Below are 57671 nucleotides of genomic sequence, written 5' to 3' on the forward strand. Positions count from 1 at the left end.
CCCTCGGCCAGCAACGCGGCCGGCGCACGTGGCAGCACGCGCCCATCGACCACGGCCTGCAGCCAGATGTAGCCATCGTCATCCAGTGCCGGCACGTCGACGCCCTGCCCGGCCTTGATCACCTGCTCCACCGGCAACGCGCGCAACTGCTCCAGGCGTGTCGCAGCATCGTCGATGCCTGCGCGCCTGGCGATTTCCACACCCAGCGCGCGATTGTCCTCCAGCGAACGCGCCGGCAAACCGAAGCCGGCGGTGCCGCTCTGCTCGATCGCCGCCGAGAACAGCCCGCGTGCCAGCGGGCTGAGCATCAGCAAGCCCACGTCCTGGCCGCCGGCCGACTGCCCGGCGATGGTCACCCGCGCAGGATCGCCACCAAACTGCGCGATGTTGTCGCGCACCCACTGCAGTGCGGCGATCTGATCGAGCAAGGCGTAGTTGCCGGCGGCTTGGTTGTCGCCATCGCGCAGCTCCGGCAGCGACAGGAAGCCGAGCGCGCCGAGCCGGTACTGCAGCGTCACCACCAGCATGCCCTGCGCGGCCAGGTTGGTCGGCAGGTGGCCATCGGCGCCGCCGGCCACATTGGCGCCGCCATGAATCCACACGAACACCGGCAGCGGCTTGGCCGGCTGCAGCGCTGGCGTCTGCACCTCGACGTACAGACAGTCTTCGCTGCCGCGCCTGGCCATCGCATTGTTCCAGCCCAGCGCCGGTTGCACGCAGGGGGTGGCGGCCTGGGTGGCATCGCGCACCTCCGACCAGGCCGCAGCCGGTTGCGGCGGCTGCCAGCGCAACGCGCCCAGCGGCGGGGCAGCAAACGGAATCGCGCGAAACACCGCACTGCCGTCGTCCTGCCACTGCCCGCGCACCACACCGTGATCGGTGCGCACCTGAGGCGGTGCGGCAGGCGTGGACGCGGCTTCAGCATGCGCGCCAGCGCTCGCTGCGCAGGCAGCGGCAAGCAGCCAGGCAGACAGGCGCATCACGGCGTTCCGCCCAGTGCACGGGCACGCCAGGCGGCCTGGAACACCGCGGTGGCCGAGGCCACGTTGAGGCTTTCGACCTTGCCGCTGCCGCGGATCGACAACTGCAGGTCGCAATCGCGCGCGAACTGGCGGTCCATGCCCTCGCTCTCGGCGCCCATCACATACACCAGCCGCTGCGGCAGCGCAGCGGCGAACACGTCCTGGCCGCCTTCCACCAGCGTGGCGGCCACCGCAAAACCGGCCTGGCGCAGCTGCGCCATCGCCGTTGCCGTCTCGGGCAGCTGCACCAGCGGCACCGCTTCGGCGCCACCTTCGGCCACGCGCGCGGCTGCACCGGACAGCCCCAGCGTGGCGCCGGCAGGCAGCAACAGGCCGGCCACCCCGAAGTGCGCGGACGAACGCAAAATCGCGCCGAAGTTGTGCGGGTTGCCCACCCCATCCAGCCACAGTGCCAGCACCGGCCCGGCCGGCAACGCGGCCAGCCAGTCCTGCAACGGCTGCGGGGCGACGCGCAGCACATCGGCCACCACGCCTTCGTGGTGCGTGCTGGCGGCGAGCTTGCTGAGATCGGCCTCCTCGACCACGCGGTAGCCGATGCGCTGGGCCACGCACCAGGCCAGCAAGGCCTTGAACTGCGGGATGCGCGCCTGGCTCAGATACAACTTGCGCACCGCCTGCGGGCGCGCCTTGAAGACGGCCTGCACGGCATTGATGCCATACAGCCGCAGTTCGCGCGCATTGCCGCCGGACGACGAAACCGCGGACTGCGGGGCAGCAGGCGTGTAAGCCGTTGGCGCCTGCTGTGCCGGCGGGCGCGCTGCCGGTGTACGCGGCGCGGCGCGGCCCCAGGGATTGTGCGAGGCGCCGGAACTGCCGCCATCGCGCGGCGGGCGCGAACCCCGTCCATCATGCTGTGTCATCGTCGTATCCAAGGTTCGTGTTGCTTGCCGGGTCTGCAGGGACCGTCTCGCCCCTTTCCGCCACCAGCGGTGTTCGTCATCCTGCACGCCGGCATCGCCGGCGGTGCAGACGCATTGGCGACGATGGTAAGCCACTGGCGCAACGAGCCGTACACGAGACAGCCGACGCGCGTCCTTCGGGGCCCTGCAGCCCACAGGACTCAGTTTGACGTTGACGCCATGCGGGACACGCGGGATCGGCGCCGATGCCGGTGATGGATCTGCGTCAACCCGCAGCGCGCAGACGCGCCTGGCCAACGCGTTCGCCAACGCACATGGCCGGGATCAGTGCAGATCGGCCGGCAACTCCACCCGCGCGAACACGCGCAGATCGTGCAATCCATCCGGCTTCATGACCGCGCAGCGGCTGACGCCTTCTTCGACAAAGCCGTTGCGCAGCAGCACCCTGGCCGATGCTGGATTGGTGTCGAGCACGGTGGCCTGGACGCGATGGAGCGGCAGGGCCTGCATCGCCCAGGCCACATAAGTGGCCACGATGCGCGTCATCCAGCCACGGCCCCAGTACACGCTGCCGATCCAGTAGCCCAGCTCGGCCGAAAAGCGCCGCTCGCCCTGCCCTGGACGCACCGCGATCGTGCCGCAGGCCTGGCCGTCGATCTCGATGGCCAGCACCGGGTGTTGCAGGTCGACCACGCGTCCGGCCAGGAACGCCTCGCCGTCGGCGCGCGTATACGGATGCGGAAAGCGCTCACTCAACCCACGCGGCACCAGCGGGTCGTTGGCGTGCTGCAGCAAGGCACCCAGGTCGTCCTGGCGCCAGCGGCGCAGCACGAAGCCATCTCCGTGCAGCATCAATGAGTCGCCCATCGCTTCGTCCCTGCAGCGGCTGACAAAACGTAACGGGCAGTCGCCAGCTGGATACGGAAGGCGCGCCCGAAACCGGAGTGTATACCTGGCACATGCCGATTCCGGGCACCGCTGCGCGCCTGGCGATGAGCGCAGGCGTTTCGTTTCCCGCTCCGGGTGCGCAGCATCGACGCCGCCGATACTGCGCACCCCGGCCGCACGCGGCGACTCAGCGCCTGGCGGTCTGCGCCTGCTTGAGCGCGGCGCACAGGCGGATGGTCTCGCCGGTCTGGGCCAGGCCACGGTCGGCACCGCTGAGCGTGGCCAGGCGCGGCTTGAAGAACGCCTCCAGGCGGTCGGCTTCTTCCACGCTGCAGCCACCGGACGCACCCAGCGCCGGCAACCCGCCGCCATCGAACGAGCCGCTGCGCTGCACGATGCGGTCGAAGTTGGCGGTGAACCACGGCCACATCGAATCGTGCGAGGTCTGGTAACTATGACCGCGCATCAGCAGGCTCTTCATCTCGCCCACCTTGATCGCATCGGTCAGCGCGAAATCACGCACCTGGGTGAGCAGCGCCGGGTCCTGCAGCGTGCCCAGGGCGGCGATCATGGCGTTGCGCTGCGCCGGGTCGGCATGCGTGCGCAATGCATCGATCAGGCTCTGCACCGCCGGTGCGCCGCGGTCCTGCGCGGTCACTGCCAGTGCGGTGCCGAGCAGATCCGGATTGGCCTTGGAGAAGTCCAGTGCGCCGTTGCCGCCGGCCAGTACCGCATCGCCCTGGGCCAATAGCGCCTTGCGCACCTCTGCGTTTTGCAGGCGCAGCGCGAACAGGCCGGCCAGCTCCGAGCGCAGCGTGGTGTCGTCGATCGATTCGCCGCTGCGCCGCGTGTAACCCAGCTGGCGCAGACGCGGCAGATAGGCCTGTTCGGCGGCCTTGCGCAGTGCGCCGCGCTGGGCCTCGCTGGTGGCCTGGTAGCGCCAGATCCACACGAAGCGATCCACCAGCGCAGTCGACACATCGGACGATGCAGACGGTGCCAGCTGCTTGATCGCCATCAGCACCGCGTCGCTGTCGGCATCGCCATGGCGGTAGGCCGCATCGATCGCATCGGCATAGGCTAGCTGTTCGTTGTCGTCGAGCTGGCCGACCTGCTTGCCAAGTTCAGCCAGCTGCTTCTTGGGCAGGCTGAAACGGTAGTAGCCGGCGCCACGCGCGTTCGGGAACACCCAGGTGTTCTTGCCGGCGCCGTCCAGCACGATGCTGCCGCTGGCGCCGTCGAGCATCTGGCAGGCGGTGCCGACCTGGTCCTTGCCCTTGCCGTACTTGATGCACACCGGCACGCCCCATTGCTGCGCGGCCGAGCCGGTGGAGCCCAACGGCAGGTAGCGCTGCTGCTGCAGCCTGACCACGGTCTTGCCGCCTTCGCTGGCCAGCTGGGTCTGCAGGTACGGCACGCCCGGCTGATTGAGGAAGCTGCGGAATGCGGCCTTGAACTCTTCGCCCTTGCCGGCGGCGGCGGCGATCGCATCGACCAGATCGTCGGCGGTCGCGTTGCCGAACTTATGCTTGGCGATGTAGGCGCGCATGCCTTCGCGGAACACATCTTCGCCGACGAAGGCTTCGAACATCGCCAGCACCGCCGCACCCTTCTGGTAGGTGATGCCGTCGAAGGCGGTTTCGATATCGCCGTTGCCGGTGATCGGCTGGCGGATCTTGCGCGCGCTGACCAGGCTGTCGTTGTCCATCGCATGCTGGGCACCGGTGATGCGGTCCAGGTTGGCGCGGTATTCCGGGTGCAGCTGCATGGTGATCTTCTGCTGCATCCAGGTGGCGAACGCTTCGTTCAACCACAGGTCGTCCCACCATTCCATGGTGACCGCATCGCCGGTCCACTGGTGGGCCAGCTCATGGGCATTGGTATTGAAGGAGCGCTGCACGTTCTCGGCCGGCGAGTCCTTGTCCAGCAGCAGCAGCCAGTCGCGGAAGGTGACGAACCCGGGGTTTTCCATCGCACCGGCGCTGAAGTCCGGGGCGGCGACCAGATCGAGCTTGTCGAACGGATACCCGAAGGCGTAATAGTCCTCCAGCGCGGCGATGATCGCCGGGGTCTGGTCCAGCGCCGGAGTGATGCGCGGGCCCTGGCCCTTGGCGGCGATGCCGCGCAACGGGGTCGGGCTGGGGCGCTGCGGGGTGGCCGGCATGGCCGGCACGTCCACCACGTCCCACGGGCCGGCGGCATAGGCGACCAGGTAGGTCGGCAGCGGCACGGTCGGGGCGAAGCTCACCGTCTTCCAGCCCTTGCCGGCCGGCTTGGTCGAGGTGGCGATGGTGTTGGCCAGCGCCTGGTCTTCGCTGGGCACGGTCAGGCTGAGGTCGAACGGGGTCTTGAACGCCGGCTCGTCGAACCCGGGGAACGCATAGCGCGCGCTGATCGGCTCCATCTGCGTCATCGCATAGGCCTGGCCCTGGTACTTCACCTGGTACAGGCCCTGCAGTTGCTGGTTGAGCGGAGCGCTGTAGACGATGTCCACGGTAAGGGTCTGCGGCTGCAGCGTGCGGCCGAAATCCAGGCGCACCACGCCGGTCTGCGCATCGGCTTGCACGTAGCGTGCGGTCAGCGCCTTGCCCTTCGCCGGCTGGACCGTGGCCTTGCTGACCTTCAATTCCTTGCCGTGCAGCCAGAGATGATCGGAGGCCTGCTTGAGCTGCACGCGGATGCTGGTGCGGCCGCTGAACTCGGCCTGGTCCGGGTCGATCTTGAATGCCAGGCTGTAGCGCTCGGGCACCGCCCAGGTGGGCAGGCGGCCATTGGGAACCGGCTCGCCGGAGGACTGCGCCAGCGTGGTGCCGCAGCACAGCGCAAGGAGGGAGGGAGCAAGCAGGCAGGCAAGACGACGCATTGGCGATTCCGGTCAGGATAACCGCAGAAGTCGACCATAGCCGGGCATGACTGTCATGTGACCTTAGTCACTGCGCGACCGATGCGGCAGGCGCACAGACGCGCCGCCCGCAAGGGCAACCGGCTGCACTACGTCTTCGCCTCGACGATGCAGGCCTGGCGCTGCCGCGCTCGATGGACGCGGCCTGCGCTCCGATGCTTGCGTCCTGTCTGCGATGCAGGCGCATGCACGCGGCCGATGCCGCAGCATCCCGGCATCGTCGGCAGCCGGCAGCCGGCAGCAGCGCACCGCTGCCGGTCTCCGTCAGGCGTGCCCACCCACCGACGGCGTCTGCGCCTCCAGGGTTTCCAGTTCGCGTGCCACCGCTTCGGGCGACTTGGTGAAGGGCGCGATCAGGCTGTAGAACGCCGGCACCACATACAGCGAGAGCAAGGTGGACAGCGACACGCCGAAGATCACCACCACGCCGATCGTGGCACGGCTGGCCGAGCCAGGCCCGCCGGCCACCACCAGCGGAATCGCACCGACCACGGTGGCGATCGAGGTCATCAGGATCGGACGCAGACGCACCGATGCCGATTCCACGATCGCCGCATGCACGCTGCGGCCTTCATCGCGCAACTGATTGGCGAACTCCACGATCAGGATGCCGTTCTTGGCCGCCAGCCCCACCAGCATCACGATGCCGATCTGGCTGAACAGGTTGAGCGTGCCGCCGGTGAGCCACAGGCCAACCAGCGCACCCAGCACCGCCAGCGGCACGGTGAGCATGATCACCAGCGGATGGGCGAAGCTCTCGAACTGCGCGGCCAGCACCAGGTACACCACCAGCAGGGCCATGCCGAAGGTCAGCAGCACCGCGCTGCCGGACTGCTGGTACTCGCGCGACTCGCCCTTCCAGTCCACCTGCGCGTAGTCGGGCAGTTCCTCGCGCGCGGTCTGCTGCGCCCAGGCAATGGCCTCGCCGAGCGGGTAGCCCGGCGCCAGGCCGGCACTGATGGTGATCGCACGCAGGCGGTTGAAGCGATTCAGGGTGCCGGCCTCGGCCACTTCGCTGAGCGTGACCAGGTTGGACAGCGGAATCAGCTCGCCACGGGTGGAACGCACGCGGATGGCGGTGAGGTCTTCCGGCGCCATGCGGCCCTCGCGCCCGGCCTGCAGCATCACGTCGTACTCCTCGCCGTTGTCCACGAACGTGGTGACGCGGCGCGAACCCATCATCGCCTCCAGCGCGCCACCGATCGCAGTGACCGGCACGCCCAGGTCGGCCGCACGCAGGCGGTCGATGTTCACGCGCATCTGCGGGCGGGTTTCCTTGTAGTCCGAGTCCGGGCCGACCAGGCCGGGATTGGCTTCCATGCGCTGCAGGATGCGGTCGCGCCACTGCGCGATCTCCGCGTAATCCGGCCCGCCCAGCACCAGCTGGAACGGCTGGCCGCGGCTGCGCACCAGGCCGCCGCTCAGCTGCGTGCGTGCGCGCACGCCGCTGAGCACATTGAGTTTCTGCTGCAGTTCGTCGGCCACCTCGGTGGTCGGGCGCGAGCGCTTTTCCCAGTCCTGCAAAAATACGCTGACCCGGCCGGTATGCATCTCCTCGCTGCTGCCGAAGCCGCCGGGCACGCGCGGGTTGGCGCGCACGATGGGCTTGTCCGGGCCCACGTAGGGGCCGAGGATCGCCTCGACCTGATGCATCTGCCCCACGGTGTAATCGAAGCCGGCGCCCTCGGGCCCGTCGATCATGATCTGGAAATTGCCGCGATCCTCGGCCGGCGCCAGCTCGGAGGGAATCCGGCCCATCAACCACGCGCTGGCCCCCAGCGCCAGCAGCATCAGCAGCGCGAAGATCCAGGTGCGATGCACATGCCGCTCCAGCGAGCGCCCGTACGCCCCGGACACCGCCTGCATGCGGCCATCGAACCAGCGATGGAAGCGATTGGGCCTGGACTGCCCGTGCGAGCGCAACAGCTTGGACGACATCATCGGCGTCAGCGTCAGCGCCACGAAGGCCGAGATCGCCACCGCCGCCGCCAATGCCACCGCCAGCTCGCGGAACAGGCGCCCGGTATTGCCTTCCAGAAAGCCCACCGGCAGGAACACCGCCACCAGCACCGCGGTGGTGGCGATCACCGCGAAGGCAACCTGCCCGGTTCCGCGCCTGGCGGCCACCAGTGGCGGCTCGCCCAGGTCGATGCGGCGCTGGATGTTTTCCACCACCACGATCGCATCGTCCACCACCAGGCCGATACACAGCACCAGCGCCAGCAAGGTCAGCAGGTTGATCGAAAAATCGAACGCGTACAGCGCGATGAACGCGGCGATCAGACACACCGGCACCGTCACCGCCGGAATCAGCGCCGCGCGTGCGCTGCCCAGGAACACCCAGATCACTACCAGCACCAGCACCACCGCTTCGACCAGCGTGTGGTACACGCGCTCCACCGCCGCGTCGATAAACGTCGTGGTGTCGAAGGCGACGAAGATGTTGGTGCCCTGCGGCAGCGACTTCTGCACCTCGGCGGCCTGCGCGCGCGCATCGCGTGCCACGTCCAGCGCGTTGGCGGTGGAGTTGCGCACGATGCCCAGGCCCACATTGGGCACGCCGTTGCTCTGGAAGTAGGCACGGCGCTCGGCCGAGGTCAGCTCGACCCTGGCCACGTCGCCCAGGCGCACCACATAGCCGCCCTCGCCCTTGCTGAGCGGCAGCTTGGCAAAGTCCTCGGGCTTGAGATAGCTGCGCTCCACGCGCAGGGTGAAATCGCGCTGCGCCGATTCGATGCTGCCGGCCGGCAGCTCCACGTTCTCGTTCTGCAGCGCCGCTTCCACATCGGCCACGGTGAGTTCGCGCGCGGCCAGTTGATCGCGGTCCAGCCAGATCCGCATCGCATAGCGCTGGCGCCCGCCGATACGCACCTGTGCCACGCCGTCCAGGCTCGAGAAGCGGTCCACCACATAGCGCTCGGCGTAGTCGGACAGCTGCAGCGTGTCCATCGTGCTGGAGCTCATGTTGAGCCACAGGATGGGGTCGGCGTCGGCCTCGACCTTGGAAATCTCCGGCGGGCGCGCCTGGTCGGGCATGCGGTCGGAGACGCGGCTGACCGCATCGCGTACGTCGTTGGCGGCCGCTTCCACATCGCGCGACTGCACGAATTCAATACTGATATCGGACGAGCCATTGCGGCTGCGCGCCTCGATGGTCTCGATGCCTTCGATACCGGCCAGTGCGTCTTCCAGCACCTGGGTGATGCGGCTTTCCACCACCGCCGCCGACGCGCCGGTGTATTCCACATCCACCGACACGATCGGCGGGTCGATCGCCGGCAACTCGCGCAGGGTGAGCCGGGTGAACGACATCACCCCCAGCACGATCAGCAACAGGCTCATCACCACCGCCATCACCGGGCGGGTAATGGACAGGTCGGAGAGTTTCATCGGGCTGCCTGCGGGCGCGCCGCTGCAGGCACGGGCGCGGCCTGATCGACCACCTTCAGGCCCGGACGCAGCTTGCCGGTGCCGTCCACCACGATGCGCTCACCGGCCTTGACACCGTCGAGGATTTCCACCTTGCCGTCGCGGCGCTCGCCCAGGCGCACGTCGGCGCGCTCCACGCTGCTGTCGGGCTTGACCCGGAACACGTAGGACTCGCGGCCCACCTGCACCACCGCGATCTCCGGGATCACCACCGCCTGCCGCGCCGGCTGGAACAGCCGGACATCCAGCAACATGCCCGGGCGCAGCCGGCGATCGCCGTTGGGGAAGTCCGCCCGCACCGTCACCGAGCGGGTGGTCTCGTCGATACGCGAATCGATCGCCGCCACCACGCCTTCGAACTGCTCACCCGGATACGCCGCCGCGGTGCCGTTGACGGTATTGCCGAGCTGCACCAGGCCGAACTGCGATTCCGGCACCTGGAAGTCCACGTACATGCGCGCCACATCGTCCAGCGTGGCGATCACCGTGCTGGAGGTGATCAACGAGCCCGGGCTGATCTGGCGGATGCCGAGCACGCCGGAAAACGGCGCGCGCACCTCGCGGTCGGTGATCTCCGCGCGCATCTGCTGCACGCGCGCCTGCGCCGCATCGCGCAGCGCGCGTTGCGTATCGACGGTGGACTTGGCCACCAGTTGCTGGCCAACCAGGCTCAACTGCCGCCGGTACAGCTGGTCGGTCTCCTCGAAGGTGGCCTGGGCAGCCGTCAGTGCCGCCTGCTGCGAGTTGCCGCGCAGCCGCAGCAGCAGCTGCCCGGCCTTGACCTCGTCGCCACTGTCGAAGTTGACCTGCTCCACCACATCGCTCACCGCCGCGGTCAGCGCCACCGATTCGCGCGCGCGCACGGTGGCGATCGACTGCACGGTCGAGTTCCAGGGCTGGGTGGTCACCGCCTGCACCGAGACCGGGATGGGTTTGGTGGCGGCCGGCGCGGCGGCCTGACGGCTGCAACCGGCCAGCGCGACGGCCAACAAGAGCGCTGCGCCGAAACGCGCGCTGGGTCGAACAAGCATCAGAACATCCTGGCAGGGTACGTCGAAAGTTTAACGACCTAGCCGCCATGGAGTTGACAGAAAGGGCGTGCTTTGCACCATGACCAAAGACCCTTGCTGTCGTCGGCGCGATGCGCTGGTCAGCGTTCCAGCTCGAGGAACTCGAGCACATGACGCGCCAGCGCCTCCACGTTCTCACCATCGGCGTGAAGATGGATCTCCGGCGCCTGCGGTGCCTCGTAGGGCGAATCGATGCCGGTGAAATTGGGGATCTGCCCGGCCCGCGCCTTGCGGTACAGCCCCTTCACATCGCGCGCCTCGGCGACCGCGAGCGGCACGTCCACGAACACTTCGACGAATTCCCCGTCGTCGAAGCGCTCGCGCGCCAGTTGCCGCTCGGCACGGAACGGCGAGATGAAGCTCACCAGCACGATCAGGCCGGCATCGGCCATCAGCCGCGCCACCTCGGCCACGCGACGGATGTTTTCCACCCGGTCCTCGTCGGTGAAACCCAGGTCGCGATTGAGCCCGTGGCGCACGTTGTCGCCGTCCAGGATGAAGGTGTGGTAGCCCAGCGCATGCAGCCGCTTGTCGACCAGGTTGGCGACCGTGGATTTGCCCGCGCCCGACAAGCCGGTGAACCACAGCACGCGCGCGCGCTGGCCCTTGATGCGCGCGCGTGCGGCGCGATCCACATCCAGATGCTGCCAGTGCACATTGCCGGCGCGGCGCAGCGCGAACTCCAGCGTACCGGCGGCCACGGTGGCATTGCTCTGCCGGTCGATCAGGATGAAGCCGCCCAGCACGCGGTTGCGCGCGTACGGCGAGAACGCGATCGGCTCGTCCAGCGCCAGATTGCAGTAGCCCACCTCATTGAGCTCCAGCCGCTTGGCGGCCAGCCGCTCCTGCGTATTCACATCGACCTTGTGCTTGATCTCGCTGATGCTCACGGTGACCGTGCGGGTGCCGATCTTGAGCCAGTACGGGCGCCCCGGCAGCAAGGCGGCATCGTCCATCCACAGCAGATGCGCGGCGAACTGGTCGGCCACTTCCGGCGGGTCGTCGACGGCGGCGATGATGTCGCCACGGCTGATGTCGATTTCCTCGCGCAAGGTCAGCGTGACCGCCTGACCGGCGCGTGCGCCGTCCACCTCGCCGTTGGCATCCAGCACCGAGGCCACCTGCGTGCGGCGCCCGGACGGCACCACCACCACGGCATCGCCCACGCGTACCTGCCCGGCCGCGATGGTGCCGGCGTAGCCACGGAAGTGCTGGTGCGGACGATTGACCCACTGCACCGGCAGCCGGAATCCGCTGCCGGCTTCCGGTGTCTCCACTTGCACGGTTTCAAGATGCTGCAACAGATGCGGGCCGGCATACCACGGCATCCGCATCGAGGCGCTGGACAGATTTTCGCCCTCCAGTGCCGACAGCGGAATGCACTGCACATCGGCAATGCCCAGCTGCGCGGCCAGCGCGCGATAGCCCTCGGCGATCTCGGCGAAGACCTGCGCGTCGTAGTCCACCAGGTCCATCTTGTTGACGGCCAGCACCACATGGCGAATGCCCAGCAGCGACACGATGTAACTGTGCCGGCGCGTCTGCGCCAGCAGTCCCTTGCGCGCATCCACCAGCACCACCGCCACATCGGCAGTGGATGCGCCGGTGGCCATGTTGCGCGTGTACTGCTCGTGCCCGGGGCAATCGGCGACGATGAACTTGCGCCGGTCGGTATCGAAATAGCGGTACGCCACATCGATGGTGATGCCCTGCTCGCGCTCGGCGGCCAACCCGTCCATCAACAACGCGTAGTCGATGCCCTCCCCTTGCGTGCCATGCCGCCGGCTATCGCTTTCCAGTGCGGCAAGCTGATCGTCGAACAGGCGCTTGCTGTCGTACAGCAGGCGCCCGATCAGCGTGCTCTTGCCATCGTCCACGCTGCCGCAGGTGATGAAGCGCAGCAGCGGCTTGGATTCGTGCTGGTGCAGGTAGGCGCCGATGGCGCCGGGATTGGGGATTCGGGATTTGGGATTGGCAAGGGCAGCTGCTTCCTCCGTTCCGTCCACGGTGAACCGCTGTTGCGAATCCCCAATCCCGAATCCCGATTCCCTGCCCATCAAAAATACCCCTCAAGCTTCTTCTGCTCCATCGACGCACCGGGCGCATGGTCGATCATGCGGCCCTGGCGTTCGGAGCTGGTGCTGACCAGCATTTCGGCGATCACCGCTTCCAGCGTGTCTGCGGTCGATGCGATCGCGCCGGTCAGCGGATAGCAGCCCAGCGTACGGAAACGCACCGAGCGCAGCTGCGGCGTCTCGCCGTCGTGCAGCGGCAGGCGGTCGTCGTCGACCATGATCCAGGCGCCGTCGCGCTCCACCACCGGGCGCGGCGCGGCGAAGTACAGCGGCACCACCGGGATCGCCTCGCGGTAGATGTACAGCCAGATATCCAGCTCGGTCCAGTTGGACAGCGGGAACACGCGCACGCTTTCGCCGGGTTTGGTGCGCGCGTTGTACAGATTCCACAATTCCGGGCGCTGGTTCTTGGGGTCCCAGCGATGGCGCGCATTGCGGAACGAGAACACGCGCTCCTTGGCGCGCGATTTCTCCTCGTCGCGGCGCGCCCCGCCGATCGCCGCATCGAAACCGCCCTGCTCCAGCGCCTGCTTCAGGCCCTGGGTCTTCATGATGTCGGTATGCACCGCCGCACCGTGGCTGATCGGGCCGACGTCCTGGGCGATGCCGTCGGGGTTGATGTGCACGCGCAGGTCCACGCCGGTCTCGGCCGCACGGCGGTCGCGGAAGGCGATCATCTCGCCGAACTTCCAGCGCGTGTCCACATGCAGCAACGGAATCGGTGGCGGCGACGGTGCGAAGGCCTTGAGCAGCAGGTGCAGCAGCACCGAGCTGTCCTTGCCCACCGAATACAGCATCACCGGGGCCCGGAATTCGGCGGCGACCTCGCGCAGGATGTGGATGCTTTCGGCCTCGAGCCGATCCAGGTGTGACAGGGGCAACAGGGTCATCGGGGTGTCGTGGGCGTCGGCGGGGCAGACCAGCCGATGGTAGGGCAAGGCGTCGCAGTGTGTAGCGCAGGCCGCCCGCACCCAAATAAGCGGCCGGCATAACGCGATAACGGCTCATCCTTTCTGGCCGCGGCAACGCATCCCTAACATCGCCGGTCTCATCAACCGCCCTGGATCCGAATGACCGCCGCCAGTTCCGCGCTACCGCCCAGCCCCTTGCCCGACGAGCGCAAGGCGCTGCTGGACCGGTTGGTCGACGGCCTGGATGCCGCGTCGCTGTGGTGGCTGTCCGGCTACACCGCCGGCCTGGCCCAGGGCCAGCCACCGCGCTCGCTGGCGGTGCTGCCGGGCGGCCAGCCGCACGCGCCGGCGCAGGAGAGCCAGCGCCTGACCGTGCTGTACGGCAGCCAGACCGGCAATGCCCGCCGCGAAGCCGAGCAGCTGGCGAGCGAGGCCGAGGCCGCCGGCCTGAGCGTGCGCCTGCTGCGCGCCGACCAGTACCCCACCCGTGAGCTGGCCAGCGAACGGCTGCTCTACGTGGTCATCAGCACCCAGGGCGAAGGCGACCCGCCGGACGATGCGATCGGGCTGGTGGAGTTCCTGGCCAGCCGCCGCGCGCCCAAGCTGCCCGAGCTCAAGTACGCAGTGCTGGGCCTGGGCGACTCCAGTTACGCGGAATTCTGCGGCATCGCCCGCCGTATCGACGACCGCCTGGCCGAACTCGGCGGCAGCCGCGTGCAGCCGCGCGGCGAAGCCGACCTGGACATCGACAGCGTCGCTGCACCGTGGCGCGCGCAAGCGCTCAGGCACGCGCGCGAACAGCTCAAAAGCGGCCCGCCCTCGGCCACCATCACGCCGTTGCGCAGCGGTGCGGCCGCGCCGGTGTGGTCGCATCAGCACCCCTTCGCTGCCGAAGTACTGGCCAACCAGGTCGTCAGCGGGCGCGACTTCAAGGGCCCGCAGTTCCGCGTGTACGCCTTGCCGAGCAAGCGCGTGCGCCATCTGGAATTGTCGCTGGAAGGCAGCGGGCTGGCCTACGAGCCCGGCGATGCGCTGGGCGTCCGTCATCGCAATCCGCCCGCGCTGGTGGATGCGGTGCTGCAGACGCTGCGCCTGGACAGTCATGCCGCGGTCACCGTCGGCGAAGAGACCCTGGCCCTGCACGAGTGGCTGGCCACCCGGCGCGAACTGACCAAGTTGTCGCGGCCGCTGCTGGCCGCACATGCCGAGCGTGCGGGCGCCGACGAGCTGCAGGCGCTGCTCACCCCGACCCAGACCGCCGGCCTGGCGTCGTTGCTTGCCGATCACCAGCTGATCGACGTGCTGCGACGCTGGCCGGCGGATTGGGACCATGCCGGCCTGCTGGCCGCCCTGCGTCCGCTCACCCCGCGCCTGTACTCGATCGCCTCCAGCCGCAAGCGCGTGGGCGAGGAAGTGCATCTGGTGGTGGACGAGCTCACCTACCAGGCGCACGGACATGCGCACCTGGGCTCGGCCAGCGGCTTTCTTGCCGCGCTGCGCGAAGGCGACACCGCGCCGGTCTACATCGAGCCGAACGCGCGCTTCCGGGTGCCGGCCGATACCGATCGCGACATCCTGATGATCGGCCCGGGCACCGGCGTGGCGCCGTTCCGCGGCTTCGTGCAGGAGCGCGCCGAAACCGGCGCCAAGGGCCGCAACTGGCTGTTCTTCGGCGCCCAGCATTTCAATACCGATTTCCTCTATCAGGCCGAATGGCAGCAGGCCTTGCAACGCGGCGAACTGCACGCGCTGGACCTGGCGTTCTCGCGCGACCAGGCCGAAAAGATCTACGTGCAGCATCGCCTGCGCGCGCGCGGCGCCGAGGTCTATGCCTGGCTGCAGGACGGCGCGCACCTGTACGTCTGCGGTGCCATCGGCATGGGCAAGGACGTGCACGCCGCCCTGCTCGACATCGTCGCCACCCACGGCGCCCTGGATGCGGAAGCCGCCGCGGCATATCTCACCCAGCTGCAGGTGGAGGGGCGGTATGCGCGCGATGTCTATTAGTGCCGGGATTGGGGAGTTGGGATTGGGGATTCGTAACGGCGGGCTCCGTGGGTCTGAGTGTTGTCGTAGTGCTGCTTGTTGTGTGTTTTTGCCAATCCCCAATCACGAATGCCGAATCCCGTCATGACCCACTCCGTCGAAGACATCAAATCCGAAAGTCGCCGTCTGCGCGGATCGCTGGAACAGAGCCTGGCCGATGCGGTGACCGGGGCGTTGCGCGAGGACGATCAGACCCTGATCAAGTACCACGGCAGCTACCAGCAGGACGATCGCGACATCCGCGATGAGCGGCGCCGGCAAAAGCTCGAACCGGCGTATCAGTTCATGATCCGCACCCGCACGCCGGGCGGGGTGATCTCGCCCACGCAGTGGCTGGCGCTGGATGGCATCGCCACGCGCTACGCCAATCATTCGCTGCGCATCACCACGCGCCAGGCGTTCCAGTTCCATGGCGTGATCAAGCGCGAGCTCAAGGCGACCATGCAGGCGATCAACGCCACCTTGATCGACACGCTGGCCGCCTGCGGCGATGTCAATCGCAACGTGCAGGTCGCCGCCAATCCGCTGCTGTCGCAGGCGCATGCCACGCTGTATGCCGATGCCGCGCGGGTGTCCGAGCATCTGTTGCCCAATACCCGGGCGTATTACGAGATCGGAAGAGCACACGTCTGNTCTAGATGTGTAGGAGAGACAGCCGCTCAACGATGTGGACGTGTTCGCCAACGACCTGGGCTTCATCGCGATCCTGCACGAGGGCGAGTTGCTCGGCTACAACGTCAGCATCGGCGGCGGCATGGGCGCCAGCCACGGCGATGCGGAAACCTGGCCACGCGTGGCCAATGTCATCGGGTTTGTCACCCGCGACCAGTTGCTGGAGGTGGCCACTGCCGTGGTCACCACCCAGCGCGACTTCGGCAACCGTGCGGTGCGCAAGCGCGCACGCTTCAAGTACACCATCGACGATCACGGCCTGGACACCATCGTGGCCGAGATCGAACGCCGTGCCGGCGTTGCGCTGCAACCTGCCAGGCCATTCGCGTTCGAGCACAACGGTGACCGCTACGGCTGGGTCGAGGGTGACGACGGCCTGTCGCATCTGACCCTGGCCCTGCCGGCCGGGCGCATCGCCGACACCGATACCGCTGCGCACCTGAGCGGCCTGCGGGCGATTGCGCAGTTGAACGTGGGCGAGTTCCGCATGACGCCCAACCAGAACCTGGTCATTGCCGGGGTGCTGGCCAGCGAGCGCGCACGCGTCGATGCGCTGGTCGCGCAATACGGCCTGGATGCCGGCAATCGTGCGCCCACCGCGCTGGCACGCGGCGCAATGGCCTGCGTGGCGCTGCCGACCTGCGGCCTGGCGATGGCCGAGGCCGAACGCTACCTGCCCGACTTCAGCGCGGCGCTGCAGCCGGTGCTGGAGCGGCACGGACTGGCCGAGACCCCGATCGTGCTGCGTCTGTCCGGCTGCCCGAATGGCTGCTCGCGCCCGTATCTGGCCGAGATCGCGCTGGTGGGCAAGGCACCGGGCCGCTACAACCTGATGCTGGGCGGCGACCGCCGTGGCCAACGCCTGAACACGCTGTACCGGGAAAACATCACCGAGGCAGACATCCTCGCCGCACTTGAACCGCTGCTGGCGCGCTATGCGGCCGAACGCGACCAGGCCGGCGACGAAGGCTTCGGCGACTTCCTGCACCGCAGCGGCCTGATCGCCCTGCCGCCCTACCCCACACACCGTCACCTCGACCTGGAACTGCTCGCATGACCGCGCTGCCCGCTGCATCGATCACTGCATCCGCACTGGACGACCTGGACGCGCTCAACGCGCAACTGGAAGGCCTGCGTGCCGACGAGCGCGTGGCCTGGGCACTGCAGCACGGCCCGCAGGAGGCGGCGCTGTCGTCCAGTTTCGGCGCGCAGTCGGCGGTCACCTTGCACCTGCTCACCCGGCAGCGCCCGGACATTCCGGTGATCCTGGTCGATACCGGCTACCTGTTCCCGGAAACCTACCGGTTTGCCGACGCGCTGGCCGACCGGCTCAAGCTCAATCTCAAGGTCTACCGCCCGCTGGTCAGCCGTGCCTGGATGGAGGCGCGCCACGGCCGCCTGTGGGAACAGGGCATGGTCGGCATCGACCAGTACAACAACCTGCGCAAGGTCGAGCCGATGCGCCGCGCCTTGGACGAGCTCAACGTGGGCACCTGGTTCACCGGCCTGCGCCGCAGCCAGTCCGGCGGACGCGCACAGACGCCGATCGTGCAAAAACGCGGCGAGCGCTACAAGGTCAGCCCGATCGCCGACTGGACCGACCGCGACGTGTGGCAGTACCTGCAGGCGCACGACCTGCCGTATCACCCGCTGTGGGAACAAGGCTACGTCTCCATCGGCGACTTCCACACCACGCGCCGCTGGGAACCGGGCATGCGCGAAGAAGACACGCGCTTTTTCGGGTTGAAGCGCGAATGCGGCATCCACGAGGACATCTGAGCACCCCGCCTTGCCCGGCTGTGACGGGGCGTGCAGGCGCCACCACGCGTCGCGTCTTCCGGCGGGCCCAGCGCCGGGCGCATCACGGCCTCGATAAGTCCTCGACGCATTGAAGCGACATACAAGCGCTCATGGCCCGAGGCCACGCGCCTGAGTGCGCTGCATCCAGTAGCGATCCAGCAACCACATCAGCAGCAACGACACCCCGACCAGCGGGAAGATCAGCCCGCAGATCGCCAGCAGCACCAGCAGACCGCGCAGCGTGCGCGGATCTGCCGGCAATGGCGGCACACCCAGGCCGCCGAGCGGGCGACGTTTCCACCACATCACCGCCGCGCTCACGCACAGCAGCACGATCGCCGCGCACGCCAGCAACAGGATCAGCTGATTGGCGGTGCCGTACTGCTGGCCCAGGTGCACGTTGATGCCCCATTCCAGCGCCCGCCCGACCGGCCCGTAATCGCGATAGCGCATGTCCAGCAGCACCGCACCGCTGTACTGATCCAGATGGATCACGCGCTGGTGCTGCAGGTCGGCCGGATACACCGAAGCGGTGTACACGCCGGTGGCGCCACGTGGCGGCAAGACGCTGTAGCCCGGCACGATGCCGAGCGCAGTGAACCGCGCCATCGCCGCATCCAGCCCGATCGCACCGTGCCCCGGCGCTGCGACGTGGCCGGTGCCGCCGTGGGCGGCATGGTCCGACTGCACCGCGTGTTCTGACGGGCCTGGCTGTTCCGCGTGTTCCGCGTGTTCCGCGTGTTCCGCGTGTTCCGAGTGTTCCGAGTGTTCCGAGTGTTCCGCCAGCGTCACGCCCACCCGACCGTCATGCAGCCCCTCAGCCACCCCCACGGCTTCACGCCCAGGCACCACAGACTCCGGCACGCGCGCCTGCCGCAACGACCACGCCGGGTCGGTCGTCTCGGTCAAGCGCTGTTGCGACATCGGCTGCTGCACCCGCAGGCCGGCCGGGTAGCCGAAGTCGTGCCCATTGACCCAGCGATTGACCTGCGCGCCCCAGAGCCACGACCACGGCATCCCGGTCAGCGCCAGGAACAGCAAGACTGCGCCGACGCCCGCGCCGGTCACCGCATGCAGATCGCGCCAGAACAGCCGTTGCGCCGGCTTGCCGCGCACGTTGACCACCCCGCCGCGGCGCCCGCGCGGCCACCACAGGTACATGCCGGTGAGCACCAGCACGATCGACCAGCCGGCCGCCATCTCGATCACCCCGCGCGCGAACGGCCCGACCAAGGCGAGACTGTGCAGCCGGCGAATCGTCCAGGCCAGGGTGCCATGCTCGGGCAGCGTGCCAAGCACACGCGCGCGGTACGGGTCGACATACACCACCTGCCGCGCACCGTGCGGATCGACCAGCCCGATCTCGGCGCTGGCATCGGCGCGGCCGGGCGTGGTGTAGCGAAACAGGGTGCCGCCATACCTGCGCTGCGCCGCATCGACCAGGCGTTGCGCAGGCGCCCGCACCTCGCCTGCCGGCACGACCTTCAAGCCGTGGTGCACGCTGCGGTCGATCGCCTCCTGGTACAGAAACGCCGCACCGGTCAGCGCCAGCCAGACGATGAAGGGCAACACCAGCAAGCCGGCATAGAAATGCCAGCGCCATACCGCGCGATAGAAGCGCCAGCGACCATCCCGGCGCGGTCCGGTGACGCTGTCATCGACCGTGATCGCGCGCATCAGAAGCTCCAGTCCCACGACAGCGACAGCGCACGTCCATCGCCGGGCGAATAGCCGGAACTGCCCGTGTCGTACCACGCGTACACGTAGGCGCGATCGGTGACATTGCGCAGCTGCAGGCTGAGCGCATTGCGCGCATCCACGTTCCAGCGCGCGCCCAGATTGAGCAGCGCGTACCCACCGGTGCGGCCCAGCGTATTGCTGCGCTCCAGATAATAATCGCCTTGCGCATTGCCCCAGGCGCTCAGCTGCACGGCCGCAGTGAGCTGCCACTCCAGCCCGGCGGTGGCCAGCCAGTGCGGCACGTTCTCGATCTCCTTGCCGCGCGTGGCCGGCGCACTCGGGTCGGGCGTGGCGATGCTGGCCTTTTGCCGCGAATACGACATCCAGGCCCGCCAGTGGTCGGCCGGCTGCAGGTTCAGTTGCGCATCCCAGCCGCGCCGCAGCGTGCGCCCGACATTGGCCACATCGCCGGCACCGGCCACGCCATTGACGCCCAGGATGGTGGCCACCTCGCCGGAGGCGCGTTGCTCCCAATACGCCACCCGCCCATCCAGCAGCGCCGATGGCGCAAACTTGAAACCGGCTTCCCAGCCGTCGTTGATCGACGGGCCCAGATTGCCGGGCTGACGCCGGTACGCACCGTCGCCGCTGCCGATCTGGAACGTCCGCCCCCAATTGGCGTACGCGCTGCCTTGCCCGCCCAGCCGGTAGCTGGCGCTGAACTTGGGTTGCTTGATGGTGCCGTAGTCGTAGGTCGGTGCGTGGATGCCGGCACGCACGTCGTGCAGGTCGCCAGCGACGCGGTCGATGCGATAGCCGGGCACCAGCTGCAGCCGCTCGATCGGCGTCAGCACCGCCTGCACATAGGCGCCGCGCGTGCGCAGGGTGTACTCCCAGTCACGCAGTTGCGCGCCGCGCACCCGTGCCACGGTGCGGTAACGCTGCGACTGATTGTCCTGCCACTGCGCGTCCACGCCGGCTTCGAGATTGGCCACCAGCGCGCCCCAATCCGGCTGCCAGTTGCCGCGCAACAGCAGGCCGCGGTGGGTTTCGTCGGTCTCGCGTTCCTGCTGCAGGCCGGCGGCGGAAAAGCGCACCCAACGCCGGTTGCGGTAGTCGTTCTGGTAGGCCTTGGCACTCCATTGCGCAGTGGCGCCCAGCATGCCGTCCGCATGCAACGCGGTCTGCCGCAGCTGGCGTTCGCTGCGATCGTCCTGCGCATAGCCCGGCGAACGGCGTGGCGCCGCACGCGCAGTGGCTGCATCCAGGTAACCCGCCTCCAGCGCATGATTGTCGTAGTACCGCGTGGTGAGCCCGGCACGGAAGGCGCCATCGGGGTCGGTATAGAACCACTTGCCGGCCACGCTGCGTTTGCGCGCGTCGGCATGCGCGCGATAGCCATCGGAGTCGCGCCAGGCCAGCACATAGTTCTGGCTCCACGCGCCCTGTTCGAAGCCATTGCCCAACTGCACCTCGCGCGCACCGAAACTGCCGGCCGTCACGCTCAGCCGGCCATCGTTGCCGCCGGTACGGGTCAGCACATCCACACTGCCGGCGATCGCATGCAGGCCATAACGCGCATCGTTGGTACCGCGCACGATCTCGATCGCGCTGATGTCCTGCGGGAATACCGCATCCAGATACGGCATGCCGCCGGCGTTGTCGTTGCTGGGGATGCCGTCGATCAGCACCTTCACCGCATTGATCCGCCCCTCGCCATTGAAGCCGCGGAACGAGAACCGTCCCGCGTCGGTGCCCATGCGGAACTGGGTGACCTGCACGCCGGGCGCGCGCATCAGCAGCTCCCAGCTGTAGTCCACGTGTTGATCGTGCAGCAGCTCGCCTCCGATCACATCCACCGAACTCAGCACGCGTGCCGTGTTCGGGCTGCGCTGCGGCTGCGCACTCACCTGCACCTTGCCCAGCGTCAATGCCGCATCCTGCGCCTGCGCATCGCAGGCAGACCCACACAGCAGCGCCAACGATGGCGCGTACCACAGCGTTTTCACTAATCGCACTCGCATGACCAGGCCTTTGCCGTGCCGGCACGGCAACACCGCCGTGCGCCGCGGCATGACGGCGGGCACAGGCATCACGTCAGGAAAGCGGGTCGTCCATGCAGCTGCGTGCAGGCGCTCCGGAAGATCGGGCACGCACTCGATACCGCGCAGCGGACGCCCGCGATGGGGGCCGGACTCACGCCTGCAGCGGCGGCCCGCGTGCCCCGAGTGCGGCCCAACGCACCGTCGCCGCGGCGCGCGCGTGCCGGTGCACCGGCACTGGCGCCGGTCGCCGTTGCAGCAGGCACAGCACCAACAGCGCCAGCCATGGCAGCAGGCGCGCGGCCAGCACGCAGTAATCGCAGGCTTCGCCATGTGCAGCGGCGTGGTCGCCGCTGTGCGGCACGGCTGGCGATGCAGCGGCGTCATGCTGGTGCGCAGCCGGCGGTGTCGGCATGGCCGGATGGCCGGCATGCAGCGAACCGTCCGCCGCCAGCGCCGGCCCGCTCGTGCACATCGGCTCGCCCGACGGCGGCTGGCTCCAACGGCTGATCAGCGGTGCCACCAGCATCAGCAGCACGGCCAGACAGGCAAGCAGGTGCAGGCAGGGGTGGCGACGGAGCAATGGCATGGCGCGAGTGTAAGCGCCGCACGCCGCGGGAGCGATGGCGGCGACCGGCGCGCGACCGTATGTCGCACCCGTGCGTCATCGCCCAGCGTGCACGCCGGGGTGCCGATGGCGGAATCTGCCGCCCTGGGACGCAAACCACGTCGAGCCGCAGGTTCAAGCGCGGAGAGTGGGCATGGCAGTTGTCCAGGCCGGTAGTCACAGTTCCGTCCGTGGACATGACAGCGCACGCGTGGCAGGCCCTGGCATGCCCTATGCTTGCACCTCACTCCAGTCACCCTGCGCGCGCATGAGCACCGTCCTGTCCGATCCAGCGGCCGAGCCCCTTCCCTGCGCTGCCAAGCCGCCGAGCGAGGCACTGCGCCTGCAGGCGCTGCGCAGCTACGGCATTCTCGACACCCCGCGCGAGGCCGCGTTCGAAGACATCACCAGGCTGGCCTCGATCATCTGCCAGACCCCGATCGCACTGATCAGCCTGGTGGATGCCGACCGGCAGTGGTTCAAGAGCGAGCTCGGCATGGGCGAGCGCGAGACACCGCTGTTCAAGTCGATGTGCGCGCATGCGCTGCTCGACAGCGACGTGCTGGTGGTTCCGGACACACGCGAGGACGTCCGCTTTGCGCGCAATCCACTGGTCACCGGCGAGTTACCGCTGCATTTCTATGCCGGTGCCGTGCTCAAGACCAGCGAGGGTCTGCCGCTGGGCACGGTGTGCGTGCTCGACCGGCAGCCGCGCCAACTCAGCGACGAACAGGTCGATGCACTGCGCGCACTCGCGCGCCAGACCATGGCGCAGCTGGAACTGCGCCGTGCGCTGCGGCTGGCCGAGGAATCCGACCGCTACCGCAGTCGCCTGATGGCCATCGCCGGGCACGACCTGAAGACCCCGCTGCGCACCGCTGCCTACGCCATCGACAAGATGCGCCGGCATGCCAATGTCGATTCCATCCCGACCCTGGTCACCGCGCGCGACGCGATCAACCTGGTGGCGCGCAACCTCGACGAGCTGGCCACCCTGGCTGCCGCCAGCGAGACCGCCACGCCGGACCTGCAACCGCTGGCGCTGGAAGATGTGCTGCATTCGGTGCTGGGCGTGTGGCGGCAACCGGCGATCGACAAATGCCTGGCCTTGCGCCATGTGCCCACCTCGCTGCGCGTGCGCAGCCATCCCACGCTGCTGACCACCCTGCTCGGCAACCTGATCGGCAACGCGGTCAAGTACACCGAACGCGGGCGCGTGCTGGTCGGCGTCCGGCGCCGCCCCGGCCATGCGGTGGTGGACATCATCGACAGCGGCATCGGCCTGAACCTGGACCACCCCGAACAGGTGTTCCAGGCCTTCCGCCAGGCCGACCCGCGCAGCGACGGGCTGGGCATCGGCCTGTGGATCGTGCACCGCACCGCCGAAACCCTGGGCTGCGAAGTGGATGTGCGCCCACGCCCAAGCGGCGGCACCTGCTTTTCGGTACGCATCCCGCTGGCCTGACGCCCACGCCCGGCAGCGCCGCGGCAAAGCGTCGAGCCCGCGCAGCGGATTGCGCCAGCTGGCCGGCCCCGCGCAGACCGGCGATTCCCGCCCGGCCGTACCGCAAAAAAAGGCGGACCCGGGCTCCCGACCCGGATCCGCCGCCAAGCACGCCAGGCCTCTCCCCAGGGACCTGGGTGCGCCAGTCGCTCCATCGCGCAGCCTCGCGCAACAGGGCGACAGCGCTGGCAACCGCTTGACGACACCGACCGACAGACCGGTCATGCGATGGACTGCAGTGCCGGTCCTGCGCCGTCCACCCCTAGACGTCCGGGAGTGTCGCGTTATGGTTGCTATAAGGATTTACGACGGCGCGGCGCCCAACTTGATGCGGCCAGACCACGCCGCCGCCGCGGCCCTTACAGCGGCAGGGAGAATCACCGACAGCGCGCGTTCCGGATCACCCTGCGCGACTGCGCAAGTGATTGATGGAAGAGTATTTTCTCAGGGTGCACGGACGCTGCAGTGCAGCAGCGCATGCCGTCGCCGACCGTCTCAACCCTCCGAATCGGCCGCATCCTGGCGTGCGAACCAGTCCGCCGAATGCACCTGGTCCGTTGCAACCTCCAACAGCTGGCGCAGCACCGCCAGCGGGACCTGCACCTGGGTGCCATCGGCCTGCACGGCCACCCATAGCGACTCGTCCCGGGGATCGGCCAGCACCGTCAGCAGCGCATGCTCGCGTCCCTCGACGCTTGCCGTCAGCTGCAGGGCCGTGCCGCCGTCCTGGTCGGGCAACCAGAGCCTGCTCAGTGGCGGGCGCAGGGGCGCGGTCACCGGGTCCGGCGCCACGGTGGCGAACGGGACCCGCGTGCAGCCAGCCGGGTGCGCGGAGCGGTCATCGTCAGGCCGCTCAGCTGGTAATGGTCTGGGTCAGCGATTCCCAGGTCGGCGGCAACGGCCAGGCCGGGGCCTGGTTGCCGTCCAGCACGCGGCGCAGGTCGCGCTTGTCGATCTGCGGCGCCAGCACGTGCACCAGATCCAACGCGTAGTCGCGCAGCACGCGGTCGCGCGGCAGCACCGCCCAGGCGATGCACTCGGCGATCGGCGCCGGTGCCGGCCAGGCGCGCAGGTCCTCGTCGCTGGCGCTGACCGCCATTTCCGCCACCAGCCCCACGCCCAGCCCCGCACGCACATAGGTCTTGATCAGGTCCGCATCCAGCGCGGTCAGCGCGATGCTCGGCTCCAGCCCGACCTGCGCGAATGCGCGCTGCAGCGAGGAGCCCGGCCGCGTGGAGGACTCGTAGCTGATCAACGGGTGCTGCGACAGCGCCTGCATGTCCGGCGCAGTGCGCGCCTGGTCCAGCGGATGGCCGCGCTGCACGATCACCAGCCGACGCCAGCGATACAGGGGCACCGCGATGCCGGCGCTGGGTTCGCCACCGGCGGTGCTGACCACCGCGATATCCGCATCGCCCTGGCTGAGCAGGTCCAGCGCCGCGCTTTCGGCGGCCTGCTGCAGGTGCACGCTGACCTGCGGATAGGCGTGCTTGATCTGCGCCACCGCCGGCGGCAGCACGAAGCGCGCCTGGGTATGGGTGGTGGTCAGGGTCAGCTGGCCCTGGCTCTCGCGGCGCTGGTTGGCCGCGTAGGTGCGGATGTTGTTGGCTTCCGACAGCACCGAGCGCGCACGCTCGATCACTTCCACGCCGGCCGGCGTCACCGCGTCCAGGCTGCGTCCCTTGCGCACGAACAGCAGAAAGCCCAGCTCGTCCTCCAGCTGCTTGAGCTGCTTGGACAGGCCGGGCTGGGTCGCATGCACCCGCGCGGCCGCGAGCGTGATGTTGAGCTCGGCATCGGCGATGGCGACCAGATAGCGGAGTTGGGTCAGCGTCATGGGCTTATATCCAAAAAAGCGCGAGGCGCCACGAAGGACTCGACTGTAGAGGAGTTCTGCAGGCCAGCTTATAACCGAACGCTATTTTCAGGGTGTATGAAGTCATTTCCGACGGCTATATGCCGGCGTTACGGTCTGGCCCTCCCCTCTCGATGCGCTGGCCGTGCCCTCTGTGTTCCCGCTTCTTGCCGACCTGCGTGGCCGTGCCGTCCTGGTGATCGGCGGCGGCGCCGCGGCCGAGCGCGCCACGTCCGCGCTGTTGCAGGCCGGCGCCGTGCCGCTGGTGGGCGCACCGGAGCTCAACCCGCAGTTGCGCGCCTGGGCGCAGGCCGGGCGGCTGCGCTGGCTGGTGGGGCAGTTCGAGCCGGCCTGGCTCGACCTGCCCGATCAACCGGTCTGGCTCACCGTCGCCGCCAGCACGGCGCCTGACCTCAACGACGCCCTGCGCGCCGCAGCCAGCGCGCGCCGCCTGCTCACCCACGACGCCACGCCCGCCGCTGCGGCAGCGCCCTCCGTGCGGTCCCCGGCGCCCCGTACCGCGGTCGGCCAGCTCTCCCCCGGCAGCGTGACCCTGGTCGGAGCCGGTCCCGGCGACCCCGGCCTGCTCACCCGGCATGCGATGCGTGCACTGCGGCAGGCCGATGTGCTGCTCTACGACCGCCTGGTCAGCCCGCAGATCCTGCACCTGGCCCGGCGCGACGCTGTGCGCGTGGAAGTCGGCAAGGCCGCCCAGGGCCACAGCACGCGCCAGGAGCAGATCCACGCGCTGATGCTGGCGCACGCCCGCGCCGGGCGTCGGGTGGTGCGGCTGAAGGGCGGCGACCCGTTCGTGTTCGGCCGCGGCGGCGAAGAGCTGGAATTCCTGCGCGACCACGGCATCGGCTTCCAGGTCATCCCCGGCATCACCGCCGCAATCGCCTGCGCCGCCTACGCCGGCATTCCGCTGACCCACCGCGACCACGCGCAATCGCTGCGGCTGATCACCGCGCACTGCAAGGATTCGCTGGACACGCTGGACTGGCAGGCGCTTGGCCAGGAGCGCCAGACCCTGGCCTTCTACATGGGCGTGGCCGGCCTGGAGGGCATCCAGCAACGCCTGCTGCAGGCCGGCCGTGCGCCCGCCACCCCGTTCGCGCTGGTGGAAAACGGCTCGCGCCCGCAGCAACGCGTGATCACCGGCACGCTCGCCAGCCTGGCCGCCACCGCGCAGCAGCACGCCGTGCGTGCGCCCGCCCTGCTGATCCTGGGCGAGGTCGCCGGGCTGGCCGCCAGCCTGCACTGGTTCGGCGCAGCGCCGCTGGCCGCGCAGCCGCCCCCGCACTCACCCATCGCAACGCCCGACGCGCCCACACTCGCCCACGCAGCCTGATCCCGACGGAGACCCCATGGCCCTGTACGACAACATCCTCGACACCATCGGCCGTACCCCGGTGGTCAAACTCAACCGGCTCGCGCCCGCGCACGTGACCTTGTACGTCAAGGTCGAGTCGTTCAATCCGGGCGGCTCGGTCAAGGACCGCCTGGCGCTGGCGATCATCCTCGACGCCGAACAACGCGGCCTGCTCAAGCCCGGCGACACCATCGTGGAAGCCACCTCCGGCAATACCGGCGTGGCGCTGGCCATGGTCGCGGCCGCGCGCGGCTACAAGTTCGTCGCCACCATGGTGGAAACCTTCTCCATCGAGCGCCGCAAGCTGATGCGCGCCTATGGCGCCAAGGTGATCCTGACCCCGGCCGCCGAGCGCGGCAGCGGCATGGTGCGCAAGGCCAGGGAACTGGCCGAGCAGCACGGCTGGTTCCTGGCCAGCCAGTTCGCCAACCCGGCCAATCCGGCCTACCACCGCAACACCACCGCGGCCGAAATCCTGCGCGACTTCGCCGGCCACCGGCTGGACCATTTCGTCACCGGCTGGGGCACCGGCGGCACGCTCACCGGCGTGGGCGAAGTGCTGCGCCTGGCCCGCCCGGAAGTGCGCATCACCGCCACCGAGCCGGCCGGCGCCGCCTTGCTGCAGGGCCAGGACTGGAAGCCGCACAAGATCCAGGGCTGGACCCCGGACTTCGTCCCCGAGGTCCTCAACCGCGAGGTCGCCCACGAGGTGCTGAGCGTGGAAGACACCGACGCGATCAGCGTGGCGCGCCGCCTGGCCGCCGAAGAAGGCATCTTCACCGGCATCTCCGGCGGCGCCACCGTCGCCACCGCATTGCGCGTGGCCGACAACGCGGCGCCCGGCGCAGTGGTGCTGGCGATGCTGCCCGATACCGGCGAGCGCTACTTCTCCACGCCGCTGTTTGCCGACATCAACGAAGGCTCCGACGACGACTGGCTGGCCGGTCTGCCCTGAGCGATCACATGGTTGGTTTGCACGCACAGGCCGCGCCCACAGCGCGGCCTGTGTGCTTGTGGTCGATCCACACATCGCCCCGGCCTGCTCCGGCGTGTATCCGCGTGCGACTGCGGCCAGGCCCGATGGCCCCGTGCCTTGCGGATGCCGTCCGTCGCGCAGCGCGCACTCCCGCCCCGCGCGCACTCCCGCCCATGTCAAGGAAACGTTAAGATAACGGTGTGATGCAGGGAGAATCATCGTGAGCAACCGGCCCTATGGACACAGCGACACCCGCGTCTCGCGGGCGCCATGGCTGGTCAAGATCACCTCGCCTGCGCACTTTGCGCTGGCCCTGGGCCTGGGCGCCTGGCTGCAGGGCGCACTGGCGCTGCCATTGCCGCCGCCAGTGCCACTGGCCTGGATCGAGCTGGCCGGCGGCGTGATCGCCTGTCTGGGGCTGGCGCTGGCAGTGAGCTGCTTCAGGCTGTTCGCGCGCGGGCGCACCACCATCATGCCGGGCGGCCATCCCTCGCGGCTGGTGCTTGATGGCCCGTACCGCTTCACCCGCAACCCGATGTACCTGGCGCTGGTGCTCAGCTATGTCGGCCTGTGCCTGCAGCTTGGCCTGCTGTGGGCGGTCGCGTTGCTGCCACTGCCCTGGCTGGCCCTGCAGCGGTATGTGATTCCGTTCGAAGAAGCGCGCCTGCGCCATGAATTCGGCCGCCAGTACAGCGCCTATTGCGCGCGCGTACGACGCTGGCTGTAGGTCCTGGCGCGTCGGACATGGCTGACCGGCGATTGAGCCGATCGATCACGTCGGCGGGTTCGCATGCCTCCCGTCACGCGACCGCCCTGGCCGTTTTCGGCAATCGCAGCAGATGAGATGAATGGGCGATAGCGTGCCCGTTCCACAACGTGCGCCCCGTCACGCGTTCCTCATGCAAATCCCATAATTATCGGCATATGAAGATCGAAGTCTGGCAAGGCGACATCACCGAACTCGACGTTGACGTCATCGTCAACGCCGCCAACGAATCACTGCTGGGCGGCGGCGGCGTGGACGGCGCCATCCATCGCGCAGCCGGCCCGCGCCTGCTGCAGGCCTGCGAGGCACTGCCGCAGGTGCGCCCGGGCGTGCGCTGCCCCACCGGCGAAATCCGCATCACCGACGGGTTCGACCTCAAGGCGCGGCATGTCTTTCATACCGTCGGCCCGGTCTGGCGCGACGGCAAGCACAACGAGCCGGAACAACTGGCCAACTGCTACTGGCAATCGTTGAAGCTGGCCGAGCAGATGATGCTGCATTCGATCGCGTTTCCGGCCATCAGCTGCGGCATCTACGGTTATCCGCTGTATCAGGCCGCACGCATCGCCGTGACCGAAACCCGCGACTGGCAGCGCTCGCACAAGGTGCCCAAGCACATCGTGCTGGTGGCCTATAACGAAGCGACGTTCAAGGCCTACCAGCAAGCGCTGGCTGCGCAGGAAACCGCTGCCGCCTGACGCCTGCGATCAGGCGGCGTGGGGATGACGGGCGCCGCGAGGCGCTCGTTGCGTTTGGCCAGTCGTGCGGACGCGGGGCAACCCATGCAAACGAAAACGCCGGCATCGCTGCCGGCGTCTCGCTAGGTGTGGTCCGGCCATGAAGCGGCCGGCAAACCGATCACCCCTTCCACTTGCCCAGCGCGGCCAGGCCGTTTTCCTTGGCGCGCTCATAGATGATCTGCTGCGCCTTGGCAAAGTTGCCGGTCATGTCCTTGGCCCACAGCTTCAGTGCGGCCTGCTGCATCGCGCGGCCATACGAGAAGCTCAGCGGCCACGGCAGGTTGCCGAGCTGGTGCATCTCGTTGAGGTGCGCGGTGGACTGCTCGTCGGTCTGGCCGCCGGACAGGAACACGATGCCCGGCAGGATCGCCGGCACGGTGGACTTCAGGCACATCACGGTGGACTCGGCCACTTCCTCGACGCTGGCCTGCTCGTCGCAGCCCTTGCCGGAAATGACCATCGAGGCCTTCAGGATGGTGCCTTCGAGCACGACATTCTGCTCATACAGTGCGCCGAACAGCGAACGCAGCGTGGCCTCGGTGACTTCGTAGCAGGTCTCGATGTCGTGGTTGCCGTCCATGATCACTTCCGGCTCGACCATCGGCACCAGGCCCTGTTCCTGGCACAGCGCGGCATAACGTGCCAGCGCATGCGAGTTGGCCTCGATGCAGGTGCCGGACGGGATGTCCTCGCCAATGTTGATGACCGCACGCCACTTGGCGAAGCGTGCGCCCAGCGTGTAGTACTCCTCCAGGCGCGCGCGCAGGCCGTCCAGGCCCTCGGTGACCAGCTCGCCCGGCATGCCGGCCAGCGGCTGCGCGCCCTTGTCGACCTTGATGCCCGGGATGATGCCGTGGGCGGTCATGTACTCGGCGAACGGCACGCCGTCCTTGGTCTTCTGGCGGATGGTCTCGTCGAACAGGATCGCGCCGGAGATGTAGTCGCTCAGCTTGGGGGTGGTCAGCAGCAGTTCGCGGTAGGCGCGACGGTTTTCTTCGATGTTCTCGATGCCGACGCTGGCAAAACGCTTGGCGATCGTGCTGGTCGATTCGTCGATGGCGATGATGCCCTTGCCCGGGGCAACCATGGCCTGGGCGGTTTCGGCAAGCTGTTCGATGCTCATGTAGTTCCTGTGGCAGCTGCGGGGGAGAACGAAAGTATAGCGACGAAAGTCGTACACATTCCTTCACGGAATGCCTGCAACCGATTACACGCGTGCTGCATGACAGGATGTGTGGCGCGGCGCGCACCGTGATGTGCCTACGTGCCGGCACGGCGTGTTGCCGCCGTCATCGCTTGCAGGACAGCAGGCAAGACAACCCTGGCGTTTTGCATGTGCAAACCATCGGCAAGCACGCCAGCCAAAAACCCCGCACAGCACAACGGCGACCCGCAGGCCGCCGTTGTGTGTACGTGCGATCGCATCACGGTGCGCGTCCGTAGACGCGCGCCGTCATCACAACAGCGACGTGACTACAGCTCGCCCAGGCCGCTGGCGCGGCCGTCCTCGCCCACTTCCAGCAGACGCAGCGTGTTGGTGGCGCCATGGGTTTCCATGTGCTCGCCGCTGGTGAACACCACGCGGGCGCCGGGCCCCATGCGCTCGTTCTCGACCAGCAGGCGGATCGCCGCACGTGCGGCTTCGCGCGGGGTCAGGCCGCGGCTGTCGAAGCTGATCGGGAACACGCCACGCATCATCGCCATGTGGCGGCGCGCGCCGTCGTGACGGGTGAAGGCGTAGATCGGCATGTTGGAACGGAAGCGCGACAGGTAGCGCGGCGTGCCGCCGGACTCGGTCAATGCGACCACACCGGCCAGACCGATGTGCTCGGACAGGAACATGGTCGCCATCGCGATCGCCTGGTCGGCGCGCTGCAGGTTGCGTTGCGCCGCTTCGAAGTCGGTGTCGAACTCGAACTGGCGCTCGGCCCCCAGGCAGATGCGTGCCATCGCTTCCACCGCACGCACCGGGTAGGCGCCGGCCGCGGTCTCGGCCGAGAGCATCACCGCATCGGTGCCGTCGATGACCGCATTGGCCACGTCCAGCACCTCGGCGCGGGTCGGGATCGGGCTTTCCACCATCGACTGCAGCATCTGCGTGGCGGTGATCACCACTTTGTTCTGCGCCAGCGACTCGCGGATGATCTTCTTCTGCAGGCCCGGCAATTCGGCATCGCCGATTTCCACGCCCAGATCGCCGCGCGCCACCATCACCACGTCGGAGGCCTCGACGATCTCGACCAGGTTCTCGATCGCTTCGGTGCGCTCGATCTTGGACACCAGCGCGGCATCGCAGCCGTGCTGACGCGCAATGCGGCGCGCATCGTTCATGTCTTCGGCGTTGCGGCAGAACGACACCGCGATGAAGTCCACGCCGATCTTGGCGACGATGCCGATCAGTTCCTTGTCGCGCTCGGTCAGCGCGCCCAGCGACAGGCCGCCGCCCTGCTTGTTCAGGCCCTTGCGATCGGACAGCACGCCGTCGTTGAGCACGGTGGTGACGATGCGCTGACCCTGCACCTCGGTCACCTGCAGCTGCACCAGGCCATCGTCCAGCAGCAGCACGTCGCCGGCGGTCACGTCCTGCGGCAGGCCCAGGTAGCTGACGCCGACCTGGTGCTGGTCGCCCGCAGGCGCATTGGGATCGGCCACCAGGTCGAAACGCTCGCCGGTGGTCAGCTTGATCTTGCCTTCGGCGAAGCGCTCGACGCGGATCTTCGGGCCCGGCAGGTCGGCCAGGATGCCGACTTCGGCTCCGACGCGCACGGCCGCGGCGCGCACTTCGGCAGCGCGCTTGGCCTGGCCGGACGGGTCACCATGGCTGAAGTTGAGGCGCACCACGTTGACGCCCGCCTTGAACAAGGCCTCCAGCACACCGGGCGGATCCGTCGCCGGTCCGAGCGTGGCGAGGATCTTGGTGCGGCGTTGACGTTCTTTCATGATGGCCTCCCTGTAAAAGCCGCGAAACTTAACACACGCGTCACCTACCGAGGATGGCATTGCGGCATAGCCACCCTCGCATTCCGGCATGTCCTGAAGACAGTGCGGGACAGTACGTACGCTTTCCGCGGCGCGCTGGTGCGCGGCGGGTTGTTGCCGTGGGCTGCCACCCTAGCGCGGCAGCGGTGAAGGTCCGACGGGCCGCGGCGCCCGCCGGACGACAGCGAGCGGTCGCCGCAGCGCGGACGCTGCACGCCCCGCGCCGCGTGCGCATGCTGCCACCCACTGGCGAGAGCATCGGCCGCGTCCGCCTGGCACTACGTGCGGCTGCGTGGTCGGTCAGTCCCGTGCATCGATCAGCGCGCGCAACTCGGCAGGGGTGCGTGCGATCGCACCGGCGCCGGCAGCACGCAGCTCGGCTTCGTCGCCGAAGCCCCACAACACGCCGAAGCTATGGATGCCGTGATGGTTGGCGCCATCGATATCCATCCGGCGGTCGCCGATCATCACGCAGCCGGTCTTGGCGATGTCCAGGCGTCGCAAGGCTTCGGCAATCAGGTCCGGCTTGAAACGGCGCTCGCCGTCTTCGCTGGCCCCGATCACGTTCTCGAAGCAGGCACCGAACGGCAGATGCTCGACGATGCGGCGGGCGTAGCGCTCGTTCTTCGAGGTCACCACCGCCAGGCGATGGCCGGCGCGCTGCAGGCCGATGACGACCTCGCCGATACCGTCGAACACGCTCAGTTCGGTCCAGCCCACCGCGTCGTAACGCTGGCGATACGCCGCCAGTGTGCGCTGCACCAACGCCGGGTCGTCGGGAAAACAGTCGCTGAAGCTGTCGCGCAGCGGCGGGCCGATCCACGCGCGCAGGGTCTGCGGCGACGGACGCGGCTGGCCCACCGCGTCGAAGGCATGCACGATGCTGGCGACGATGCCCGGCTCCGAATCGACCAGTGTGCCGTCCAGATCGAAGAACAGCGTGGCTGCACTCACTTGCCGCGCGCCTCGAGCGCCGCCACCGCCGGCAGGGTCTTGCCTTCCAGGAATTCCAGGAACGCGCCGCCGCCGGTGGAGATGTAGGTGACGTCCTTGGCGATGTCGTACTTGTCCACCGCCGCCAGGGTGTCGCCGCCACCGGCGATCGAGAACGCCTTGGAGCTGGCGATCGCGCGCGCCAGGGTTTCGGTGCCGTGGCTGAAGGGCTCGAACTCGAACACGCCGACCGGCCCGTTCCACACCACCGTGCCGGCATTGGCGATCAGCTCGGCGTAGCGCGTGGCGGTCTGCGGGCCGATGTCCAGGATCAGATCGTCGGCCTCCACCGCATCGAGCGACTTCACCGTCGCCTCGGCATCGGGCAGGAACTGCTTGGCGACGACCACGTCGGTGGGCAGCGGGATCTCCGCGCCGCGCGTCTTGGCGTCGGCCACGATCTGGTTGGCGGTGGGAATCAGGTCCGGCTCGTTCAAGGACTTGCCTACGTCATGCCCGGCCGCGGCGATGAAGGTGTTGGCGATGCCGCCGCCGACGATCAGCTGGTCGACCTTGTTGACCAGGTTGGACAGCAGCTCCAGCTTGGTGGACACCTTGCTGCCGGCCACGATCGCCAGCAGCGGCTTGGCCGGGTTGTCCAGTGCCTTGGCCAGTGCATCGAGTTCGGCCATCAACAGCGGGCCGCCGGCAGCCACCGGCGCAAAGCGGATCACCCCATGGGTGGAGGCCTGCGCGCGATGCGCAGTGCCGAAGGCATCCATGACGAACACATCGCACAGCGCGGCGTACTTGCGCGCCAGCGTCTCGTCGTCCTTGCCCTCGCCGACGTTCATGCGGCAGTTCTCCAGCAGCACCACCTGGCCCGGCGCCACCTCCACGCCATCGACCCAGTCGCGCACCAGCGTGACTTCGACACCCAGCAAGGTGGTCAGGCGCGCGGCCACCGGCGCCAGCGAATCCTCTTCGCTCCAGCTGCCTTCCTTGGGACGGCCCAGGTGCGAGGTGACCATCACTGCAGCGCCCTTTTCCAGCGCCAGCTTGATGGTGGGCACCGAGGCGGTGATGCGCTGCTCGGAGGTGATCTGGCCGTTGTCGATCGGCACGTTGAGATCCTGGCGGATCAGCACGCGCTTGCCGGAGAGATCGAGGTCGGTCATGCGGACGATGGACATGGGGTCAGCTCGCTAGGTCTGGGGAATGGGGAATGGGGAATGGGGAATGGAGAATGGGGAATGGGGAATGGGGAATGGGGAATGGGGAATCGGGGAATCGAAAAAGCAGCTGCCGCATGGAGCGCCGATGTCTGCGCGCTGCGCGGGCAGACGACGCGCTGGGAGCAGCCGCACGAGGTGGCCTGGCCCGCGTGCAGATCGCGCAGATTGCAGCTTGCCTGCCGCGCATGTCGCTAACCATGCGGCTGGCGATGCGGGCGATGGTCGGTCGAGGACGACGGGCAATGCGGCTGCCTTGGCGACGGGGGATGCCCATTGTCGGACCTTCGCGCCGCAGCGGCAAACCGCCGTGCGACGTGCGTGGTCGTCAGGGGCTGCGATTGGCCGCCGGGCTGCGCAGCAGGCTCACCGCGAACCCGCCGACCAGCACGGCGCCGCCGATCAGCAGTGCCCACAGCAACCAGCGCTTCCAGTCGCGCGGCGCGGCGGCCGGCTGCAGTGCGGCATCGCCGGCCAGCGGCTGCGCCCGCGCGGCGATGCTGGCCGGCGCCGGTTGCCACTGCGCGCCGCGTTCGCGACGCAGCGCCTGCAGCATCGAGGCCAGTGGCGCGTCGCCGCGTTGCACCCGCGCGCTGCCCGCGACCACCGCATACGGCGGCTGCCCCTGGGCGAGGAACATCATCCGCTCCGGCTGGTAGCCCACGCGCAGCGTCGGCCTCGCAGTGCTGCGGCCCTGTGCGGCGAGCAGGCGCCATTGGCGATCGCGCACCGGGGCCGACAGCGGTTGCGGCGGGGACGCGGCGGCGTTGCCGGCCCCGAGGCGATACGCCAACCACGGCCCGGCGCGGCGCAGCCATGGCGCGTCGTCGGCATCACGGCTTTCCACGATCCATTCGACCGCCTCGGCCTGACCGCCGCTGACATCGACCTGGGTGACCGGAAAGCGCCCCGGCAAGGCATACCGCATCGCCGTGTCCTGTGCGGTGCCCGGCAACTCCAGCCATTCCGACTGGGCAGCTGCAGCGATGCCGTCCAGTTCCGCATCGACCGCGCGCAAGGCCGGCAGCGCGCCCGACACCGGCACGATGCGCAGATAGCGCGCGCCCGCGTCCAGCGCGATACGGCGTTGCTGCAGACGCTGCGCCTGGTTGTCCAGCGCCATCACGGTGGCATCGGCGGCCAGCACGCGCCAGTCGCGCAGATCATCGCTGCCTTCCACACGCAGCCGGGCCTGCACCGGCGTGTTGCCATCCCAGTCCAGCCACAGCGCACGCGGACGATCGCCCAATGCGCTGGCATCGATCAGCCAGCTGCCACCGGCACCTGCAGCGGTACCGGTGGCAAAACGGCCTTCCAGCCGCCGCACCGCACCACTGGCATCGCGTTCGGCGATCAGCTGCAGATCGCCGTCGGCAGGCGCCGCACCGGCCGGCAGCGCGAACACGGGCAGGCGTTGCCGCCGCGGCGCGGCAGCCGGCGCGGCATCCACCGGCAACAGCGCCGCCGGCATCTCCTCGCCGCGCGCATCGATCACCGTGACATCGCGCAGCGCTGCGTCGTGGGCGCTGCGATAGATCGCCGCGTTCAAGCGCAGCTGATACAGGCCGGCGTCCGAGCCGGCCACCTGCAGCGGCCACTGTTGCCGGTAGTCCTGGCGCACGTCGGCCGCCTGCGCCAGCAGCGGCACCAGCAGCAGCCATCCCCATTGCCTCGATTTCATGCCTGGTCCTTGTCGACGCCATCGTCTCCGACGGCCTGCGCGTCGGCCACCGGCTGGCGCGGCGGCGCCGGTGCCAGGTAGCCCACCACGGTGCACAACAGGCCATAGGCCATGAACGAGCCGATGCCGAGCAGATTGCCCAGATGCTGGCGGTCGACCAGCACCAGCTTGGCCAGCACCAGGCCCATCAGCAACGCCCCGCCCAGCCATAGCCCACGCTGACCGCGCCGCGAGCCGATCACCCAGCCCAGCACGCCCAGCACGCTCCACACGATGGTCAGGCTGGTCTGCGACAGGGTCGCGCCGATCAAGCCGGCATCCCATGCCACGCCACCCCAGTGATGCACGCTGTGCAAGGTGCTGCCGGTGACCAGGGCCCAGCCCAGGACACCCAGCGCAGTCACCCGCCACCGGTGCACGACCAACGGCGCCTGCGCGGCCCAGGCCCACCGCGCCAGCAAGGCCAGCACCGCCAGTTGCGCCAGCTCGGCCGGATTGAGCACGGGCAGCCACGGCAACGGCGCGGCACTCACCGGGTCCAGCAGCACGATCAGCCAACCGCTGCCCAGCACCGCGAACAGGCAACCCAGCAGCGCGTTGCGTGCCCGATCGAAGCCGGCGCCTTGCGGCCACGCCAGCCACGGCCAGCGCAACAGCCCCACTGCCGCCACGCTCAGCCAGGGCGCCGCCAGCAAGGCGCAACGCCAGCCGTTTGCGAGCATGAACGCATCGGCCAGCCAGGCCAGGCCCAACGCGACCACCAAGGGCCACAGCAGCCACCAGACAAACTGTGCGGCCATCGCGCCTGCGCCGTGCTGCCTGCGCAGGCACCACAGCGCGCGCAGGCCTGCCACGGCCAACGCCAGCCAGACCAGCGCGCCCCAATGCGCGAACGGTTGCGTATGCGCATGGCGTTGCCACAGCGCCAACGGCGCCGCCAGCACCAGCCCGACCACCGTCGTCCACACCAGTGCCGTTGCCGGGCGACGCCGATGCACCTCGGCGGCCAGCCACACGCTGAGCGCGACAAAGCCCAGCAGCAGATCCGGCTCGCTGCGCAGATCGCCGGCAAAGCGCAGGATCTCGTGCACGCCGCACAGCGTCCACCAGCCCAGCCCCCACAGATACGCCACCAGCGCCCGGCGCGGCCGCCCTGCATCGCGCAGGAACCAGGCACTGGCCCAGCCGGCCAGTGCAAGCAGCAGGGTGCTCATGCAGGTGGCGTTGGCCACCGCCACCGCGTCGTAACGCCAGGCATCCACGCCGAAGGCGATACCCACCGCCGCCAGCAACTGCAATGCCACCCCGCTGAACTGCGGGATACGACGCTGCTGGCGCAGCCCCAGCCACAACAGACCGGCTCCTTCCAGCGCGAAGACGCTGGCGGTGGCACGCGCCGACAATGCCAGCGGCACCGCCAGGGTGGCAAAAGCGACCGCCAGCATCGCGTGCGCCTGGCCCAGCACACGCGTGGAGGCACGCCGCAGCAACCAGCTGGCCAGGCCCGCGTACAGCGCAGCCACCGCCAGCGCACACAGCGCCAACGGCAGGCGCTCGCCATCGAGCAGGCGCGCCTGCAACGCGAAGGCCACCAGCGGGGTGCCGAACAACAGGCTGCCGTCGATGCGCTTGCCCGCACTGCCATCGCCACGCCGCGCGTGCAGGACCGGGATTGCCACATACATGGCGAAGAACAGCAGCAGGAACGGCTCGGTGGTGGCAAATTTCGCCGGGGTGTATTGCAGCGCGCCCCACAGCGTGCCGATGCCGAAGGTGAAGGCGAATCCGAGCAGGTTCAGCACCCGCCACGGACGCGTCCAGGCGATCGCCACGATGCCGGCGTTGAGCACCGCGTAATACGCGAACAGCGCCACATGATTGCCGCTGCCGGTAGACAGCCAGATCGGCGCAAGGAAGCCGGCCAGCACACCCAGCACCGCCAGCGTGCGCGAGTCCTGCACCACCGCCAGCACGCACATGCCGGCAATCAGCACCACGCTGATGCCCATCGCCAGGCCTGCGCCGAGCAGTCCGTACAACTTGAACGCGGCAAACACCGTCAGCAGCAAGCCGCCGATCGCCCCGCCCTGCAATGCCAACGCAAAGCCGGGCCGCTGCAAGCGCTGCTTCCAGCCCAGGAGCAGGCCGGCGAGCGCCAGCACACTGATGCCGGCCAGCCGCAGCTCGATCGGCATGCGCATCCAGCCCTGGTCACTGGCGTACTTCAACAGCGACGCCACACCGGCCAGCAACACCAGCATGCCGACCTTGACCGGCACGTTGCCTTCGGTGAACCAGCGCTTCACTGCGCTGGCCGCGCGCGCCAGCGGGCCCGGCCCGGAGGGCACGTCGTGCGCTTGCTGCTCGAACGCCGCAGGCGCAGGGGCCAGCGGCGGCGCCTGGACTGCGCTGCGTGCCGTAGCAGATGCGGGCGCCTGTGCAGGCAATGATGGCGGCATCGGCGCGACCGGCGACGGCGCCGCGTGCACATCTGCTGCGCCAGGCCGCTCAGCCGCGCCAGACGCAGACAGGCCGAGGTCGGACGCCTCTTGCGCCTCCCATGTACCGACTGGCGACTGCATTGGCCTGTGCACCGCCGCCGCGTCCGCGCCGCCTGCGCCGCTGGCCTGCCAGTGCGCAAGCCGCTGTTCCAGCGCATCCACGCGCCGCCGCAGCCCGGCGATCCACACCAGGGCGATCACCAACCCGACCGGCACCGCGAGCAGCAACAGCACCACCGACACGATCATCGTTTCCAACGCATAACCCCTGAGTCGGCATCCGGCCGAATGCGCGCACCATACAGGCTCAGGACGCGCCTGGGCAGCCAATCGGTGGTTGAGGCGCAGCGACGCGACGCCGTGGGCAGCGCCCGCACGCAATGGCGGGATGCAGCTGCATCCACCCAAAAAAAACGCCCGGTAGAACCGGGCGTTTTAACGTCATTCGCGGTAGCCGCTGTCGTTCTTGTTATGGATGATCCAGATCAGGTTGCCGCCGGTGTCCATCGACTTGCCGGCGAACACCAGGCGCCCCTGGCCCTTGTAGGCCATCTCATAGCGGTAGCGGTCGCCGCCGAAGAAGAACGGGATGAACGCCTTGCCGGTCACGTAGGAACCCTGGTCGTTGGGCTGACCAATCAGGTCGGTGACCTGCTTCATCGGCATGCCGATCTTCAGCTGGGTGAACTTGCTGTCCGGTGCCGGCTTGCCGGTGATCTCGCCTTCGTAATCGTTGATGCCCTTGACCGTTTCGCCGTAGCCCGCCTCGACATCGGACGACTTGATCACCTCGCCATCGGCATTCATCCAGGCCGGCGTGCCGGTCTGCTTTTTCGCTGCCCACGTGGTCGACGGAGCCGACACCGCAATCACCACACCGAGCGCCAATACGCCCGCCAGAAATTTATTCATGAGTTTTCTCTCGATCCATGGAGTTCCCCGATCCTTCGTACACGACACGGGAACGGCCGCCGTGCCCGCGAATTAGCGCACGTGGGCCTCTCAAAGTCCACTTTACGTACTGACGACGGCGCGGCGACGGCATCTGCACGCTTCACATTCCGGCACACACAAAAACGAAAGGCCCCGGCATGCCGGGGCCTTCACTCGTCGCCTGAGCGCAAGGATTACTTCGCGACAACCCGCACCATTTCCAGGCACTTGTTGGAATAGCCCCACTCGTTGTCGTACCAGGACACCAGCTTGACGAAGGTCGAGTCCAGCGCGATGCCGGCGTCGGCGTCGAACACCGAGGTGCAGGTTTCGCCGCGGAAGTCGGTGGCCACGACCTTGTCTTCGGTGTAACCCAGCACGCCCTTCAAGGCGCCTTCGCTCTGCGCCTTCACTTCGGCGCAGATCTCGGCGTAGGTGGCCGGCTTTTCCAGTTCGACGGTGAGATCGACCACCGACACATCCGAGGTCGGCACGCGGAAGCTCATGCCGGTCAGCTTCTTGTTGAGCTCGGGAATCACCACGCCCACGGCCTTGGCGGCACCGGTGGAGGACGGAATGATGTTCTCCAGGATGCCGCGCCCACCGCGCCAATCCTTGTTGGACGGGCCATCGACGGTCTTCTGCGTTGCCGTGGCCGCGTGCACGGTGGTCATCAGGCCGCGCTTGATGCCCCACTTGTCGTTGATCACCTTGGCCAGCGGCGCCAGGCAGTTGGTGGTGCACGAAGCGTTGGAGACGATCGCTTCGCCCTTGTAGGTGTTGTCGTTGACGCCGAACACGAACATCGGCGTGTCGTCCTTGGACGGTGCCGACAGGATCACCTTCTTGGCGCCCGCGTCGATGTGCTTCTGCGCGGTTTCCTTGGTCAGGAACAGGCCGGTGGACTCGATCACCACATCGGCGCCGACCGCATCCCACTTGAGGTTGGCCGGGTCGCGTTCCTGGGTCAGGCGGATCTTGTTGCCGTTGACGATCAGCGTGTTGCCGTCGACCGACACATCGGCCTTGAAGCGGCCATGCACCGAGTCGTACTGCAGCATGTAGGCAAGGTAATCGGGCTCGAGCAGGTCATTGATGGCCACGATCTCGATGTCATTGGCGAAGTTCTGCACCGCAGAGCGCAGCACGTTGCGGCCGATGCGACCGAATCCGTTGATGCCAACCTTGATTGCCATGTTCACTAGCTCCTGCGGCCGCGATGGCGCGGCGGATGGAAAGGGATCGCCATTCTAGCAGCGTCGCACTCGCGCAGCCGTGCTGCGGCCAGCGCTGCAGCATCTGGCGTGGGGACGTTGTGCCGTGGTGCATGCGGGGTGGGAATCGGGAATCGGGAATCGGGAATCGGGAATCGGGAGGTGGGCACGCTGTGTGGGTGCCGTCAATCGACAAGGTGATGAGCTCGGCGCTGCAGGCACGATGCGGCATGGGCTGACGCCTGCCTGACTTGAAGGCCCGTGACGATCCGAGGTGCGCCACGGACGCGACAATCGAAACCACGCCTTTTTTTTCGATATATCCAATCCAATTCAGTTACTTGCTTTCGACGTCGATACGCTGAAAGGCGTATCGACGCATATGCCGAACGGCGGAATTTTGGCGCTCCGTGGATTTCGATACTGGCCGTGCCTGCTGAGGCACCCATCCATCGCAACGGAGATTCCCCCATGCGTCGCACCCTTCTCTCCCTGGTCCTGGCCCTGGCCACCACCCCGGCGCTGGCTGGCGGCGTGATGCACTACACCGACAAGGCCACCTTGCCCACCGATGGCGAAGCCCGCGAAGTCGCTGCGCTGTTCGACACCTGGAACGCGGCGCTGGCCACCGGCAACCCGCACAAGGTGGCCGACCTGTACACCCCGGACGGTGTGTTGCTGCCGACCGTGTCCAACGAGGTGCGCGCCTCGCGTGCGCAGATCGAAAAATACTTCGAGATGTTCCTGACCAAGAAGCCGCAGGGCGTGGTCAACTACCGCACCGTGCGCGTGCTCGATGACGACAGCGCAGTGGATGCCGGCGTCTATACCTTCACGCTGACCGACAAGGACGGCAAGAAGAGCAAGGTGCAGGCGCGTTACACCTTCGTGTACGAAAAGCGCGACGACAAGTGGCTGATCATCAACCACCACAGCTCGGCGATGCCGGAAGTGGATGCGCCCAAGCTCGCCAAGGCCAAGTAAGTGCTGGATTCCTGCAGCCCTCCGCTCGCTGCATGCCCCAGCGCGCATGCAGGCCACAGCGCTCCTGCCTCGCCGTCGCCTGCGCCAGGCGCATCGCGTTGCAGGTCAGACGCGATGCGGCGGTGCGATCACCGGCATGGCGCAGATCGTTGTTGTCGCTGCCGGTCCCTGCTCACGTCCGCGCATGACCCACAACGGCATTGCGCGGACGGATTGATCAGGATCAAGGCATCCATCGGGCAAAGCCCCAAGACTTCCTCCATCTTCTGCACCCAACGGGAATTTCCATGCGCATGCGCTCCACCCTTCTGCTCGCCGGCCTGGCCGCCACCTTCGCCAGCGCCCCCGCACTGGCTCAATCCAAAGGCGACTGGACCGTTGCCGTCGGTGCCCACCAGGTCGCTCCCAAGTCCGACAACGGCCGCCTGGTCGGCGGCACGCTGGAAGCGGACGTGGACAACGACATCAAGCCGACCTTCACCGCGGAATACTTCATCGCCGACAACCTGGGCATCGAAGTACTGGCTGCGCTGCCGTTCGAGCACGACATCGCGCTCGGCAGGCTGGGGCGTGTCGCCAGCACCAAGCATCTGCCACCGGTGATTTCGCTGCAGTACCACTTCAACAGCCAGGGCAAGCTCTCGCCGTTCGTCGGCGCAGGCATCAACTACACCCGGTTCTTCAGCACCGACACGCACGGCGCGCTGGCCGGCAGCGAGCTGGAACTGGACGACTCCTGGGGCCTGGCCCTGCATGCAGGCGTGGACTACAAGCTCAGCGAGCGCGGCGCGCTGCGGGTGAACCTGCGCTGGATCGACATCGATACCGAGGCGCGCCTGGACGGCAACCGCATCGGCACGGTCAACATCGATCCGCTGGTCTACGGCCTGGCCTACGTGCACCGGTTCTGAGCCCGGCAGCGTGCGCGGTGCATCTCTGGCACACTTGGCGTCCAGGGACGTGAATCCACCGCCGGAGTTGCGGACAGGCTGGCCACGTCGACCGCCTGTCCGACCTATCCGGGGATTCCATGAGCATGCTGATCCGTACCGCCCTCGCCATCGCACTGGCCGCCTCGGCCGCACCCGTCCTTGCACAATCGGCCGGCCACTGGACCACGGGCTACGGCGCCGGCTATGTCTCGCCCAAGTCCGACAGCGGCAGCTTCGGCGGCACGCGTGCCGAGATCAAGGGCGCCCCGACGCTGTCGTTCACCTACGAATACTTCCTGCGCAACAATCTCGGCATCGAGGTGCATGCCGCGGTGGCGGGCAAGCACGATCTGGAGCTTGAGGGCGTGGGCAAGGTGGGCAGCTATTGGTCGGTGCCGCCGAGCGTGCTGTTGCAATACCACATCAATGGCTACGGCACGGTGTCGCCGTTCGTGGGCGTCGGCATCAACTACACCACGTTTGTCGGCGAGGACGTCGAGGACGCCTTCGGCAACGGCGATCTGCGTTTCGACGACTCGGTGGGCGCCACTGCACATATCGGTGTGGACTACATCTTCAACGATCGCAGCGGCCTGCGCGTGGATGCGCGCTGGACCGACTCGCGCAGCAATGTCGATTTCAATGGCAGCCGGCTGGGCAAGGCGCGGATCGATCCGCTGACCTATGGCGTGTCGTACCTGGTCTATTTCTAAGCCTGCCGCAGACGCGACACCGGGCCGTGGCGGTGGTCGGACCGGGACGGCCATCAAACCGTCCCGGACCGATGCGTACAATTGCCGGATGAAGACCTTCTCCCCTCGCCTCCTCGTTGTTGCCGCAACCGTTGCCGCGGCATTCCAGCCCATCAGCGCCTTCGCCTGGGGGCCGCAAGGCCACCGCCTGGTGGCGCGCATTGCCGAGACCGAACTGAGCCCGCAGGCGCGGGCACAGGTGGCGCAATTGCTCAAGGGCGACGCCAATCCGACACTGGCCGGTGTCGCCACCTGGGCCGACGAATTGCGCGAGCACGATCCGGACCTGGGCAAGCGCTCCGGGCCATGGCATTACGTCAATCTTGGCGAGCACGACTGTGCGTACGAGCCGCAGCGCGACTGCCCGGACGGCAACTGCGTGATCGCCGCGCTGGACCGGCAGACCGCGCTGCTTGCCGACCGCAGCCAGCCCCTGGACGTGCGCCGGCAGGCCCTGAAGTTCGTGGTGCATTTCGTCGGCGACATCCACCAGCCGATGCATGCCGGCTACGCGCACGACAAGGGCGGCAATGCATTCCAGCTGCAGGTCGCTGGCAAGGGCAGCAACCTGCACGCACTGTGGGACAGCGGCATGCTCAACGACCGCCAGCTCGATGACGATGCGTATCTGCAGCGCCTGCTGGCATTGCCGGCGGCCGCTGCGACATCGCCGGTGCTGCCACCGCCGGCTGCGGCCTGGGCGCAGGCCTCGTGCAGGATCGCGATCACGCCCGGCGTCTATCCGGGCAAGCATGTGTTGCCGGACGACTACATCGCGACCTATCGTCCGGTCGCCGAGACCCAATTGCGCGTGGCCGGCGACCGATTGGCCGCGGTGCTCAATGCGGCGCTGGCCGCGCCCTGAGATGGAGACGCCGATGCAGCCCGAGGTGCTTGCGTTCTTTCACGCCGACAGCAACACCTTCACCTATGTGGTCGCCGACGCGGCGACCGGGGCGGCAGCGGTGATCGATCCGGCGCTGGACTATGCGGCCGACAGCGGCGCGGTCGGCACACGCGCCGCGCAAGCCATCGTCGATGCCGTCGCCCAGCACGGCTGGCAGGTGCAGTGGCTGCTGGAAACCCATGCGCATGCCGATCACCTGTCTGCCGCGCAGTGGCTGAAACAGCACTGGCCGCAGGCACGCATCGGCATCGGCGACGGCATCCGGGAGGTGCAGCAGACGCTTGCGCCACGCTATGCATTGCCGGACGACTTCCGTGCCGATGGCTCGCAGTTCGATCACCTGTTCGCCGATGACGAGCGCTTTGCCCTGGGCAAGCTGCAGGTGCGTGTCATCGCGGTGCCCGGGCATACCAGCGACAGCATCGCGTATCTGATCGGCGATGCGCTGTTCCCCGGCGATTCGTTGTTCATGCCCGACGCCGGCACCGCGCGCTGCGATTTCCCCGGTGGCGACGCACGGCAGCTGTTCGCCTCGATCCAGCGCATGTACGCGCTGCCGGAGGACACGCGCGTGTTCGTCTGCCACGACTACGGCCCGGGCGGCCGCGGCGTGGCCTACCAGACCAGCATCGGCGAACAGCGGCGCAGCAACATCCACGTGCGCGATGGCGTGGAGGTCGATGCATTCGTGGCGCAGCGCCAGGCACGCGATGCCACGCTGCCCGAGCCCAGGCTGATCCGGCCGGCCTTGCAGACCAATCTGCAGGCCGGCCGCTGCGACGGGGTGATTCGCTGACGCGTCGGCGTGACCGCCACGCGGCGCATCGCGCGCAGCCGCTATGATCGGTGCCTGACCCTGCTGGAGCCCCCCATGCGCACGATCGGTTTTTGGCAGCGCGCGTTCTGCGTGCTGGTGCTTGCCCTGCCCCTCCTGGCCACGGCGCAGACCGCGCCGGTGACGGTGTTTGCTGCGGCAAGCCTGAAGGAATCCATGGACGAGGCCGCGGCCGCCTACCAGACCGCAACCGGCACGCCCGTGCGTGTCTCCTACGCCGCCAGCTCCGCACTGGCACGCCAAATCGAACAAGGCGCACCGGCAGACGTGTTCTTTTCGGCTGACCTGGAATGGATGGACTATCTGCAGCAGCGCGGCCTGGTGCTGCCGGCGCAGCGCCACACCCTGCTCGGCAACACCCTGGTGCTGATCGCCCCGGCCACCAGCAAGCTGCGCGTGGATCCGCGCAAACCTGGAGCCATTGCCCAGGCACTCGGCGAAAACGGCCGGTTGGCGGTCGGCCAGACCAACAGCGTGCCGGCCGGCAAGTATGCCGCCGCAGCGCTGCGCAAGCTCGGCCAGTGGGACGGCGTGCGCAATCGCCTGGCCGAGTCGGAAAGCGTGCGCGCCGCGTTGATGCTGGTCTCGCGCGGCGAAGCGCCGCTGGGCATCGTGTACGGCTCGGATGCGCGCGCCGACCCCAAGGTCCGCGTGGTCGCCACCTTCCCCGCCGACAGCCACGAGGCCATCGTGTACCCGGTGGCCGCATTGAAGAAGAGCAGCAACGCCGGCACCGCCGCGTTCGTGCAGTGGCTGGGCAGCAAGCCGGCCAGGGCGATCTTCGTGCGCCGTGGTTTTTCGTTGCAGGATTGAGGCGCGCCGTTGTCGATGTTCACCCCGCAGGAGCTGACCGCGATCGGCCTGAGTCTCAAGGTCGCCATCGTTGCGGCCATCGCCAGCCTGCCGCCGGGCATCGCCTGCGGCTGGCTGCTGGCGCGGCGGCGCTTTCCGGGCAAGGCGCTGCTGGACGCCCTGCTGCACCTGCCGCTGGTGATGCCGCCGGTGGTGACCGGCTATGCGCTGCTGGTGGTGCTGGGCACGCAGGGACCGGTCGGCAGCTGGTTGCTGGAGCACCTCGGCCTCCAGTTCGCATTCCGCTGGACCGGCGCGGCGCTGGCATGCGCGGTGATGGGGTTCCCGCTGATGGTGCGCGCGATCCGCTTGTCCATCGAAGCGACCGATCGTCGCCTGGAAGCGGCCGCCGCCACGCTCGGTGCGGGCCCGTGGCGGGTGTTCTTCAGCATCACCTTGCCGCTGGCCTGGCCGGGCCTGGTCGCGGGCATGGTGCTGGCGTTCGCCAAGGCCTTGGGCGAATTCGGCGCGACCATCACCTTCGTGTCCAATATCCCTGGCGAAACCCAGACCTTGTCGTCGGCCATCTACGGGCTGATGCAGGTGCCGGGCATGGAATCGGGCGTATGGCGGCTGGCCGGCGTTGCATTGGCGATCTCGCTGGCGGCGCTGCTGCTGTCCGAGTGGCTGGTGCGCAGACCGCATCCGCGCGAGGACGGCTGATGCTCGATATCGACCTGCACCTGCAGCGCGGCAAGTTCCAACGGCATGTCCATATCCAGGACCAGGCCCGTGTGGTGGCCCTGGTCGGCCCCTCCGGCGCGGGCAAGAGCACGGTGCTCAACGCCATCGCCGGGCTGGTGCGGCCGCAGGCCGGGCATATCCGCATCGACGGGCGCTGCCTGTACGACGCCCGGCAAGGCCTGGACCTGCCCACGCACAAGCGCAGGATCGGCTACGTGTTTCAGGATGCGCGGCTGTTTCCGCATCTGGATGTGCGCCGCAACCTGCGTTATGGCCGGCACGCCCGTGGCGCGGCGCCATTCGGCTTCGACGACGTGGTGGCGCTGCTGGGTATCGCGCCCTTGCTGCAACGCCGGCCGCGCAACCTCTCCGGGGGCGAAGCGCAGCGCGTGGCGATCGGCCGCGCGTTGCTGTCGCAACCGGCGATCCTGTTGTTCGACGAGCCCTTGTCGGCACTGGATCAGGCGCGCCGCGAAGAACTGATTCCCTACCTGCAGCGCGTGCGCGACGAGATCCGCCTGCCGATGCTCTACGTCAGCCACAATCCCGATGAGGTGCAGCGCATCGCCGATAGCGTGCATGTGCTGGACTGAGCGCGCTCATTGCGCCACCTTGCCCTGCCGCACGCTGACCTTGCCCTGCCGCACTTCGAAGGTGAACGCGAACGACAGCGTCACCGGTACCGGTTCCTCGCTGATCGCGCCGCTGCAGTCGTCCAGCGCCGCCGGCGGCGCCACGCCGGCGGCAAACGTGCATAGCGCGGCCGGCACGAACCGCCATTGCTGCACGTTGGTACGCACCGCCTGCAGCAGATCGGCGTTGTCCGGCAGCAGGCCGGCCGCGCATTCGTCGCGATCGGCCATGGGCTCGACGCGCTGTACCGCACCGTCGGCGGCCAGGATCACATGCGCGCATACGGTGGTCGGCGGCAGGGTCTGCCGTGGCGAGTCGGCCGGCAGCACCGGCGCATCGCTGCGCAGCGCGCGCGGCATCCGGAAACGCTGCGCCGGTGCCAATGCGTAGGACTGGAGGGAGGAGTTGCCGTCGCCTGCCGGCTGCGCGCTCAGCATGCGCTGGTCCACCGAATCTTGGCGCTGGCTGCGCTGCTGTTCCTGCACGCCCTGCGTTGCACATGCGCCAAGCGACAGCGCCAGGACTGCAACAGGTATCGACGCCAGTCGCATCACGGCTTCTCCGGCAGTGCGCAGCCTGCCGAGGCACAACCGGCAAGACGGCTGGATGCTGGCGCCTGTGATCGCGTAGCGTCGGCATCGGCAGTCGTGGGCTCCGGCGCATCCAGTTCGAACATCACCGGCACGCGCACCGTGGAAGCAATCGCCCTGCCATGTGCAGACGCCGGTGCCAGCCGCCATTGACGCGCTGCCTCCAGTACCGCTTGATCGAACACGCCGGCCGGGCTGCTCTGCACCACGGCGATGTGCTGCGGTACACCGCCCGGGCTGACCTGGATCTGCAGTTCGACAAAACCTTCGATGCCCTTGTCGAACGCGGCTGCCGGATACCGCGGCGGCTGCATCGTGGAAAAACCCACCGCGTTGCCGGCCGCCGGCGCCGGGTGTGCCGGCAACGCAATGCGCGCCGGCTGCACGGCCCAGGCAACGGTGCTGATCGTCGCCGCCAGCAGCAGGACCATCGCCACCCGCCAGCGCGCATGCCCGGCAGCTGCGGGTAAACCGCGTAGTGCCGCGATCCGCTGCGTCAACGGCGGCGACGCAGCCCATGACAGGCCAGTCGCGTGCAACCGGCACCAAGCTGGGTCTTGAGCATGGCGGTGGCGTAACTGCGGCGCTTGCCCGGATGTTGCGCCAGCACGGCCGCATCGCAGGCCAGTTCCTGGTCCAGCCGGAATGCCCGCCAGGCCAGATGCATCAGCGGGTTGAACCAGCCGATGCAGAGCATCAGCGCTGCCAGCAGATTCGCATGCAGATCGCCACGGCGCAGATGCATGCGCTCATGTGCCAGGATCAGCGCACGCTCATCGGCGTTGTAGCGCACGCCGAAATCCGCCGGCAGCACGATGCGCGGACGCCAGAGTCCTAGCGATGCGGGAAGGCCGAGATCGCGCGTGGCCGACCAGAGCCGGTGGTCGAGCCGGTGCAACGGCCCCAGGCCGCGCAGGAACCACCGTTGCCGCGCCCACACGGCGAGCGCCATCACCACCGCGCCGCCCAGCCACGCTGCCGCCAGCCAGCTTGTCCACGCCTGACCATGGCCCTGCACGCTGGACAGCGCCGGCAGGGCAGCCAGCGCCGGCAGCCTCGGCACCGCCACGCCGAGAGACGGGCCTGGCAACCAGGCCGCCACCAGGGCCAGCGGAACGCAGGACCAGATCGCATACGCCGCGGTGGCACCCGACAGCTTGCGTAGCGGGCGACGCAGGAACAGGCAGACCAGCAGCGCAACGGTGATGTACAGCGTTGCGCGCGACACCAGGACCCAGGCCTCAGGGTTCATCGTCCAGCTCCTTGATCAGCTTTTTCAGGTCCGCGATATCGGACGCGCTGAGTTTTCCGCGCTCGCTGAAATGCGCCACCAGTGGCGACACCCGCCCACCGAACAGACGTTGCAGCAATCCCTCGCTCTGCTGCTGCACCCACTGCTCGCGCGCCAGCACCGGCGAGTAGAGATAGCGCCGCCCTTCTTTCACCGCGCGGATGGCACCCTTGCCAAGCAGGCGGTTGAGCAGGGTCTTCACCGTCGGCTCGGCCCAGGCGCTGTGGGCAGCCAGCGCGGCGACCACGTCGTCGGCGCTGCGCGGCGCCGCATCCCAGAGCACCTGCATCACCACTGCTTCGGCTTCGCTGATCGGCATGCGATTACATCCGTAATTTTTAAAGATTACGCATGTAAAACTTTGACCTGTCAAGTGCGTCCCACCAGCCTTGCGGGAACGCATGCATCAACCCGGCCTTGTCGGCGATCCAGGTCACCACCCCGCCATCGCCTCGGCTACCCTGCACCGATGACTGACCACCTGACCGACCTGCCCAGCGCTGTTGCGCACATCCTGCAACGCCTCGACGGCCCGCTGCGTGTCGGCGCGCCGCTGGGCATCGGCAAGCCGCACCGGCTATTGAACGCGCTGTATGCGCAGCTCAAGCACACGCCGACGCGGCCACTGGCGCTGTATACCGCGTTGTCGCTCAACCCACCCAAGCCGGGCGCGGGGCTGGAGGCGCGCTTTGCGGCGCCGTTCATCGCCCGCCATTTCGGTGAGGATTTCCCGCGTCTTGCCTATGTCGATGACATGCTGCGCGATGCGCTACCGGCGCATGTGCAGGTGGAAGAGTTCTACATGCAGTCCGGCGGGCTGCTGCACTCCACCCAGGCGCAGGCCGACTACACGAGTCTCAACTACACCCACGCTGCTGCCGCAGTGGCGCAGCGCGCACCGAACCTGATCGTGCAGAAGGTGGCGCGCGAACCGGGCGGCACGCGGCTGTCGTTGTCGTGCAACAACGACATCACCCAGGACACGCTGGATGCAGTGCGGGCACTTGGCCTGCCGCGTCCCATGCTGGTGGCGGAAGTGGACACGCAACTGCCGTGGATCGGTGGTACCGCGGCGGTGGAGGAGGCGTTCTTCGACCTGGTCATCGACCTGCCCGGTCCGTCGCCGCGGCTGTTCGGCTTGCCAAGGCAACCGGTGAACACCGTCGACTACGCCATCGGCCTGTATGCCAGCGCGCTGGTGCGCGATGGCGGCACCTTGCAGATCGGCATCGGCACCCTGGCCGATGCACTGAGCCATGCATTGGTCTTGCGACACACCGACAACGCCACCTACCGGCGCGTGCTGCAGGCGCTGGACCCGGAGCTGGAACAGCATCCTGCGGTGCGCGCCAGCGGTGGCCTGGCACCGTTCGAGATCGGCCTGTATGGCTGCAGCGAAATGCTCAATGAAGGTTTCAAGCAGTTGGTGGACTGCGGTGTGATCCGCCGCAAGGTGCACGACGATCTGCCGCTGATGCAGCGCATCGCCGACGGCAGCGCCGACACGGCCGATCACGCACGCCTGGCAGGCGAAGGCGAGTTCCTGCATGGGGCGTTCTATCTCGGCTCGCCGGATTTCTACCGCTGGCTGCACGATCTGGAGGCGCAGACGCGCAAGGCCATCGGCATGCGCCGCATCAGCCAGATCAACCAGCTGTATGGCGGCAACGAGGCACTGCAGCGCCTGCAACGCCGCGATGCGCGCTTCTTCAACTCCTGCATGATGGCCACTGCGCTCGGCGCAGCGGTGTCCGACGCGCTGGAAGATGGCCGCGTGGTCTCCGGTGTCGGCGGCCAGTACAACTTCGTGGCGATGGCGCATGCCTTGCCGCAGGCGCGCAGCGCGTTGATGCTGCGGGCCACGCGCGATGCCGGCGCGCACGCAGCGAGCAATGTGCGCTGGAACTACGGCCACACCACCATCCCGCGCCATCTGCGCGACCTGTACATCACCGAGTACGGCATCGCCGACCTGCGCCACCAGACCGACCAGGACTGCGTACTGGCGATGGCCGGCATCTGCGATGCACGCTTCCAGGACGCATTGCTGGCGAGCGCCAAGGCATCGCGCAAGCTGCGTGGCGACCCCGCATTGCCTGCGCGTGCACGACGCAACACACCGCAGGCGCTGGAACAGGCGCTGGCGCCGTTCCGTCGCGATGGCAGCCTGCCCGACTACCCGCTCGGCAGCGACTTCAGCGAGGTCGAGCAGCGCGTGCTGCGTGCCCTGACCTGGCTCAAACGCGCAACGGCCGGCAACAGCGCCAAACTGATGACCCTCTTCCGCGCCCTGCTGTCACGCGATACCGGCGATGCAAACGATGCCGCCGCGCTGCAGCGGATGGCATTGGAGACGCCACGCAGCAGTGCCGAGCGCGTGCAGGCACGGCTGCTGGCGCATGCCTTGCGGAAAACCGCAGTGCACTGAGCCCTGCGTGTCGCCAGAAGCGATGCCATGGCGCGTTTTTCGCCTTGTGACGCACGACGGCAACACGGCGGAAAGCGGTGCGTCAGATTTGGCCTCAATGATGGCGGGTACCTTCTTTCCGGCCTGGCTGCATGCGCTTTCCCCCTGTTGTTACGGCTTTGCATCCGGGTCAGGACCGCAGAGCGAAGTCACCGCGCATGAAGCGAATCAACAGGCGCAGTGCCGCATGCCTTGGCCTGCTGCTGATGGCCGGCGTGACCGCGCATGCCGCGCCCCGCCTCACCGATCTGCAATACATCGGCAGCCACAACAGCTACCACGCCGGCTTTGCCCCCAGCGAAGCGACGCTGCTGCAACAACTGAGTCCGGCGCTGTTCGCGGCACTGGATTACCGCCATCCGCCGCTGACCCAACAACTGGACGATGGCGTCCGGCAACTTGAGCTGGATGTCTTCGCCGACGCCAACGGCGGCCGCTACGCGCATCCGGCCATCGTCGCGCAGGTTGCCAAGGCCGGCTTGCCGCCCGCAGCGCCAAGCGCTCCTGCCGGGGTGATGGCCAAGCCTGGCTTCAAGGTCATGCATGTGCAGGATGTGGACCAGCGCAGTACCTGCCAGCCGTTGATCGCCTGCCTGCAGGACGTGCGCGCGTGGTCGATGCTGCATCCCGGACATGTGCCGATCTTCATCCTGCTGGAAACCAAGCAGGCGCCGATGCAACTGGCCTTTCCGACCGTGCAGCCGGAGCCGTTCGATCCGGCGGCGATGGATGCATTGGATGCCGAACTGCGCTCGGTGTTTCGACCCGGCGAGTACCTCAGCCCCGATCAGGTCCGTGGCAGCGCAGCCACGCTCAACGCCGCAGTGCGCGCGCACGGCTGGCCATCGTTGGACCAGGCACGCGGCAAGGTGGTATTCCTGCTCGATCAACGGGCGGCCGGCGCGAGCTACCTGCCCGGGCATCCATCGTTGCGCGGACGCGTGTGCTTCACCAATGCCGTGCCTGGCCAAGACGATGCCGCGTTCACCGAACTCAACGATGGCCCCGCCGAGACGATCACCCAGCTGGTGAAAGCCGGCTATCTGGTGCGTACGCGGACCGACGCAGACCTGAAGGAAGCGCTGCACCACGACACCACCCGCCGCGACCGCATGCTGGCCAGTGGCGCGCAGTTGCTCAGCACCGACTTCCCCGCGCACGAGCCGGCCGGCAACGGTTATGTGGTGCGTTTCGATGGCGATGCCGTCGCACGCTGCAATCCGCAGCTGGCGCAGGCGCACTGCACGGGCGTCGACCTCAGGCACTGAGTCGCGGGTGCGATCGCGATCGTCGTCGCAACCCCGGCCCCAGGCACGACGCTGTCGCAATGGAAGGCATCGGCGATGCACACCCGTACCCGCGTCACGAGGGCCGGGCACTCCACGTTCTCCAACCACGCGAGCCAACTGCATGCAGCACCCCCGCACCATCCATCGCCTGACCTGCGCCATCGCGCTGGCGCTGTCCGCCCCTGCGTTTGCCGAGACGCCGGAGCCCGGCACCACCACGCTGGATTCGGTGAACGTGCAGGCCAAGCACGCCGCCACGCCGGGATCGCTCAACGAGCAGCGCCTGTCCAGCAGCGTCAACAGCGTGATGAGCAAGCAGCAGATCGATGCGATCCCCTCGGGCGGCATCGCCGATGTCGTGTCGCACATGCCGGGCCTGTCGGCATACAGCGACATGCATCTGGGCCAGGCCACCACCGGCGAAAACGCCTACGTCAGCATTCGCGGCATGGACGCCAGCTACAACGCCTACACGCTCAACGGCTTCGGCATGCCGGAAACCGATTCGTCGACGCGTGCGATCTCTTTGAACATGCTGGCGCCGTTCGGCATCCAGTCGGTGCAGGTGTCCAAATCCCCCACGCCCGACATGCCCGGCGATTCGATCGGCGGCGCGATCGACATGCGCACGCCCAATGCCTTCGACTTCGGCCAGGATCTCTACGCCAGGAGCACCGCGCAGGGCCAGTTCAACGCGCTGGCCTCGCAGCTGGGCGGCAAGCACACCGGCGGCACCTTCCAGCAGGAGCTGGCCTGGAAATTCGGCGATGGCCATGCCTTCGGCCTCTACGCATCGGCGTATTACGGCCGGAACAACAACATGGCGCAGGCGCCGGCACCCAACAGCAAATACCTGCCGGCCGATCCCGCATTGGCCGCTGCAACCGACCTGCGCGACGTCGGGCCGTTGATCAGCACCCGCTACAAGTACAGCCTCTACACCAGCCAGATCGAACGCTATGGCGGCAACCTCTCGCTCGACTGGCAAGGCGACAACAGCGCGCTGTATGCGCGTGCCATCTACGGCAGCTACGGCGTCACCGGACAACAGGACCAGTCCAGCGCGCGCCTGGAAACCTATCGCAACCAGCCCACCGCGGTGCGCGGCGGCTACTTCAACACGCACGATATCGAGGAAAAGCTGGCGACGCTGCAGCTGGGAGGCCAGACCACGCTGGAGCGCCTGCGCTTCGACTATGGCGGCTCGGTCGGTCGCGGCACCCGCAGCCGCCCGGACTATGTGTCGGCGAGCCTGTATGGCTTTACGCCCGGCAGCTTCGCCTTCGACCTCGGCAACCCGCGCTATCCCAGCATCGCGCCAAGCACGCCTGCCCTGCAGGACTTCTTCTACAACCTGGATACCTCGTTGTTGTGGAAGGTGCAGGGGCATGACGCCGGCAGCCACGACAATCGCATCAACGCGCACACCGATATCACCTACCAGGTCGATGGCGATGTGTTGGACAGTGTCAAGCTCGGCCTGTCTGCCGACCACTCCGATCGCGGCGCCTACGATCACCCGTTCTTCCACAAGGACGGCAACTTCGTCACCAACGGGCCTTATTTTGGCGGGCCAAATTACGCGTTCCCCACCGCCGGCGGGCCGCCGCTGAGCGCGATTCCCGGGCGCCTCACCTATAACGCCTTCGACGGCCGCTACGCCGGTCCGTTCAAGCTGCTGGACCGCAGCTGGATGCGCGCGCAGGCGCTGCCCTACAAATACGTCAACGATCCCAACGGCGCCGGTGTCTATACCGCCAACGACTACAACGCCAACACCACCTCCAGCACCGAGGCGATCTATTCCGGTTATGCGATGGCCGCGCTGCATGTCGGCTCGGTGAGCGTGCTGCCCGGCGTGCGCTACGAATTGACGCGCTATGCAGCCGAATCCTGGCAGTCCAGCGGCAACGGCAGCACCGGCAGCTTCGTCGGCACCGGCAGCACCTACGGACAAGTGTTGCCGGGCATCAGCGTCAACTATCGCCCGGATGATCTCACCGTCTACCGCGCTTCGTTGCGTCGCAGTTTCAGCCGCCCGGCATTCGGCCTGATTTCCGGCGAGACGGTGTACACCATCGACGATACCCAGCGGGTGGTCGGCATCTCCAGGCCCAATCCCGACCTGCATCCGAGCAAGGCCGACAACGCCGATCTGTCCGCCGAGTTCTACGACCACAGCGGCGGCGTGCTCAGCGCATCGACCTATTACAAGCGCATCACCGGCTTCATCTACACCTCGCAGTCGGCGACCAGCAACGACAACACGCTGGGCGGGCTGGTACCGACAGGTACCACCTTCGAAAACGGCGTGCCGGTGACCATGCCGCAGAACGGCGGCACCGCAACGCTGTATGGACTGGAGCTGGCAGCGAACAAGCGCCTGCAGGGACTGCCGGGACTGTGGAGCAACGTCGGCGTCAGCGCCAACCTCACGCTGCAGCACAGCCAGGCGGACAGCAGACGCAGCGATCAACCGGAAAAGACCTGGCTGCCGCGCGCACCCGAGCGCATCTACAACCTGGATCTGTTCTACGACGATACGCATCTGCGCACCGACCTGAGCTACAACTACACCGGCCTGCAATTGCTGGGCCTGACCAGCGACCGGCTCAACTATTACCTGCAACCGGTCAGGTCGCTGGACTTCACTGCGACCTATCACCTGCCGCACCACATCGATGTGGGAGTGTCGGCCAAGAACCTGCTCAATGCCGCCACGTTCTACGAAACCCAGGGCAGGTCCAGGCGCTACATGGCCTACGACCCCGGTGCCGACGGCGCCTATGTGCAGACCGGGCGGGTGTACATGCTGACCTTGGGCTACACCTACTGACGGCGGACCTGCAGACAGCTGCGGCGCGATGCCTGCAGCTGCAGGGACCGGGTTTGCACTGCCCCGTATCGATCGCCTGCCTGACATGCAGGCGATCGCTTGCTGCGCCCTGCACAACGCACTCCATCGTCCCGGGAGAAGCACGGACAGCAAGGATGTACCGAATCGACAGCCGCGCGACGGCGCGATGCCAGGTATGCACGCATGCTTCGCATCGGGACCGTGCGCCAGTCAGTCCCGGTGCAGCGATTTCACGCAGACCACGCAGGCGGCTCGGGCAAGGTGCGCGCATGCCTCTTTCGGACATGCTCATGCCACCACGCATCCACGCTCGCGCCTGCCTGCTCGCCCTTGCTCTGGGCACCTCCCTGTCCGCACTGGCGCAAGCGCCGCAACCCGCCGCCGCACCTGCCCCGGCAGCAACGCCCGCTGCGACCGTCGTGCCGACTGGTCCGCGCTCGGACCTGCATGCGCAGGTGTTGCTGGATCGTGCGCACTTCTCGCCGGGGCAGATCGATGGCGAGCGTGGCTCCAACCAGAAGCGTGCGGTGTCGGGGTTTCAGGCCGCGCACAAGATCAAGGTGACCGGCGAGCTGGATGACGCCACCTGGCAGGCCTTGCAGGCCGACAGCACGCCGGCGCTGGTGCAATACACGCTCACCGATGCCGATGTAGCCGGACCGTTCCAGCCGATTCCGAAGGGACCGGCCGAACAGGCCAAGCTGACCTCGCTGGGCTACACCTCGGTGGACGAAGCGCTGGGCGAACGGTTCCATGCCGCGCCGGAGCTGCTGCGCCAACTCAACCCCGGCGTGGACCTGGGCAAGGCCGGCAGCGTGATCCAGGTGCCGAACATCGACGGTGTCGCGCCGCTGGCCAAACCGGCCAGGCTGGTGGTCGACAAGTCCGAGTCGACGCTGCGCCTGTTCGATGCCGACGGCAAGGTGTACGCGCAGTTCCCGGTCTCTTCCGGCAGCAAGCACGATCCGCTGCCGATCGGCCGCTGGAAGGTGCTGGGCGTGGCGCGTGATCCGGTGTTCAAGTACAACCCCAAGCTGTTCTGGGACGCGAAGAAGGGCGACCAGAAGGCCACCCTGCCCTCCGGCCCGAACAATCCGGTCGGCCGCGTGTGGATCGATCTGTCCAAGCCGCATTACGGCCTGCACGGCACGCCGGAACCGGGCCATGTCGGCAAGACCGAATCGCATGGCTGCGTGCGCCTGACCAACTGGGACGTGATCAACCTCGCCAGCGTGGTCGGCCCGTCCATGCCGGTGGTGATGCAGGAGTAGGCATGAAACTGCTGATGATGCTGGTGGTGGGGGTGTTGCTGGGTGCGGCGGGCTATTGGTGGCTGGAACGCGAGGCGCCGCAGGCGGCGGCACCAGCGTCCGCCGCTGCGCCTGCCGTGGCGGCGCAACCCGACGCGGCAGGCGCTGGAATGACGGCATCTCCCGCTGCTGTTCCGGTCGCCGCTGCGCCAGCGGTCGCCGCGGCACCATCCACCGGGACGACGCCTGCTGCAGGCATCCCCGCTGCAGCTGCAGCTGCAGCTGCAGTTGCGCCTGCACCCTCACCCTCACCTGACGCTGCAAGTGCAGGCACCGGCCTGCTGATTCCGGTGCAAGGCATCAGCAGCGGCCAGCTGCAGAATACGTTCACCGATGCACGCAGCGAAGGCCGTGTGCACGATGCCATCGACATTCTTGCGCCCACCGGCACGCCGGTGATTGCGGTGGCAGATGGTACGGTCGAGAAGTTGTTCAACAGCGAACGCGGTGGCCTGACCGTGTACCAGTTCGACCCGGCCGGAACGTACTGCTACTACTATGCACATCTGCAACGTTATGCCGACGGCCTGGCGGAAAAGCAGTCGATCAAGCGCGGCCAGATCATCGGCTACGTCGG

43 protein-coding genes, 1 other RNA gene and 2 pseudogenes (2 of these 46 only partly in view) are annotated in these 57671 nt (G+C 67.9%); 21 read left to right on the forward strand and 25 right to left on the reverse strand.

All coding sequences use genetic code 11. From position 1 onward, the window contains the following. From C0541_RS15725 to cysD, 9 genes are all read right to left on the reverse strand, one after another. Positions 1 to 980: the 5' portion of a carboxylesterase/lipase family protein gene (locus C0541_RS15725; RefSeq protein ID WP_115049752.1), read on the reverse strand. Its footprint begins 532 nt before the window's first position; 980 of the gene's 1512 nt are visible here — the first part of the coding sequence; it begins with the start codon at positions 978 to 980; the stop codon falls past the left edge of the window. Beyond that, positions 980 to 1903 carry a TrmH family RNA methyltransferase gene (locus C0541_RS15730; protein ID WP_115049754.1) on the reverse strand — a complete coding sequence of 308 codons (924 nt, stop codon included), beginning with the start codon at positions 1901 to 1903 and terminating at the stop codon, positions 980 to 982. The genes C0541_RS15725 and C0541_RS15730 overlap by 1 nt, the downstream gene beginning before the upstream one ends. 324 nt (positions 1904 to 2227) lie before the next feature. Beyond that, the gene (locus tag C0541_RS15735; protein WP_115049756.1) at positions 2228 to 2770 is read right to left on the reverse strand and encodes a GNAT family N-acetyltransferase; all 543 of its coding nucleotides are present in this window, start codon (positions 2768 to 2770) and stop codon (positions 2228 to 2230) included. Positions 2771 to 2787: 17 nt separating this feature from the next. Beyond that, positions 2788 to 2864: non-coding RNA, sX9 sRNA (locus C0541_RS15740), on the reverse strand. Between the two features lie 114 nt (positions 2865 to 2978). Further along, positions 2979 to 5654, reverse strand: a complete 2676-nt coding sequence (locus tag C0541_RS15745; protein ID WP_115049758.1) for a M1 family metallopeptidase — start codon at positions 5652 to 5654, stop codon at positions 2979 to 2981. A gap of 303 nt (positions 5655 to 5957) precedes the next feature. Further along, positions 5958 to 9083, reverse strand: a complete 3126-nt coding sequence (locus C0541_RS15750; protein WP_115049760.1) for an efflux RND transporter permease subunit — start codon at positions 9081 to 9083, stop codon at positions 5958 to 5960. Then, complete coding sequence (locus C0541_RS15755; protein ID WP_115049763.1) at positions 9080 to 10153, reverse strand: efflux RND transporter periplasmic adaptor subunit; 1074 nt, start codon at positions 10151 to 10153, stop codon at positions 9080 to 9082. Before C0541_RS15755 ends, C0541_RS15750 begins: the two co-directional genes overlap by 4 nt. A 119-nt stretch (positions 10154 to 10272) precedes the next feature. Continuing rightward, positions 10273 to 12249 (reverse strand): sulfate adenylyltransferase subunit CysN, encoded by a 1977-nt coding sequence (gene cysN, locus C0541_RS15760; RefSeq protein WP_115049764.1) that lies wholly within the window; start codon positions 12247 to 12249, stop codon positions 10273 to 10275. Next, on the reverse strand, positions 12249 to 13157 hold the full coding sequence (gene cysD / locus C0541_RS15765) for a sulfate adenylyltransferase subunit CysD (protein WP_115049767.1): 909 nt from the start codon (positions 13155 to 13157) through the stop codon (positions 12249 to 12251). Before cysD ends, cysN begins: the two co-directional genes overlap by 1 nt. A 180-nt stretch (positions 13158 to 13337) precedes the next feature. Here cysD and C0541_RS15770 point away from each other — a divergent pair, with 180 nt between their 5' ends. The 3 genes and pseudogenes from C0541_RS15770 to C0541_RS15780 all read left to right on the forward strand — a co-directional run bounded on the left by C0541_RS15770 (position 13338) and on the right by C0541_RS15780 (position 17675). Then, positions 13338 to 15185: an assimilatory sulfite reductase (NADPH) flavoprotein subunit gene (locus tag C0541_RS15770; RefSeq protein WP_115049769.1), complete on the forward strand. Its 1848-nt coding sequence runs from the start codon at positions 13338 to 13340 to the stop codon at positions 15183 to 15185. A 144-nt stretch (positions 15186 to 15329) separates the two neighbouring features. Next, a pseudogene (cysI, locus tag C0541_RS15775) lies at positions 15330 to 16953 on the forward strand (assimilatory sulfite reductase (NADPH) hemoprotein subunit). Then, on the forward strand, positions 16950 to 17675 hold the full coding sequence (locus C0541_RS15780; protein WP_115049771.1) for a phosphoadenylyl-sulfate reductase: 726 nt from the start codon (positions 16950 to 16952) through the stop codon (positions 17673 to 17675). The pseudogene cysI and the gene C0541_RS15780 overlap by 4 nt, the downstream one beginning before the upstream one ends. A 129-nt stretch (positions 17676 to 17804) precedes the next feature. Here C0541_RS15780 and C0541_RS15785 read toward each other — a convergent pair whose 3' ends face one another. From C0541_RS15785 to C0541_RS15795, 3 genes are all read right to left on the reverse strand, one after another. Next, positions 17805 to 19373 carry a PepSY-associated TM helix domain-containing protein gene (locus C0541_RS15785; RefSeq protein WP_115049773.1) on the reverse strand — a complete coding sequence of 523 codons (1569 nt, stop codon included), beginning with the start codon at positions 19371 to 19373 and terminating at the stop codon, positions 17805 to 17807. After that, complete coding sequence (locus tag C0541_RS15790) at positions 19373 to 21376, reverse strand: TonB-dependent receptor (protein WP_161960131.1); 2004 nt, start codon at positions 21374 to 21376, stop codon at positions 19373 to 19375. Before C0541_RS15790 ends, C0541_RS15785 begins: the two co-directional genes overlap by 1 nt. 196 nt (positions 21377 to 21572) lie before the next feature. Then, positions 21573 to 22007: a DUF2946 family protein gene (locus C0541_RS15795; RefSeq protein WP_115049775.1), complete on the reverse strand. Its 435-nt coding sequence runs from the start codon at positions 22005 to 22007 to the stop codon at positions 21573 to 21575. A 286-nt stretch (positions 22008 to 22293) separates the two neighbouring features. Between C0541_RS15795 and C0541_RS15800 the strand changes: the two genes are divergently transcribed. Next, positions 22294 to 23490: a sensor histidine kinase gene (locus C0541_RS15800; RefSeq protein ID WP_115049777.1), complete on the forward strand. Its 1197-nt coding sequence runs from the start codon at positions 22294 to 22296 to the stop codon at positions 23488 to 23490. Between the two features lie 534 nt (positions 23491 to 24024). Here the strand turns inward: C0541_RS15800 and C0541_RS15805 are convergent. Then, on the reverse strand, positions 24025 to 24306 hold the full coding sequence (locus C0541_RS15805) for a hypothetical protein (RefSeq protein WP_115050416.1): 282 nt from the start codon (positions 24304 to 24306) through the stop codon (positions 24025 to 24027). 76 nt (positions 24307 to 24382) lie between these two features. Beyond that, positions 24383 to 25366: a LysR family transcriptional regulator gene (locus C0541_RS15810; RefSeq protein ID WP_115049779.1), complete on the reverse strand. Its 984-nt coding sequence runs from the start codon at positions 25364 to 25366 to the stop codon at positions 24383 to 24385. A gap of 163 nt (positions 25367 to 25529) precedes the next feature. On the opposite strand from C0541_RS15810, the gene cobA reads away from it, so the two are divergent. From cobA to C0541_RS15830, 4 genes are all read left to right on the forward strand, one after another. After that, complete coding sequence (gene cobA / locus C0541_RS15815) at positions 25530 to 26735, forward strand: uroporphyrinogen-III C-methyltransferase (RefSeq protein WP_115049781.1); 1206 nt, start codon at positions 25530 to 25532, stop codon at positions 26733 to 26735. A gap of 16 nt (positions 26736 to 26751) precedes the next feature. Further along, positions 26752 to 27711 (forward strand): cysteine synthase A, encoded by a 960-nt coding sequence (cysK, locus tag C0541_RS15820; RefSeq protein WP_115049782.1) that lies wholly within the window; start codon positions 26752 to 26754, stop codon positions 27709 to 27711. Between the two features lie 241 nt (positions 27712 to 27952). Then, positions 27953 to 28459, forward strand: coding sequence for a methyltransferase family protein (locus C0541_RS15825; protein ID WP_115049784.1), 507 nt, complete (start codon positions 27953 to 27955; stop codon positions 28457 to 28459). 197 nt (positions 28460 to 28656) lie between these two features. Further along, complete coding sequence (locus C0541_RS15830) at positions 28657 to 29196, forward strand: O-acetyl-ADP-ribose deacetylase (protein ID WP_024938170.1); 540 nt, start codon at positions 28657 to 28659, stop codon at positions 29194 to 29196. Between the two features lie 160 nt (positions 29197 to 29356). On the opposite strand, the gene C0541_RS15835 is transcribed toward C0541_RS15830, so the two are convergent. The 8 genes from C0541_RS15835 to gap all read right to left on the reverse strand — a co-directional run bounded on the left by C0541_RS15835 (position 29357) and on the right by gap (position 40693). Continuing rightward, positions 29357 to 30361 (reverse strand): class I fructose-bisphosphate aldolase, encoded by a 1005-nt coding sequence (locus C0541_RS15835; protein ID WP_115049786.1) that lies wholly within the window; start codon positions 30359 to 30361, stop codon positions 29357 to 29359. 350 nt (positions 30362 to 30711) lie between these two features. Then, the gene (pyk, locus tag C0541_RS15840) at positions 30712 to 32178 is read right to left on the reverse strand and encodes a pyruvate kinase (protein WP_115049788.1); all 1467 of its coding nucleotides are present in this window, start codon (positions 32176 to 32178) and stop codon (positions 30712 to 30714) included. 339 nt (positions 32179 to 32517) lie between these two features. Beyond that, positions 32518 to 33171, reverse strand: a complete 654-nt coding sequence (locus C0541_RS15845; protein WP_115049790.1) for an HAD family hydrolase — start codon at positions 33169 to 33171, stop codon at positions 32518 to 32520. After that, positions 33168 to 34343: a phosphoglycerate kinase gene (locus C0541_RS15850; protein WP_115049792.1), complete on the reverse strand. Its 1176-nt coding sequence runs from the start codon at positions 34341 to 34343 to the stop codon at positions 33168 to 33170. Before C0541_RS15850 ends, C0541_RS15845 begins: the two co-directional genes overlap by 4 nt. 367 nt (positions 34344 to 34710) lie before the next feature. Beyond that, the gene (locus C0541_RS15855; protein WP_115049794.1) at positions 34711 to 36063 is read right to left on the reverse strand and encodes a DUF3999 domain-containing protein; all 1353 of its coding nucleotides are present in this window, start codon (positions 36061 to 36063) and stop codon (positions 34711 to 34713) included. Then, positions 36060 to 38813, reverse strand: coding sequence for a DUF2339 domain-containing protein (locus tag C0541_RS15860; protein WP_161960132.1), 2754 nt, complete (start codon positions 38811 to 38813; stop codon positions 36060 to 36062). Before C0541_RS15860 ends, C0541_RS15855 begins: the two co-directional genes overlap by 4 nt. Positions 38814 to 39005: 192 nt before the next feature. Then, entirely contained in the window at positions 39006 to 39476 is a 471-nt protein-coding gene (locus C0541_RS15865; protein ID WP_115049799.1) for a hypothetical protein, read from the reverse strand. A gap of 215 nt (positions 39477 to 39691) precedes the next feature. Then, positions 39692 to 40693, reverse strand: coding sequence for a type I glyceraldehyde-3-phosphate dehydrogenase (gene gap / locus C0541_RS15870; protein ID WP_115049801.1), 1002 nt, complete (start codon positions 40691 to 40693; stop codon positions 39692 to 39694). A gap of 489 nt (positions 40694 to 41182) precedes the next feature. Here gap and C0541_RS15875 point away from each other — a divergent pair, with 489 nt between their 5' ends. The 8 genes from C0541_RS15875 (at position 41183) to modC (ending at position 47250) form a co-directional block, all read left to right on the forward strand. Further along, a complete protein-coding gene (locus tag C0541_RS15875) occupies positions 41183 to 41695 on the forward strand; it encodes an SgcJ/EcaC family oxidoreductase (RefSeq protein WP_115049803.1) in 513 nt (170 codons plus the stop codon). Between the two features lie 287 nt (positions 41696 to 41982). After that, entirely contained in the window at positions 41983 to 42606 is a 624-nt protein-coding gene (locus C0541_RS15880) for an OmpW/AlkL family protein (RefSeq protein WP_115049805.1), read from the forward strand. A gap of 119 nt (positions 42607 to 42725) precedes the next feature. Beyond that, positions 42726 to 43340, forward strand: coding sequence for an OmpW/AlkL family protein (locus C0541_RS15885; RefSeq protein WP_115049807.1), 615 nt, complete (start codon positions 42726 to 42728; stop codon positions 43338 to 43340). Further along, positions 43312 to 44244, forward strand: a complete 933-nt coding sequence (locus C0541_RS15890) for a S1/P1 nuclease (protein WP_429001350.1) — start codon at positions 43312 to 43314, stop codon at positions 44242 to 44244. The genes C0541_RS15885 and C0541_RS15890 overlap by 29 nt, the downstream gene beginning before the upstream one ends. A gap of 13 nt (positions 44245 to 44257) precedes the next feature. Beyond that, positions 44258 to 45082, forward strand: a complete 825-nt coding sequence (locus tag C0541_RS15895) for an MBL fold metallo-hydrolase (RefSeq protein WP_115050418.1) — start codon at positions 44258 to 44260, stop codon at positions 45080 to 45082. Between the two features lie 75 nt (positions 45083 to 45157). Then, complete coding sequence (modA, locus tag C0541_RS15900; protein WP_115050420.1) at positions 45158 to 45934, forward strand: molybdate ABC transporter substrate-binding protein; 777 nt, start codon at positions 45158 to 45160, stop codon at positions 45932 to 45934. Between the two features lie 15 nt (positions 45935 to 45949). Continuing rightward, complete coding sequence (modB, locus tag C0541_RS15905) at positions 45950 to 46636, forward strand: molybdate ABC transporter permease subunit (RefSeq protein WP_193725950.1); 687 nt, start codon at positions 45950 to 45952, stop codon at positions 46634 to 46636. Then, positions 46636 to 47250, forward strand: coding sequence for a molybdenum ABC transporter ATP-binding protein (modC, locus tag C0541_RS15910; RefSeq protein ID WP_115049813.1), 615 nt, complete (start codon positions 46636 to 46638; stop codon positions 47248 to 47250). Before modB ends, modC begins: the two co-directional genes overlap by 1 nt. A gap of 6 nt (positions 47251 to 47256) precedes the next feature. Here modC and C0541_RS15915 read toward each other — a convergent pair whose 3' ends face one another. From C0541_RS15915 to C0541_RS15925, 3 genes and pseudogenes are all read right to left on the reverse strand, one after another. Then, the gene (locus C0541_RS15915) at positions 47257 to 47841 is read right to left on the reverse strand and encodes a hypothetical protein (protein WP_115049815.1); all 585 of its coding nucleotides are present in this window, start codon (positions 47839 to 47841) and stop codon (positions 47257 to 47259) included. After that, positions 47841 to 49132, reverse strand: a pseudogene (locus tag C0541_RS15920) (TonB family protein). Before C0541_RS15920 ends, C0541_RS15915 begins: the two are co-directional and overlap by 1 nt. Next, entirely contained in the window at positions 49122 to 49490 is a 369-nt protein-coding gene (locus C0541_RS15925; RefSeq protein WP_161960098.1) for a BlaI/MecI/CopY family transcriptional regulator, read from the reverse strand. Before C0541_RS15925 ends, C0541_RS15920 begins: the two are co-directional and overlap by 11 nt. A gap of 150 nt (positions 49491 to 49640) precedes the next feature. Between C0541_RS15925 and C0541_RS15930 the strand changes: the two genes are divergently transcribed. The 5 genes from C0541_RS15930 to C0541_RS15950 form a co-directional block, all read left to right on the forward strand. After that, entirely contained in the window at positions 49641 to 51599 is a 1959-nt protein-coding gene (locus tag C0541_RS15930) for an acetyl-CoA hydrolase/transferase C-terminal domain-containing protein (protein ID WP_161960099.1), read from the forward strand. A gap of 245 nt (positions 51600 to 51844) precedes the next feature. After that, positions 51845 to 52906 carry a phosphatidylinositol-specific phospholipase C1-like protein gene (locus tag C0541_RS15935; RefSeq protein WP_429001352.1) on the forward strand — a complete coding sequence of 354 codons (1062 nt, stop codon included), beginning with the start codon at positions 51845 to 51847 and terminating at the stop codon, positions 52904 to 52906. Between the two features lie 142 nt (positions 52907 to 53048). Then, positions 53049 to 55763, forward strand: a complete 2715-nt coding sequence (locus C0541_RS15940) for a TonB-dependent receptor (RefSeq protein ID WP_115049821.1) — start codon at positions 53049 to 53051, stop codon at positions 55761 to 55763. A 368-nt stretch (positions 55764 to 56131) separates the two neighbouring features. Beyond that, on the forward strand, positions 56132 to 57055 hold the full coding sequence (locus tag C0541_RS15945; protein ID WP_193725951.1) for a L,D-transpeptidase family protein: 924 nt from the start codon (positions 56132 to 56134) through the stop codon (positions 57053 to 57055). A 2-nt stretch (positions 57056 to 57057) separates the two neighbouring features. After that, positions 57058 to 57671, forward strand: partial view of a M23 family metallopeptidase gene (locus C0541_RS15950; RefSeq protein WP_115049823.1) — the 5' portion only. The gene runs 136 nt beyond the window's last position; the window shows 614 of its 750 coding nt (coding positions 1-614); the start codon lies at positions 57058 to 57060; its stop codon lies off the right edge, out of view.

It is taken from the genome of Xanthomonas arboricola, assembly GCF_003353015.1.
Lineage (GTDB): Bacteria > Pseudomonadota > Gammaproteobacteria > Xanthomonadales > Xanthomonadaceae > Xanthomonas > Xanthomonas arboricola_E.

Bases quoted from the DNA above. Each gene is read 5' to 3' on its own strand.
- C0541_RS15730 (WP_115049754.1), bottom strand. From the start codon at position 1,903: ATGACACAGCATGATGGACGGGGTTCGCGCCCGCCGCGCGATGGCGGC.
- C0541_RS15735 (WP_115049756.1), bottom strand. From the start codon at position 2,770: ATGGGCGACTCATTGATGCTGCACGGAGATGGCTTCGTGCTGCGCCGC.
- C0541_RS15745 (WP_115049758.1), bottom strand. From the start codon at position 5,654: ATGCGTCGTCTTGCCTGCCTGCTTGCTCCCTCCCTCCTTGCGCTGTGC.
- C0541_RS15750 (WP_115049760.1), bottom strand. From the start codon at position 9,083: ATGAAACTCTCCGACCTGTCCATTACCCGCCCGGTGATGGCGGTGGTG.
- C0541_RS15755 (WP_115049763.1), bottom strand. From the start codon at position 10,153: ATGCTTGTTCGACCCAGCGCGCGTTTCGGCGCAGCGCTCTTGTTGGCC.
- cysN (WP_115049764.1), bottom strand. From the start codon at position 12,249: ATGGGCAGGGAATCGGGATTCGGGATTGGGGATTCGCAACAGCGGTTC.
- cysD (WP_115049767.1), bottom strand. From the start codon at position 13,157: ATGACCCTGTTGCCCCTGTCACACCTGGATCGGCTCGAGGCCGAAAGC.
- C0541_RS15770 (WP_115049769.1), top strand. From the start codon at position 13,338: ATGACCGCCGCCAGTTCCGCGCTACCGCCCAGCCCCTTGCCCGACGAG.
- C0541_RS15780 (WP_115049771.1), top strand. From the start codon at position 16,950: ATGACCGCGCTGCCCGCTGCATCGATCACTGCATCCGCACTGGACGAC.
- C0541_RS15785 (WP_115049773.1), bottom strand. From the start codon at position 19,373: ATGCGCGCGATCACGGTCGATGACAGCGTCACCGGACCGCGCCGGGAT.
- C0541_RS15795 (WP_115049775.1), bottom strand. From the start codon at position 22,007: ATGCCATTGCTCCGTCGCCACCCCTGCCTGCACCTGCTTGCCTGTCTG.
- C0541_RS15800 (WP_115049777.1), top strand. From the start codon at position 22,294: ATGAGCACCGTCCTGTCCGATCCAGCGGCCGAGCCCCTTCCCTGCGCT.
- C0541_RS15810 (WP_115049779.1), bottom strand. From the start codon at position 25,366: ATGACGCTGACCCAACTCCGCTATCTGGTCGCCATCGCCGATGCCGAG.
- cysK (WP_115049782.1), top strand. From the start codon at position 26,752: ATGGCCCTGTACGACAACATCCTCGACACCATCGGCCGTACCCCGGTG.
- C0541_RS15830 (WP_024938170.1), top strand. From the start codon at position 28,657: ATGAAGATCGAAGTCTGGCAAGGCGACATCACCGAACTCGACGTTGAC.
- C0541_RS15835 (WP_115049786.1), bottom strand. From the start codon at position 30,361: ATGAGCATCGAACAGCTTGCCGAAACCGCCCAGGCCATGGTTGCCCCG.
- pyk (WP_115049788.1), bottom strand. From the start codon at position 32,178: ATGAAAGAACGTCAACGCCGCACCAAGATCCTCGCCACGCTCGGACCG.
- C0541_RS15850 (WP_115049792.1), bottom strand. From the start codon at position 34,343: ATGTCCATCGTCCGCATGACCGACCTCGATCTCTCCGGCAAGCGCGTG.
- C0541_RS15855 (WP_115049794.1), bottom strand. From the start codon at position 36,063: ATGAAATCGAGGCAATGGGGATGGCTGCTGCTGGTGCCGCTGCTGGCG.
- C0541_RS15860 (WP_161960132.1), bottom strand. From the start codon at position 38,813: ATGATCGTGTCGGTGGTGCTGTTGCTGCTCGCGGTGCCGGTCGGGTTG.
- C0541_RS15865 (WP_115049799.1), bottom strand. From the start codon at position 39,476: ATGAATAAATTTCTGGCGGGCGTATTGGCGCTCGGTGTGGTGATTGCG.
- gap (WP_115049801.1), bottom strand. From the start codon at position 40,693: ATGGCAATCAAGGTTGGCATCAACGGATTCGGTCGCATCGGCCGCAAC.
- C0541_RS15875 (WP_115049803.1), top strand. From the start codon at position 41,183: ATGCGTCGCACCCTTCTCTCCCTGGTCCTGGCCCTGGCCACCACCCCG.
- C0541_RS15880 (WP_115049805.1), top strand. From the start codon at position 41,983: ATGCGCATGCGCTCCACCCTTCTGCTCGCCGGCCTGGCCGCCACCTTC.
- C0541_RS15885 (WP_115049807.1), top strand. From the start codon at position 42,726: ATGAGCATGCTGATCCGTACCGCCCTCGCCATCGCACTGGCCGCCTCG.
- C0541_RS15890 (WP_429001350.1), top strand. From the start codon at position 43,312: ATGGCGTGTCGTACCTGGTCTATTTCTAAGCCTGCCGCAGACGCGACA.
- C0541_RS15895 (WP_115050418.1), top strand. From the start codon at position 44,258: ATGCAGCCCGAGGTGCTTGCGTTCTTTCACGCCGACAGCAACACCTTC.
- modA (WP_115050420.1), top strand. From the start codon at position 45,158: ATGCGCACGATCGGTTTTTGGCAGCGCGCGTTCTGCGTGCTGGTGCTT.
- modB (WP_193725950.1), top strand. From the start codon at position 45,950: ATGTTCACCCCGCAGGAGCTGACCGCGATCGGCCTGAGTCTCAAGGTC.
- modC (WP_115049813.1), top strand. From the start codon at position 46,636: ATGCTCGATATCGACCTGCACCTGCAGCGCGGCAAGTTCCAACGGCAT.
- C0541_RS15915 (WP_115049815.1), bottom strand. From the start codon at position 47,841: ATGCGACTGGCGTCGATACCTGTTGCAGTCCTGGCGCTGTCGCTTGGC.
- C0541_RS15925 (WP_161960098.1), bottom strand. From the start codon at position 49,490: ATGCCGATCAGCGAAGCCGAAGCAGTGGTGATGCAGGTGCTCTGGGAT.
- C0541_RS15930 (WP_161960099.1), top strand. From the start codon at position 49,641: ATGACTGACCACCTGACCGACCTGCCCAGCGCTGTTGCGCACATCCTG.
- C0541_RS15935 (WP_429001352.1), top strand. From the start codon at position 51,845: ATGGCCGGCGTGACCGCGCATGCCGCGCCCCGCCTCACCGATCTGCAA.
- C0541_RS15940 (WP_115049821.1), top strand. From the start codon at position 53,049: ATGCAGCACCCCCGCACCATCCATCGCCTGACCTGCGCCATCGCGCTG.